General features: G+C 68.3%; 40 protein-coding genes and 1 pseudogene. 26 read left to right on the forward strand and 15 right to left on the reverse strand.

Going from position 1 to position 56,087, the window contains the following annotated elements:
- The coding region (locus VKA86_05260) for a glycoside hydrolase family 97 catalytic domain-containing protein (protein ID HKK70606.1) at positions 1-1,236 on the forward strand (1,236 nt) is incomplete at its 5' end.
- A gap of 3 nt (positions 1,237-1,239) precedes the next feature.
- Positions 1,240-2,841 (forward strand): sodium:solute symporter, encoded by a 1,602-nt coding sequence (locus tag VKA86_05265; protein HKK70607.1) that lies wholly within the window; start codon positions 1,240-1,242, stop codon positions 2,839-2,841.
- A gap of 3 nt (positions 2,842-2,844) precedes the next feature.
- On the opposite strand, the gene VKA86_05270 is transcribed toward VKA86_05265, so the two are convergent.
- Positions 2,845-3,207, reverse strand: a complete 363-nt coding sequence (locus tag VKA86_05270; protein ID HKK70608.1) for a P-II family nitrogen regulator — start codon at positions 3,205-3,207, stop codon at positions 2,845-2,847.
- A gap of 185 nt (positions 3,208-3,392) precedes the next feature.
- A pseudogene (locus VKA86_05275) lies at positions 3,393-3,548 on the reverse strand (ammonia channel protein).
- Positions 3,549-3,850: 302 nt separating this feature from the next.
- Between VKA86_05275 and VKA86_05280 the strand changes: the two are divergent.
- The 9 genes from VKA86_05280 (at position 3,851) to VKA86_05320 (ending at position 15,047) form a co-directional block, all read left to right on the forward strand.
- The gene (locus tag VKA86_05280; protein ID HKK70609.1) at positions 3,851-7,087 is read left to right on the forward strand and encodes an amidohydrolase family protein; all 3,237 of its coding nucleotides are present in this window, start codon (positions 3,851-3,853) and stop codon (positions 7,085-7,087) included.
- A 160-nt stretch (positions 7,088-7,247) separates the two neighbouring features.
- Positions 7,248-7,451: a hypothetical protein gene (locus VKA86_05285; protein HKK70610.1), complete on the forward strand. Its 204-nt coding sequence runs from the start codon at positions 7,248-7,250 to the stop codon at positions 7,449-7,451.
- A complete protein-coding gene (locus VKA86_05290; protein ID HKK70611.1) occupies positions 7,448-7,690 on the forward strand; it encodes a hypothetical protein in 243 nt (80 codons plus the stop codon). Before VKA86_05285 ends, VKA86_05290 begins: the two co-directional genes overlap by 4 nt.
- Positions 7,687-9,168, forward strand: coding sequence for an SDR family oxidoreductase (locus tag VKA86_05295; protein ID HKK70612.1), 1,482 nt, complete (start codon positions 7,687-7,689; stop codon positions 9,166-9,168). Before VKA86_05290 ends, VKA86_05295 begins: the two co-directional genes overlap by 4 nt.
- Before the next feature lie 338 nt (positions 9,169-9,506).
- Entirely contained in the window at positions 9,507-9,800 is a 294-nt protein-coding gene (locus tag VKA86_05300; GenBank protein HKK70613.1) for an RNA-binding protein, read from the forward strand.
- Positions 9,801-9,931: 131 nt separating this feature from the next.
- A complete protein-coding gene (locus VKA86_05305) occupies positions 9,932-11,014 on the forward strand; it encodes a fatty acid desaturase (GenBank protein ID HKK70614.1) in 1,083 nt (360 codons plus the stop codon).
- 85 nt (positions 11,015-11,099) lie between these two features.
- The gene (locus tag VKA86_05310) at positions 11,100-12,806 is read left to right on the forward strand and encodes a cation:proton antiporter (protein HKK70615.1); all 1,707 of its coding nucleotides are present in this window, start codon (positions 11,100-11,102) and stop codon (positions 12,804-12,806) included.
- 70 nt (positions 12,807-12,876) lie between these two features.
- The gene (locus VKA86_05315; protein HKK70616.1) at positions 12,877-14,226 is read left to right on the forward strand and encodes a S41 family peptidase; all 1,350 of its coding nucleotides are present in this window, start codon (positions 12,877-12,879) and stop codon (positions 14,224-14,226) included.
- A 53-nt stretch (positions 14,227-14,279) separates the two neighbouring features.
- The gene (locus tag VKA86_05320; protein HKK70617.1) at positions 14,280-15,047 is read left to right on the forward strand and encodes a hypothetical protein; all 768 of its coding nucleotides are present in this window, start codon (positions 14,280-14,282) and stop codon (positions 15,045-15,047) included.
- A gap of 66 nt (positions 15,048-15,113) precedes the next feature.
- On the opposite strand, the gene VKA86_05325 is transcribed toward VKA86_05320, so the two are convergent.
- Positions 15,114-19,763, reverse strand: coding sequence for an FG-GAP-like repeat-containing protein (locus VKA86_05325; GenBank protein HKK70618.1), 4,650 nt, complete (start codon positions 19,761-19,763; stop codon positions 15,114-15,116).
- 352 nt (positions 19,764-20,115) lie between these two features.
- On the opposite strand from VKA86_05325, the gene VKA86_05330 reads away from it, so the two are divergent.
- Both VKA86_05330 and VKA86_05335 read left to right on the forward strand, forming a co-directional pair.
- Entirely contained in the window at positions 20,116-21,618 is a 1,503-nt protein-coding gene (locus VKA86_05330; protein HKK70619.1) for an ATPase domain-containing protein, read from the forward strand.
- Positions 21,605-23,269, forward strand: coding sequence for a response regulator (locus VKA86_05335; GenBank protein ID HKK70620.1), 1,665 nt, complete (start codon positions 21,605-21,607; stop codon positions 23,267-23,269). The genes VKA86_05330 and VKA86_05335 overlap by 14 nt, the downstream gene beginning before the upstream one ends.
- Positions 23,270-23,340: 71 nt before the next feature.
- Here the strand turns inward: VKA86_05335 and VKA86_05340 are convergent, their stop codons facing one another.
- Positions 23,341-25,413: a S9 family peptidase gene (locus VKA86_05340; GenBank protein HKK70621.1), complete on the reverse strand. Its 2,073-nt coding sequence runs from the start codon at positions 25,411-25,413 to the stop codon at positions 23,341-23,343.
- Between the two features lie 276 nt (positions 25,414-25,689).
- Here VKA86_05340 and VKA86_05345 point away from each other — a divergent pair, with 276 nt between their 5' ends.
- A complete protein-coding gene (locus VKA86_05345; GenBank protein HKK70622.1) occupies positions 25,690-26,376 on the forward strand; it encodes an ECF-type sigma factor in 687 nt (228 codons plus the stop codon).
- Here the strand turns inward: VKA86_05345 and VKA86_05350 are convergent.
- Entirely contained in the window at positions 26,373-26,900 is a 528-nt protein-coding gene (locus tag VKA86_05350) for an ECF-type sigma factor (GenBank protein ID HKK70623.1), read from the reverse strand. The two genes, VKA86_05345 and VKA86_05350, sit on opposite strands and share 4 nt — an antisense overlap.
- 392 nt (positions 26,901-27,292) lie before the next feature.
- On the reverse strand, positions 27,293-28,081 hold the full coding sequence (locus tag VKA86_05355) for a TIGR01458 family HAD-type hydrolase (GenBank protein ID HKK70624.1): 789 nt from the start codon (positions 28,079-28,081) through the stop codon (positions 27,293-27,295).
- 105 nt (positions 28,082-28,186) lie between these two features.
- Between VKA86_05355 and VKA86_05360 the strand changes: the two genes are divergently transcribed.
- From VKA86_05360 to VKA86_05370, 3 genes are all read left to right on the forward strand, one after another.
- Complete coding sequence (locus tag VKA86_05360) at positions 28,187-29,269, forward strand: zinc-dependent alcohol dehydrogenase family protein (protein ID HKK70625.1); 1,083 nt, start codon at positions 28,187-28,189, stop codon at positions 29,267-29,269.
- A 26-nt stretch (positions 29,270-29,295) separates the two neighbouring features.
- Positions 29,296-30,225: a DUF3179 domain-containing (seleno)protein gene (locus tag VKA86_05365; protein ID HKK70626.1), complete on the forward strand. Its 930-nt coding sequence runs from the start codon at positions 29,296-29,298 to the stop codon at positions 30,223-30,225.
- Positions 30,226-30,375: 150 nt separating this feature from the next.
- The gene (locus VKA86_05370) at positions 30,376-33,495 is read left to right on the forward strand and encodes an FG-GAP-like repeat-containing protein (GenBank protein HKK70627.1); all 3,120 of its coding nucleotides are present in this window, start codon (positions 30,376-30,378) and stop codon (positions 33,493-33,495) included.
- A 58-nt stretch (positions 33,496-33,553) separates the two neighbouring features.
- Here the strand turns inward: VKA86_05370 and VKA86_05375 are convergent, their stop codons facing one another.
- Genes VKA86_05375 through VKA86_05385 form a run of 3 tightly spaced genes read right to left on the reverse strand, consistent with a single transcriptional unit; the run spans position 33,554 to position 36,841 of the window.
- Entirely contained in the window at positions 33,554-35,170 is a 1,617-nt protein-coding gene (locus VKA86_05375) for a thiol-activated cytolysin family protein (protein ID HKK70628.1), read from the reverse strand.
- Between the two features lie 44 nt (positions 35,171-35,214).
- On the reverse strand, positions 35,215-36,294 hold the full coding sequence (locus tag VKA86_05380) for a hypothetical protein (protein ID HKK70629.1): 1,080 nt from the start codon (positions 36,292-36,294) through the stop codon (positions 35,215-35,217).
- Between the two features lies 1 nt (position 36,295).
- Positions 36,296-36,841, reverse strand: a complete 546-nt coding sequence (locus VKA86_05385; GenBank protein ID HKK70630.1) for a DJ-1/PfpI family protein — start codon at positions 36,839-36,841, stop codon at positions 36,296-36,298.
- A 183-nt stretch (positions 36,842-37,024) separates the two neighbouring features.
- Here VKA86_05385 and VKA86_05390 point away from each other — a divergent pair, with 183 nt between their 5' ends.
- Entirely contained in the window at positions 37,025-38,158 is a 1,134-nt protein-coding gene (locus tag VKA86_05390) for a mechanosensitive ion channel family protein (GenBank protein ID HKK70631.1), read from the forward strand.
- Here VKA86_05390 and VKA86_05395 read toward each other — a convergent pair whose 3' ends face one another.
- Positions 38,159-39,748 carry a sodium:solute symporter gene (locus VKA86_05395; protein HKK70632.1) on the reverse strand — a complete coding sequence of 530 codons (1,590 nt, stop codon included), beginning with the start codon at positions 39,746-39,748 and terminating at the stop codon, positions 38,159-38,161.
- 61 nt (positions 39,749-39,809) lie between these two features.
- Positions 39,810-40,820: a D-alanine--D-alanine ligase gene (locus tag VKA86_05400; GenBank protein ID HKK70633.1), complete on the reverse strand. Its 1,011-nt coding sequence runs from the start codon at positions 40,818-40,820 to the stop codon at positions 39,810-39,812.
- A gap of 197 nt (positions 40,821-41,017) precedes the next feature.
- On the opposite strand from VKA86_05400, the gene VKA86_05405 reads away from it, so the two are divergent.
- From VKA86_05405 to VKA86_05425, 5 genes are all read left to right on the forward strand, one after another.
- Positions 41,018-41,947, forward strand: coding sequence for an aldo/keto reductase (locus VKA86_05405; protein HKK70634.1), 930 nt, complete (start codon positions 41,018-41,020; stop codon positions 41,945-41,947).
- A 117-nt stretch (positions 41,948-42,064) separates the two neighbouring features.
- Positions 42,065-42,712, forward strand: a complete 648-nt coding sequence (locus tag VKA86_05410; protein HKK70635.1) for an HAD-IB family phosphatase — start codon at positions 42,065-42,067, stop codon at positions 42,710-42,712.
- A complete protein-coding gene (locus tag VKA86_05415) occupies positions 42,709-43,755 on the forward strand; it encodes an iron-containing alcohol dehydrogenase family protein (protein ID HKK70636.1) in 1,047 nt (348 codons plus the stop codon). The genes VKA86_05410 and VKA86_05415 overlap by 4 nt, the downstream gene beginning before the upstream one ends.
- A gap of 141 nt (positions 43,756-43,896) precedes the next feature.
- Positions 43,897-44,592, forward strand: coding sequence for a spermidine synthase (locus tag VKA86_05420; protein HKK70637.1), 696 nt, complete (start codon positions 43,897-43,899; stop codon positions 44,590-44,592).
- Positions 44,593-44,658: 66 nt separating this feature from the next.
- Positions 44,659-45,228: a hypothetical protein gene (locus VKA86_05425; protein ID HKK70638.1), complete on the forward strand. Its 570-nt coding sequence runs from the start codon at positions 44,659-44,661 to the stop codon at positions 45,226-45,228.
- Between the two features lie 163 nt (positions 45,229-45,391).
- Here the strand turns inward: VKA86_05425 and VKA86_05430 are convergent, their stop codons facing one another.
- Positions 45,392-48,943 carry a proprotein convertase P-domain-containing protein gene (locus VKA86_05430; protein ID HKK70639.1) on the reverse strand — a complete coding sequence of 1,184 codons (3,552 nt, stop codon included), beginning with the start codon at positions 48,941-48,943 and terminating at the stop codon, positions 45,392-45,394.
- Positions 48,944-49,189: 246 nt separating this feature from the next.
- Between VKA86_05430 and VKA86_05435 the strand changes: the two genes are divergently transcribed.
- The gene (locus tag VKA86_05435; GenBank protein HKK70640.1) at positions 49,190-50,914 is read left to right on the forward strand and encodes a M14 family zinc carboxypeptidase; all 1,725 of its coding nucleotides are present in this window, start codon (positions 49,190-49,192) and stop codon (positions 50,912-50,914) included.
- Positions 50,915-51,011: 97 nt separating this feature from the next.
- Here VKA86_05435 and VKA86_05440 read toward each other — a convergent pair whose 3' ends face one another.
- Positions 51,012-52,001 carry a PPC domain-containing protein gene (locus VKA86_05440; protein HKK70641.1) on the reverse strand — a complete coding sequence of 330 codons (990 nt, stop codon included), beginning with the start codon at positions 51,999-52,001 and terminating at the stop codon, positions 51,012-51,014.
- 238 nt (positions 52,002-52,239) lie between these two features.
- Between VKA86_05440 and VKA86_05445 the strand changes: the two genes are divergently transcribed.
- Both VKA86_05445 and VKA86_05450 read left to right on the forward strand, forming a co-directional pair.
- Entirely contained in the window at positions 52,240-53,448 is a 1,209-nt protein-coding gene (locus tag VKA86_05445; protein ID HKK70642.1) for an O-antigen ligase family protein, read from the forward strand.
- Entirely contained in the window at positions 53,445-54,323 is an 879-nt protein-coding gene (locus VKA86_05450) for a 5'-3' exonuclease H3TH domain-containing protein (GenBank protein ID HKK70643.1), read from the forward strand. The genes VKA86_05445 and VKA86_05450 overlap by 4 nt, the downstream gene beginning before the upstream one ends.
- A 68-nt stretch (positions 54,324-54,391) precedes the next feature.
- Here VKA86_05450 and VKA86_05455 read toward each other — a convergent pair whose 3' ends face one another.
- Both VKA86_05455 and VKA86_05460 read right to left on the reverse strand, forming a co-directional pair.
- Positions 54,392-55,531, reverse strand: coding sequence for a VWA domain-containing protein (locus tag VKA86_05455; GenBank protein HKK70644.1), 1,140 nt, complete (start codon positions 55,529-55,531; stop codon positions 54,392-54,394).
- Between the two features lie 273 nt (positions 55,532-55,804).
- A partial coding sequence (locus tag VKA86_05460; protein HKK70645.1) for an HNH endonuclease signature motif containing protein occupies positions 55,805-56,087 on the reverse strand: 283 nt, incomplete at its 5' end.

Raw genomic sequence — 56,087 nt, forward strand, 5'->3', positions numbered from 1 at the left:
CTCAGCCTGAACGAGCCGTCGAAGATCGACGACACCTCGTGGATCACGCCGGGCAAGTACGCGGGCATCTGGTGGTCGCTGCACATCGGCAAGGAGACCTGGAAGACCGGCCCGACTCACGGCGCGACCACCGACAACGCCAAGCGCATGGTCGACTTCGCCGCCGAGAACGACTTCCTGGGCGTGCTGATCGAGGGCTGGAACACCGGCTGGGACGAAGGCTGGCTCGAGGAGGGGGTCTTCGACTTCACCACGCCCACGGCCGACTACGACCTGGAAGAGGTCGCACGTTACGCTCGTGAGAAGGGCGTGACGATCGTCGGCCATCTCGAGAACGGCGGCGACGTCACCGGCTTCGAGGAGCGCCGCGAGGTGGTCTTCGAACTCTTCCGCGACCTCGGTATCCGCGCGATCAAGACGGGCTACGTGAGCCACGGCCAGGGCATCAGCCGCTACGACACCGAGGGCAACGAAATCGCCAGGGAGTGGCAGCACGGTCAGTACATGGTCCGCCACTTCCGCGACACAGTGAAGGCCGCGGCACGGTACGGCATCATGGTCAACGTGCACGAGCCGATCAAGGGCACCGGAATCCGCCGCACCTGGCCGAACATGATGACGCGCGAGGGTGCACGCGGGCAGGAGTACAACGCCTGGAGCCAGGGCAATGGGCCGGATCACACGGTGATCCTTCCGTTCACGCGTATGCTCAGCGGCCCCATGGACTTCACGCCGGGCATCGTGAACGTCATGATCGAGCCCTACAAGCCGAACAACCGCGTTCCGACCACGGTGGCCAAGCAGCTCGCCCTGTACGTGGTGATCTACTCACCCCTGCAGATGGTCACCGACCTTCCCGAGCACTACGAGGGCGAGCCGGCCTTTGGCTTCATCCAGGACGTGGCCGTGGACTGGGATAAGTCGCTCGGGCTGAACGGCGCGATCGGCGACTACGTGACCGTGGCGCGCAAGGAACGCGACGGCGATCAGTGGTTCCTGGGCAGTATTACCGACGAGAACCCCCGGCGGTTCGACCTGGCCCTGGACTTCCTCGATCGGGGTGTCGACTACGTGGCCTACGTCTACGCCGACGCCGAGAGCGCGCACTGGGAGACCAGGCCCAGGCAGACGAGCATCACGCGGAAACATGTCGATTCCGAGACCGTTCTCACGATCGAACTGGCACCTGGCGGTGGGCAGGCCATCCGCTTCCAGCCGCTCACCGGTGAGGAGTAGCCCTTGCTGAGTACCTTCGACTGGGTCGTCATCGCCGCCTACTTCGTGGGCGTGTTCGCACTGGCTTTCGGCGTGGCCCGGGCGGAGAGAACACGTTCGACGGCACAGGAGTACTTCCTGGCCGGCCGCCACACGGGCTGGTTCGTGATCGGGGCGTCGCTGTTCGCGTCGAACATCGGTTCGGAGCACCTGGTCGGGCTCGCGGGCACCGGTGCGGCGACCGGGCTCGCCGTGGGGCAGTTCGAGATCCTGGCCTCGCTGATCCTGTTGCTGCTCGGCTGGGTGTTCGTGCCCTTCTACGTGCGCAGTGCCGTGGTGACCATGCCCGAGTTCCTGGAGCGGCGCTACTCGCCGGGGGCGCGGGCCTATCTCGCCGCGATCTCGATCCTGGGCTACGTGCTCACGAAGATCAGTGTGACGATCTACGCCGGGGGCATCGTCTTCGAAGCCCTCATGGGGATCGATTTCTGGACGGGCGCGCTGATCGTAGTCGCCGTGACCGGCGTATACACGATCTTCGGCGGACTGCGGGCGGTGCTGTACACCGACATGCTCCAGATGTTCGTGCTCATCGGGGGCGCGATCGGTGTCACGGTGGTCGGGTTGAACGCCGTCGGAGGATGGTCGGAGCTCCGCGCCTCGGTGCCCGACGAATTCTTCAGTGTGTGGCGTCCCGCCGACGATCCCGACTTCCCCTGGACGGGCATCGTGCTCGGCGCGCCGATCCTGGGTATCTGGTACTGGTGCACCGATCAGTTCATCGTCCAGCGCGTGCTCGCCGCGCGCGACGAGGACCAGGCGCGCAAGGGGACGGTGTTCGCGGGCTTCCTCAAGATCCTGCCGCTGTTCATCTTCGTGTTGCCCGGCGTGATCGCGACCGCGCTGGCCAACTCGGGTCAGCTCGAACTGAATAGGCCCGACGAGGCGCTGCCGGTGCTCGTGAGCACTCTGCTGCCGGTGGGACTGCGTGGTCTGGTCGTCGCTGGTCTGTTGGCCGCACTCATGAGTTCGCTGAGCAGCGTACTGAACTCGTGCTCGACCCTGGTCACGTGGGATATCTACGGTCGACTCCGGCCCGAAGCGTCGCAGCGGCAGCTCGTGGTGGTGGGGCAGGTCGTGACCGTCGTGCTCGTCGGCGTGTCGCTGCTGTGGATTCCACTCATGGAGAACATCTCGGGCAAACTCTACCAGTACATGCAGAGCGTGCAGGCCTACATCAGCCCGCCCATCGCCGCGGTGTTCCTCCTCGGGATCGCGTCGAAGCGGGTGAACGGAGCCGGCGCGCTGGCCAGTCTGCTGGCCGGATTCGTGCTGGGAATGGGACGCTTGGTGCTCGAGTTGAACAAGGACGCGCTGGGTGACGGCCTGCTCTACGCCTACGCCGACCTGAACTTCCTGCACTTCGCAGTGCTCTTGTTCGTGATCTGCACGCTGGTGCTGGTCGGGGTCTCACTGGCCACGACCGCCATGGGCGACATGCGCCTTCGGGGTCTCACCTTCCAGACGCTCGGAGACGAGGAGATGGAGCCGGCCCACACGACGACGAAGCTCTGGAGCGTGGTGCTGCTGCTCTGCGTCATCGCCGTGTGGATCGTGTTCCGCTGATCGCTACTCGACGACCGGTCCGGCCGGGGTGACCGCGTCGGCATCGTGTTCGCCGGTGCAGATCCGGATCGTCTGGTCGAGCGGCTGGACGATGATCTTGCCGTCGCCCACGTCTCCGGTCCGGGCGACGGTGGCGATCGTGTCGACGGTCACGTCGACGAAGGCCTGCGACACGGCGATCTCCAGACGGATCTTCTCCACGAGTTCCATCTTCACGCGGGTCCCACGATAGGTGGCCACCTCGCTCGTTTCGCCGCCGTGTCCCTGGCAGCGGGAGATCGTCAGCCCCCGTACCTCGCGGTGGTACAGCGCCTCGAGAACGTCGTGCAGCTTCTCGGGACGGGTGATCGCGATGATCAGCCTCATCGGGGACCTCCCGAGAACGACGGCACGGGCGCCGCGACCGGCTTCGGATCGCCACTGTTCCCGGGGGAGGCGAGAACGGCCCCTTCGCCCTGGGCGTAGGCCTCCTCGCCATGTGCGCTCAGGTCGAGCCCCACACCCTCGGCGCGATCGTCGACACGGAGCGGCAGGAACGAACTCATGATCTTCATCATGGCGTTCAGGGCATTCTTCCCGCGGACGAGGCCTCCGTAGAAGAAGGCCAGGGCGGGGGTCATGAGCAGGGCGAGAGCACGCGCGACGAGCACGAAGGCCTTGTCCCCGGAGGAGATGGCGGGATCGGGACTCAACGGGTTGTCCTGGATCCTGGGAGCCCGGTCGGCGCCGTACGGTCGGGGTTGGCGAATGCAAAGCGTGTCCCATTTGGTGCATGAAATGCACAGAAAGCAGAGCGCATGACGAAGGCAGGCACCACGACAGATCATATGGCCACATGAGAATGCTGATACTGCAATGGTCGAATGGCAGGCCTGTGTGCGAGAGTGCTCTTGCGAACCGGCGTCCGTGTCGCCGTCGGTGGAAGAGGGGTCGAAGCCGGGCGGATCGCCTGTATGCTGCCCGTTCGATTTCGCCCCCTCCGTTCCGTGCGTTTCCCGAGAGGTCTTCCATGCTGCGCCACTGCCCGGCGATGCCACGCGTCGTCGTCCCGATCGCCCTGTTCACAATCCTCGCCTTCTCGCCGCCGATCGTGTCGGTGGCGGCGGCCGACGAAGAGGAGTGGAACGTCGCCTCCGCCGACATCGGCCCCACCCGGTCCGCGACCTGGACCCTCGCCGAGGGCACCTGGATGTCGGTGGACGTTGCCCCCGACGGCGAAACGCTGATCTTCGACCTGCTCGGCGACGTCTACACGATGCCGATCGAGGGTGGGCGGGCCACGCCGCTGCGCACGGGTCGCGCGTGGGAGATCCAGCCGCGCTTCTCGCCCGACGGCGAATGGATCAGCTTCACCAGCGACGCGGGCGGCGGCGACAACATCTGGGTGATGCGCCCCGACGGGAGCGAGGCGCGGCAGGTGACCGACGAGTCCTTCCGCTTGTTGAACAACGCGGTGTGGACGCCCGACAGTCGCTCGATCGTCGCCCGCAAACACTTCACCAGCCGCCGCTCGCTCGGCGCGGGCGAGATGTGGTTGTACGACGTGCAGCACGGGGGTGTTGGCGTGCAGTTGACCGAGCGGCCCACAGACCAGAAGGACGTCGGAGAACCCGAGATCTCCCCCGACGGACGGTTCCTCTACTACAGCATCGACGCCACGCCGGGGCCGGTCTTCGATTACAACAAGGATCCGAACGGCACGATCTACGAGATCCGCCGTCTCGATCTCGAGTCCGGCGACACCGAGACCGTGGTCGATGTGCCCGGCGGTAGTGTGCGTCCGCAGATCTCTCCCGACGGGCGTCGCCTGGCCTACGTTCGGCGTGTCCGGACGGACAGTTGGCTCGTGGTGAGGGACCTGGAGACCGGGATCGACCGCCCGATCACCGGCGACGTCTACCGGGACCAGCAGGAGACCTGGGCGATCTTCGGTGTGTACCCGGGCTTCGACTGGACTCCCGACGGTCGGTCGATCGTCATGTGGGGCAAGGGCCGTTTGCAGCGTGTGGACGTGGACACTGGTGAGGTCTCGCCCATCCCCTTCGAGGTCGAGGCCAGCCACACGGTCAACGTTGCCCAGAGGACCGAACCCCGGATCGGCGGTGAGACCTTCGGTGTCGAGGTGATCAAGTGGCCGCGGGTCTCGCCCGACGGCGCGCGGATCGTGTTCCAGGCGGTGGGCCGCTTGTGGATCCGCGACCTCGACGACGGTCGGCCCGAGCCGTTGACCGGCGACGACGACGTGTTCGAGTTCCATCCGCGCTGGTCGCCCGATGGCGATCGGATCGTGTTCACCACCTGGAGTGATGTCGAGGGCGGACGAGTGGTCACCGTGAACGCGCGGGGAGGCGATCGCCGCGTGGTGGTCGACGTTCCCGGTCACTACGCCGAGCCCGCCTTCTCGAACGACGGTGACTGGATCGTCTATCGTCGCGGCGGTGGCGACTCCTACCGCGGCCAGTTCTGGGCGACCGACCGGGGGATCCACGTCGTCGGGGCGAGCGGGGGCGAGCCCCGTCTCGTGACGGGGAATGGGATCATGCCGCGATTCGCCGCGGGCGACGACCGGCTGCTTCTCTTCCGCTCCGGAAGCCCGCGGCAGCTCGTGAGTATCGATCTCCTCGGCGGCGACGCACGCGTGCTCGCCACGAGTGAGCGCGCGGTGGAAATGGTGCCGTCCCCCGACGGCCGCTGGCTGGCCTTCCAGGAGTTGTGGGAGGTTTTTGTATGTCCGCTCCCACGTGCTGGTGGGCCGGTCGCCGTGGGACCCGAAATGGAGAATCTGCCCGTACGCCGCGTGAGCACGATCGCCGGCGAGTTCCTGGACTGGTCGGCGGACTCGCGTCGTCTGCGCTTCGGACTGGGGAGCGAGCTGTTCGAAGTCGAGGTCGCTCCGCGATTCGAGCCCGACGCCGATGCAGATGCCGAGCCGGCCGTCACCGAGCTCACGTGGGACCACCCGGCCGATGTGCCGTCGACGGACCTGGCCTTCACCAACGCCACGATCCTCACGATGGACGACGACGACACGGTCATCGAGAACGGCTCCGTTCGCGTGCAGGGCAATCGCATCGTCGCCGTGGGGACCGACGTCGACACCGGGGGTGCCGAGATCGTGGACCTGCAGGGCCGCGTACTGTTGCCGGGCTTCGTCGACACGCATGCCCACACCGGCTCGAGCAACATGGACACGCATGCGCAGCAAAGCTGGTCGTTCCTCGCCAACCTCGCCTTCGGCGTGACGACCACACACGATCCGAGCAACACGACGCGCATGATCTTCGGTAGCCGCGAGCTCATGGACGCAGGTCGTTGGCTCGCGCCGCGTATCTATTCGACCGGAACGATCCTCTACGGCGCCGAAGGAGACTTCAAGGCGGTGACCGAGAGCCTGGAGGACGCCGAGAAGCACCTGCTCCGGATCAAGGCCTACGGCGGGTTCAGCGTGAAGAGCTACAACCAGCCCCGGCGCGACCAGCGGCAGTGGATCATGAAGAAGGCCCGGGAGCACGACATGCAGGTCATGCCCGAGGGTGGTTCGACCTTCCACCACAACCTGACCTTCTTCGTCGACGGCCACACCACGATGGAGCATCCCATTCCCCTGGCACCGTTCTACGACGATGTGATGCAGCTCATGTTGCTGCCGGGTACGGCCTACACGCCGACACTGGTGGTCGGCTACGGCGGGCTGTGGGGCGAGAACTACTGGTACCAGAAGACCGAGGTGTGGAAGAACGAGCGTCTGCTCGAGTTCGTCCCGCGTGGTGTGGTCGATCCACGCTCACGGCGCCGCGTAATGGCGCCCGACGACGAGTTCTACCACGTGGATCTCGCGACCGGAGCGGCCGACTTCGTGAAGGAGGGAGGGATTGCGACCATCGGGGCGCACGGACAGATGCAGGGCCTGGGTGTGCACTGGGAGCTGTGGATGTACGAGCAGGGAGGCCTGGATCCCATGCAAGCCCTTCGCGTGGCCACACGCATGGGCGCACAGGCGATCGGCCTGGACCACGCGATCGGCAGTGTGGAGCGGGGCAAGCTCGCCGATCTGATCGTGCTGGCTCGCGATCCCCGCGAGGACCTGCGGCGCAGCGAAGAGGTCGACCACGTCATGATCAACGGCCGTCTGTACGAAGCGCGCAGCATGGATCAGATCGCTCCCGACGCAGAGCCCTTGCCACCGGGACCGCCGACCGAAACCGTCTTCGGCCTGGGCGTGCTCTGCGGTTGTGGGGCGCACTAGCGAGTCGCTCTGGGGGAATCCCCGATCCCGCGAACGCCGAGGTGTCGGGGATTCCTTCTGATCCGAGCTCATCCAAGCGCGCTCCCGACGCGAATCCCGTGGTGTCACGCCAACGCGTCGTCGACGGCGACGCGCTCCTCACGAACGGGAATGCTCGATCATGAACGCAGAGAACAGCGGAACCACGACCTGGCCCGACCTCGCGATCGGTCTCTACGACCGCCTCACCGGGCGCAATGCCGAGATCACCTACGAAGCCGACAACCTCGAGATCTCCGTGCCGAGTGCGGCCCACGACGAGGCGCGGCACGCGACCTGGCGCGTGAGCGGCACGCTGCGCGTGCGCACGCGCGAGAACGCGTGAGGCGGCTTCTCGTCGACGCCGATCTCAGGTTGAACGTCGGCGCTGCGGAGATCATCATCCGTAGCGTCGATTCCGACGCCCGGGTGGAACTCGGCAGGTGGCGCGACCTGGTCGCACTCTGGCCCCATCGCCGTCACCTGGGTGCCGCACTCGCACTGGCGCGGCGTCAGGGGATCGCGGGCGGCGTGCGCGTCCGCGGGATTCCCGTCTACGCCTGGTCGGCGCCCACCGGGAGTTGAGGCCCATCGAGACTTCCCGCATTCTCGTCACGGGAGCGACCGGCTACATCGGCGGGCGGCTCGTCCCTCTGTTGCTCGAACGAGGCTCCGCGGTGCGCTGCATGGCACGCGACGCCGACCGTCTCACGGGGCGAACGTGGAGTGACGACGTCGAGAAGGTCGGTGCCGATGCTCTCGACGCCGATTCGCTCGCCCCCGCCCTCGAAGGCGTGGACACCGCGTACTATCTGATCCACAGCATGAAGGGCGGCGAGGACTTCGCCGCGCGCGACCGCGAGGCGGCGCGCAATTTCGGCCGGGCCTGTCGTGCCGCGGGTGTGCGACACATCGTGTACCTGGGCGGTCTCGGCAGTGATCATCCCGATGCGTCCTTGCACCTGCGGTCCCGTCACGAGACGGGCGAAGTGTTGCGCGAGAGCGGGGTGACGACGACCGAACTCCGGGCCGGGGTGGTGGTGGGTTCGGGGAGCCTGGGCTTCGAACTCATCCGATACCTCACCGAGCGCCTGCCCGTGTTGATCTGCCCGCGCTGGGTGTTCACGGAGACCCAGCCGATCGCCGTGCGCGACCTGCTCCGCTACCTGGTCGCGGTCGCCGAGCGCGAGAGCGTGCAGGGGCGCATCCTGCCGGTCGGCGGGGCGGAGACACTCAGCTACGGCGACATGATGCTCGGGTACGCGAAGGTGCGCGATCTGCCGCGCCGTCTGTTGCCGGTTCCGGTCCTCAGTCCGCGACTGAGTTCGTACTGGGTGCACTTCGTCACGCCGGTGCCCGCCGACATCGCGCGGCCGCTGATCCTGGGGCTGCGGAACGAGTCGGTCGTGGAGGACGACGTCGCCCGCCGGCTGATGCCCGACATCGAGCCCGTCGACTACGAGACGGCGGTGCGTCGCGCCCTCGACAAGCTCCGCGCCGAGACGGTCGAGACCACCTGGGCCGGAGCGCTGTCCTCGAGTCAGGAAGGCCTTCCGCCGGCCCGGCTGACCACCCGCGAGGGGATGATCGTCGAACAGCGTGAGGTCGAGGTCGAGGCCACACCGCACGACGCCTTCGGTGCGTTCACACGGTTGGGGGGCGAGTTCGGCTGGCCGGCGCTGGAATGGGCCTGGCACGTGCGCGGGGTGCTCGATCGCATCGTGGGTGGGGTGGGCATGCGCCGTGGGCGGCGCCATCCGACCGAGCTGCGACCGGGCGATCCCCTGGACTTCTGGAGGGTGGAGGAAGTCGTTCCCGACGAACTCCTGCGTCTGCGGGCCGAGATGAAGGTACCCGGTGGGGCCTGGTTGGAGTTCCAGGCCCACCGTGACGCCGAGGGCCGTACCCACATGCGGCAGACCGCCTACTTCGCCCCGCACGGTCTGTTCGGGCTGCTCTACTGGTACGCTCTCTACCCGGTGCACGGGCTGGTCTTCGGCCGCATGATCGCCCGGTTGGCCCGTGTCGCCGAGGACGATTCGGGGCGAACCGCCCCGGCGTGACGCCGGGATCACGGGAGAATTTTCGCATTCCGCAATGGCGGTCGAGGTCGGGGGCTGCTACCGTGCCATGGTACGAGAGGTGAGAACCACCTCCGCCCACCTCCGCGGTCGGTCGCAAGCAGGGCCGATCCACGCTTCGCGCAAGGCCCCGCCTTCGTCCGAATGCGGGGCTTTCGCGTACGCAGTGGTGGGGACTGGCGAGTCATCGCCGGTCGGGCCCGGAGCGATCCGGATCCAACGATGACGTCACGGTACTCCGGAATGGTCCGGAGATCGGGGAACGTCGGGAGAGGGGGCGGCGAGATCCGATCCCCATTGGACAAGCGAGAAAGCAAGTCGTGAAGAAGCTGTATGTAGGAAACCTGCCGTTCAGTGCCACCGAGTCCGAGGTCCAGGCGCTCTTCGCCGAGCACGGGACCGTCAACTCGGTCGCTCTCATCAACGATCGGGAGACCGGTCGTCCGCGTGGCTTCGGATTCGTCGAGATGGAAGACGACGGCGCCGACAAGGCCATGAACAGTCTGAACGGTTACGAGATGGGCGGTCGTGCCCTTCGTGTGAACGAGGCCCAGGAGCGCCGCGGTGGCGGCGGCGGCGGTGGAAACCGCGGTCCTCGTCGCGAACGCTGGTAGGTCTCCCGCCTGCGTTTCCGGCCCTCCCACGGTTCCTTGCCGTGGGAGGGCGTTTCGTACCGGCCTTCCTGGCCGGTCATGCCCCCGAGATCACTCGTCCCACCCAGTGACCTCGAGCCCAGGATCGTAGTTTGAACGATATCAAGACGCTGGGGAGAACCCCGGCTCCGATCGCCGGCGATGTTCCGTCGTCGGCCCCCGAACCCACCAGTCCCCGCGAAGAACTCGTCGCGTCCGCTCTGCGGCCGTTCCAGCGATCGAGTATCCGCGGCAGTCTGTGGCAGCTCGCCAACAGCCTGATCCCCTACGCCGGCCTGTGGGTCCTGATGGCCCACACCGTCGAGGTCTCCTATCCGCTCACGCTGGGGCTCGCGGTGCTGGCCGCCGGCTTCCTGGTCCGGATCTTCATCATCTTCCACGACTGTGGTCACGGGTCGTTCTTCCGCTCGCGACGCGCGAACGAGTGGGTCGGCTTCCTGACCGGGGTGCTCACCCTGACGCCCCATCACAAGTGGTGGCACGACCACGCGCTGCATCACGCCCACGCGGGAAACCTCGATCGCCGGGGCGACGGCGACGTCTGGACGATGACCGTGCAGGAGTTCCGCGAGGCCTCCCGCTGGAAGAAGCTCGGCTACGTGCTCGTGCGGCAGCCGCTGTTCATGCTCACGGTGGGCCCGTTGCTGGTCTTCGTGGTCCAGCACCGCTTCCCGAGCCGGTCGAGCCGGGCGAAGGAGCGGCGGAGCGTGCTGCTCACGAACCTCGCATTGGCCGTCGGCGTCGTTACGCTGGGTCTGACGATCGGTTGGCTCGACTACCTGGCCATTCACCTGCCGATCCTGATGATCTCCGGGGCCGCCGGCATCTGGTTGTTCTACGTGCAGCATCAGTACGAAGAGACCTACTGGCGCCGTGAGGAAGAGTGCGACTTCTTCGACGCCGCGCTGCAGGGCAGTTCCTGGTACGACCTGCCGCGCGTGTTGCAGTGGTTCTCGGGGAACATCGGGTTCCACCACGTGCACCACCTGAGTCCGCGGATCCCGAATTACCGGTTGGAGGCCTGTCACCGCGCCTTCGAGGTCCTGCGGTCGGTGCGTCCCCTGGGTCTGCGACGGAGTCTGCGCTCGGCGCAGCTACGGTTGTGGGACGAGGAGCAGCAGCGTCTGGTCGGATGGCACGCCGCCTGGCGGGGTGGAGCCCGCGATTCCGTCTGACGCGGAGACGACCGCCATTGGCCGTCGGCGATCCTGCCACTAGACTGCCCTGCGTCGTCTATCCAGCCGTCCGGAGTCCGCTCCCTTGGGAATCGCCGCCGACATCTCGCTCATCGTCGTCTTCGGGCTGATCCTCGGCGCGATCGCGCACCGGCTGGGGCAGCCGCTGTTGCTGGGTTCGATCGCGGCGGGCGTGCTCCTCGGGCCGCACACCGGACTTTTCACGATCAGCGATCCCCATGAGATCGAACTGCTCGCCGAGATCGGCATCGCCCTGCTGCTGTTCTCGATCGGCATCGAGTTCTCCTTCGACTCGCTGAAATCGGTGCGGAAGGTCGCGCTGCTCGGCACGGCGATCCAGATGTCGCTGACCGGTGTGCTGGGCTTCGGCCTGGGACGCTTCCTCGGCTTCGCTCATGTCGAGTCGCTGTGGCTGGGTGCGCTGGTGTCGGTGTCGAGCACCATGGTGGTCCTGAAGACACTGGCCGGCAGCGGGGTGCTCGGCACGCTGTCCAGCCGCGTGATGCTGGGCATGCTGATCGCGCAGGATCTGGCCGTGATCCCGCTGATGATCGTGATGCCGCAGTTGAGCGGGCCGGAGTTCGACGCCACGGCTCTCGCGTGGGCGATCGGCCGTGCGGCGGTGGTGCTCACGATCCTGGTCTACGGCGGGCGCCGGGCGGTGCCCTGGCTCATGCATCGCGTCGTCGGGTGGGGTTCGCGCGAGTTGTTCCTTCTGACGGTGATCACCCTGGGACTCGGTGTCGGCTATCTCAGTCACCTGCTGGGGCTGTCGTACGCGCTGGGCGCCTTCGTGGCCGGTCTGGTGTTGAGCGAGAGCGAGTACGGGCACCAGGCGCTGAGCGACGTCATTCCGCTGCGAGATCTCTTCGGTCTTCTGTTCTTCGCCTCGGTGGGCATGCTCTTCGACCCCGTGTTCCTGGTCGAGAACCTCATGGCCGTGAGCCTGTTGGTCGTCACGGTGTTCGCAGGCAAGGCGGTGTTGTTCGGCGGGATCACGCGGTTGTTCGGATACCGGTACATCGTGCCCATCGCCACGGCGCTCACCATGGGCCAGATCGGAGAGTTCTCGTTCCTCCTGGCCCAGATCGGGCGGAAGTCGGGCGGTGTGGGCGAGGAGCTGCACTCGCTGGTGATCTCGACGGCCGTGGTCACCATGATCATCACGCCGTACATGGCGCGGCTGGCCGCACCGATCTACCGGGCCCGGCAGCGGCGACGGCCCCGGGGACCGGCTCCGATGGATGCCGGCGACCACGCGCCGCCGCGTCGGCCGGTGGTGATCGCGGGTGCCGGACGGGTCGGGCGGCGGCTCGCGCGGATCCTGCGGGAACGGGACGTCGAGGTCGTCCTGATCGACTTCGACCAGCACCGGGTGCAGATGGCGCGAGCCGACGGCTGCCCGGTGATCTTCGGGGACGCGGCGCAGGATCCGGTGCTGCACGCGGCGGGGATCGAGCGGGCGCGCATGGTCCTGGTGACGGTGCCCGCGGCCGTCGACTCGCTGGCCGTGGCCTCGCGCATCCGGGCGCTGGCGCCGAACGTGCCGCTGGTGGTGCGGACCGACACGCTGGAGGAGGTCGGGCCACTGCTCGCCCTCGGCGCGTTGAACGTGGTCCAGCCCGAGTTCGAGGCGGCGCTCGAGATGGCCCGGGAGGCCCTGGCCGAGCTCGACGTGGACGAGGCCGAGGTCCACGAGCGTCTGCTCGCCGAGCGGGCCTCCGAGTTCGGCCCCGAGACCGGCGCGCGGCGGGAGCCGAGCGCCCGATGAAACCTCGCCGACGTGGCGTCGTAGGAACGACTCCGCGCCCCGACTCCCCTGGTCCCCGGAACGAGACTCCATGAAGCCGATGCGTGACCTCCTGCTGGGTCTGGCCGCGGTGGCCGGACTGTCCGCCTGTGGCTCGGCGCCGCCGGGCCCGCCCGCGACCCCGATCGAGCCCGATCTGGCCGTGGCCACCTTCGACTCGGCGTGGGCGATCATCGAGCGCAACCATTTCGACCCCGAATTCGAGGGCGTCGACTGGCAGGCCGTCCGCGAGGAGCTGCGCCCGGAGGCGGCCGCCGCCGAGACCAACGAGGAACTACGGCACGTCCTCCACGAGATGATCGGCCGCATGCCGCTGTCGCACTTCGCGATCTATCCGGCCGATGCGGTCGATGCGCTGAGCGAAGAGGACGACGGCGCCGACGACGGGCACACGCACGGCCACGCCGACGTCGGGATCGAGATCCGCCTCGTCGACCGGGACGTAGTGGTCTGGAAGGTGCGGCCCGATTCCCCCGCCGACAGTGTGGGCATCGGCACCGGCTGGGTGCTCGAGGCGATCGACGGTCATCGCCTCGACGATCGACTCGAACGAGCGGGCGAGGACATCGAGGCCTCGGATCTGGAGATCCTGGCCATGCGCTACTCGACCGCTCTGCTCACCGGGGCCGAGGGTTCGACCGTCGAACTCGTCCTGCGCGACGGGGCGGACACCGAACACACCTTCGAGCTCGAGCGCGAGACCGCCCCCGGCCGCATCACGCGCTTCGGCAACCTTCCGCCCATGCGCGTGTCGCTGCGCGACCAGGAACGCACGCTCGACGGAACTCGCGTCGGGGTGATCGACTTCAACATCTGGCTGGTGCCGATCGCCGCCGACTTCGATCGGGCCATCGATCGCCATCGCGGTGCCGACGGGCTGGTCCTGGATCTCCGCGGCAATCCCGGCGGCGTGGCCGGCATGGCCATGGGCTTCGCCGGCCACGTGCTCGACGAGCGCGCGTCGCTGGGCGTGATGAGCACGCGGACCACGCGGCTGGAGATCCGCGCGAATCCGCGGCGGGTGAACCCGGACGGCGAGCGGGTCGAGCCCTTCGACGGGCCGCTGGCGATCCTGGTCGACGGCCTGAGCATGAGCACGTCGGAGATCTTCGCGCAGGGCCTGCAGACCATCGGCCGGGCCCGTGTGTTCGGGCAGCGTACGCCGGGCGCGGCACTGCCGTCGCAGATCGTTCGACTCCCGAACGACGACGCGCTGCAGTTCGCCTTCGCCGACTTCGTCGATCCCGAGGGCGTGCGGCTCGAGGGCCGCGGCGTGATTCCCGACGAGGTCGTCCCGCTCGATCGCGACGACCTGCTGGCCGGTCGCGATGCCCCGATGCAGGCGGCCCTGGAGTGGATCGCGGCCGAGGCACGTCCCTGAGTCACCGAGAACGTTTCCACGAAGCCCCCGTTTCCCCAGGAGCGAGTCCCGCCATGAAGAATCCCGTCGCCCTGCGTGTGCTGACCGTCGTCGGCGCGCTGACCCTGTTCGCCGCCGCGACGCCGGCCGCCGCCGACGATCACCTGCCCACCGCGCGCGAGGTCGTCGACCGCTACGTCGAGGCGATCAACGCCCGCGAAGCCCTCGAGGACGTCGAGTCGATCAAGAGCACCGGAACCTTCTCGATCCCGGCCCAGGGCATGTCCGGCGAGCTGACCATGTGGCAGAAGGCCCCCGACAAGATGCTCACGCGGATCACGCTGTCGGGCATCGGCGAGATCGAGCAGGGCTACGACGGCGAGGTCGGCTGGTCGATCGACCCCATGCAGGGCGCCATGCTGCTCACCGGCGCCATGCTCGACCAGATCCGCGACCAGGCGAACTTCCGCGGCATGCTCTACGAGGACGACGACATCGACACGCTCGAGATGATCGGCGAGGCCGAGTTCCAGGGCGAGCCGGCCTACGAGATCCGCGTGGTGTCGGCCGCGGGTCTGGAGACCACGCAGTTCTTCTCGGTCGAGTCCGGCCTGCTGCTCGGGCAGAAGATGGAACAGCAGTCGCCCATGGGCGCGGTGCCGGTCACCCAGGTCATCGGAGACTACCAGGAGTTCGGCGGCCTGCTGCTGCCCACCACGAGCACCGACCGCATGATGGGAATGGAACAGAAGATGGAGATCACCTCGATCAGCGTCGAGGCGATCGACGACTCGGTGTTCGCGGTGCCCGCCGAGATCGAGGCGCTGGCCGAGCCGGAGTGATCGCGACCAGGACCTGCTTCTCGGAACGGCCGCTCCGTGCTCGGAGCGGCCGTTCCTCGTTCGGGGTCACTTGGCCAGGGTGATCTTGCGTGTCTCGTCCTTCCGCGGCGTCGTGGCGCGGAGCAGGTACACGCCGGAGGCGAGCACCTCTCCGCCGTCGTCGGCGCCGTCCCACTCCACGCCGTGGGTTCCACGCGGCAGCTCGGCCTCGTCGAGCAGGGTACGCACGAGGCGTCCGCGCAGGTCGTAGACGACCAACGTGACGGTGGTCGCCCGCGACAGGCCCAGTTCGACGTCGAGGTGGGCGTTGAAGGGATTCGGAGTCACCGACGCGAGCAGGCGTCGGGGGGTCGGGGTGTCGACGGCCGTCACGCCGCTCGAGGCGTCGGCCCCGGCCTCGAAGTTCGTGGTGATCTCGGTGCCGGTCAGGGCCCGGTCGTGGATCGCGGCCAGGTGGATGGTGCCGGTCCATGCGACCTCGGTTCCGAAGGCGTATTCGCCGGCGATGGCCACGCCGTGCGACGGATCCCAGTCGTCGAAGGTGCCGGAGCGGGTGGTTTCGACGGCCAACTCCCCGTCCACCCAGATCCGCGCGGTTCCCGCCGCGTCGCGCGTGAGCACCACGTGCTGCATCGTGGTCTGCACCGTACCGCCGTCGGTGGCGAAGGTCGGCAGGCCGTTGTCCTTCGTGCCCGTGCGGATGCGGGCCGAGTAGTGATCGGAGTCCACGTCGACCTTCCCCTGCGACAGCGTGACGTTGCGGAGGTAGCGATCCTGCGAAACCGTCACGATCCGCGCGGGTCCGGTCTGCGTGGCGTCGGAGGGACGGACCCAGGCCTCGACGGTCACCGCGTCGGAGGCACGGCAGGCCTCCACGATCTTCACGGCCGGATCGGGCGAGCGCACCGACACGGCACTCGTCAGGTCGAGGCCGCCGTCGGTGCGCGACGTCCGGGTGGTGTCGGCGATCACGAGGTCGAGAGGCGTGCCATCGGGGTCCACGTCGAGCACGAAGCCGGGCCGGCCTCGTTCGAAGTCCCAGAGCGCGACCTGGGCGTCGTCGACGCGATTCCACGGACGGTGGACGAAGGCCGAGCGGTCGGTGCCGTCGGTCGCGTTCGGCGTCGAGGCCAGGTCGCGCACGCCGTCGGTGCTCAACTCGTAGGTCGTGCCCACGGTCATCGGCGCGGTGTCGATCCACACGGTGCGTCCGTCGGACTGCAGGGTCACGTCGAGCACGTCGACACTGGGCTGCACGAGGTAGTGCGCGGGGTCGACGGCCGACACCGGATCCACGGCCTCGGAGAAACGGGCCAGGATCCGGTCGAGGTCCGGCTCGGTGGATCGGGTGAAGACCAGCGAGGGCGGGGTGACGTCGTCGGGCGGTGAGACCGTCTCGTCCACGGCGAGGTTCTCGTACAACGTCACCGTGTCGCGGAACCAGCTCACCGACAGCACGTCGAGATCGCCGTCGCCGTCGATGTCGACGAGGTTCGCGCCGTCGTGGTGCTCGTCGCCCTGGTACACCAGGTGCTCGGTCCACGTGCCGTCGCCGCCGTTCTCCAGGACGAGTAGGCGGGAGTCCTCGGGCGTGGCGTCGTCGTGCTCGCCGACCACGACGTCGAGGTCACCGTCGAGATCGAGGTCGGCGGTGTCGAGGCTCATGGGACCGATGACCGTGGCGATCTCGGTCCCCGGCCACGAGGCGGTCGGATCGGACGGTTGCCGGTACCAGGTCACCGGACCGGTCTCGCCGATCGCTTCCACGCCCATGACGATGTCGAGTCGACCGTCGTGGTCGAGGTCGATCAGGCGGTGACGGTCGGGGGGCTGCGCCGAGCTGGCGATCTGCACGCTGCTCCACGCTCCGCCTCCGTCGTTGCGCATCCAGGCGGTGCCGGTCGACAGGTCGAGATCGCCGTCGCGGTCGATGTCGCCGGCCTGCAGCTGTTCGTTCTGGGTGAAGGTCGACAGGTCGGTGAGCGACCAGGCCCCCGTGGAGGGGTCGGCGGGAACGGTCAGCAGTTCGATGCCGTTGCCCCGGGCGTGCCAGCTGAGGGCCACGGCCTCGGGGACGACGCCGTTCTGCAACGAAGTGGTGAAGCGACCGTGGGCGACGCCCTGCAGGAAGTCGCCCTCGCCGGTGGCGATGTCGCCGGTCACCGTGAAGTTCCCGGCGCCGTCGTTGCGGGCCCAGGCGAAGATCGGCAGGTCGTCGCTCCCCTTGCCCTCGGTGCCGAGCACGTCGAGGTCGCCGTCGTGGTCGAGGTCGGCGACGACGGCGGCCGTGTTCAGGGGCGCGCCGATCGTGCGACGCGTCCAGTCGCCGTCGGGCGTGCCGGGGTTCTCGTACCACCAACCGCCGCCGATGGCGTCGACGTCGCCGTCGCGGTCGATGTCGCCGTGCAGGACGAACACCGCGCGCCAGGGGCGGTCGGCGTCGAGCACGTGGCGCTGCCAGTTGCCGAGGGACGATCCACTCGGGTCGACGTTGCGGGCCTCGGCCAGCCGGCAGGTCCCGCTCTCCGAGCCCAGGAACAGATCGACGTCGCCGTCGCGGTCGAGGTCGCTGGCGGCGAGGGCGTTCGACGACGCGATGGTCTCGATCGTCCAGCCGGACAGGGGGCCACCGTCGCTGCGCAGCAGGACGGAGCGCGCGGCGTCGTTGCAGTCGCGACCGGCGAGGACCACGTCGAGGTCACCGTCGCGGTCGACGTCGAGCGTGCGCAGGTCTTCGACGCGGCCTAGGGCCAGTCCGCCGAGACGCGCGATCTCGCGCGGACCGGTGCGGGCGTCGTTGTCGATCCAGCGGATCTCACCACACACGTCGGGGTCGACGGTCAGCAGATCGGTCTTGCCGTCGCGGTCGGGGTCGGCGGTCCAGGCGCGCGTTCGCGGACCGAGGTCGCCGGGAAGGGCGAAGGCTGCCCAGCTACTGCCGTCGTTGCGCCACCACGATCCGCCGCGCCCCATGTCGAGGTCGCCGTCGGCGTCGAGGTCCGCGATCCAGCCGCGTGGATCGGAGGTGGTGGTCGAACCGAAGCTCGACGAGGTCCAGTCCTGGCCGTCGAAGGTCGACGCGCGCACGGCCGACGAACGCGCGAGGGCGACGACGTCGAGGGCGCCCGTGGCGTCGAGATCACCGATCTTGAGATCGCCCACGCTGTCGCCCACGGCCGCGATCGTCGTCTGCGCCCAGTCACCGCTGCGGTCGCCGGGGTTGGCGAACCACACGAGGTCGGAGGCACCGCCGGTGGTCGCGCCGATCAGGTCGAGGTCGCCGTCGGACTCGACGTCGGCCCAGGCGGTCGCCGACAGGGAGACACCGGTCGGGATCGTGCTCGTGGTGTGGTCCGGGCCGTAGAGTGCGCGCACGCCACCGTCGACGGTTCGGACGACGGCGTCGATGTTCCCGTCGTGGTCGAGATCGAGGGCGTCGACGCCGCGGACGGACAGGCCGTCGCCGTCGTCGACGAGACAGGCCGCATCGGTGTCGAAGGCTCCACCGACGTTGCTGGTGGTCTGCAACCACACGTTCAGCCCGGGCGCGCCGTTCGTGTACGGTTTGCCCACCAGATCGGGTCGCCCGTCGGCGTTCACGTCGGCGAACTTCGACTCGTGGTTGCCGGTGCCGACGCTGATCGTCTCGGCGACGAGGTTGCCTCCGCCCTGGCTCAGGAAGACCCGCGACTCGGCATCGCTGCCGGCGCCGGGTGTGTGCATCTCGGCCACGAAGAGATCGAGCCGACCGTCGCGGTCCACGTCGACGATCTCGAGGGAGTGGCCGTTCTCGACGTCGGGATCGAGCTCGTTGGCTTGCCATGTCGCTCCGTCCCACTGGTACCACACGAGCGGGCCATCGGCGTCGCCGGGGACGATCACGATCTCGGGGCGGCCGCCCTCGACGAGCTGGCCCACGGCCGAACGCGTGAAGGCGCGCCCGTCGGCCACGAGGTGGGCGGTGAAGCTGGTGCCGCCGGTGAATTCGAACCAGTGGCCGGCACCGATCAGATCGATCGTCCCGTTGCCGTCGACGTCTCCGGTGGCCAGCCCCTCGGAGTCGTCCGGACCGTCGAAGATCGCGGTGCGCGACCAGGTACCGGCCGTGGTCGGGTCGGCCGGGATCTCGGCCAGGTACAGAACTCCACCCGCGCCCTGGTTCCAGAACGCCAGCTCCAGGTCGCCGTCGGCGTCGAAGTCACCGAAGGCCTGGTCGTGGTGCTTGTCGGCGCCGCCGTCCTTGATCAGTCGCCGTGCCCAGCCTTCCGTGGGGTAGGGGGGCGGCCCGGGATTCTCCCACCACCACACCCGGTTGCTCCGGTAGTCGCCGCCGAACGAGACGTCGAGATCGCCGTCGCCGTCGACGTCGCCGAGCGCGCCGCCGGCCTCGATCGGCAGGGTGGAGGTGTCGATCACCGCGCGCTCCCATCCGGTGTCGCGACGGAAGAACACGGTCACGGCGGGTGATTCCGTGCGTTCGGCGACGACCACGTCGTCGCGGCCGTCGCCGTCGAGGTCGCCCACCAGGCAGGCGGTCTGTTCGTCCCCGGGGTTGGGAGCGGGGATGTTCCCGGATTCCGTGGATTCCACGGCCCACTCGAGTGCACTCGCGGTCGGGGCGATGGCGATGACGAGCCACGCCACCAGTGCCGGAACGAGGAGGCGTGGGGGAGGACGGTACGTTCGGTCGGAGGTCTTTTGCAGGGTCTTGGCCATGGCCTGGGCACTCCTCTCGTGGCACGCCGGCGTCGTCGGGCCACGCGGATCGGGGGTGGTCGGTCGAGGCCGTGTGCGGATCGATGGAGTCGGGTCGGCTCGATGTCTGGAGACCGTAGGACGAATCCCGGAGTCCGCAGGCCGGTCGGGCTGCGGATTGCGGAAACCGGGGCGAGAGGCCAGCGACTTCGGCCGACCTCCCGGGCATGGGGGAAATCCCGTCTCCCGCATGGGGGAAACGCTCTCCGGTCGACTGCGCGTCGGTTGAGGCTGCGTACCGGGGTGTCGAAGTGCTAACCTCTTCCCGGCTCCCCCCGTGTCAGGCAGAACCACCTCGAGCGAACGCAGAACCATGTCGACCTCCACGACCGACGACCCACGCGTGCCCTCCGGCCTTCACGGCCTCGACGATATCCTGCACGGCGGCCTCCCGCCGGGGCACTCCTATCTGGTGCACGGGCAGCCCGGTTCGGGAAAGACCACGCTGGGCATGCAGTTCGCCATGGAAGGCGCGCGGCGGGGCGAGAAGGCTCTGTACGTCACGAACTGCGAGACGGTGGGACAGATCGAATTCATGGCGCGCGGCCATGGTTGGTCGCTCGACGGTGTCGACGTCCACTATCTCGACACCGGCGAGATCCTCGGCGAGGAGGGCGAGCAGTCGCTCTTCCACGTGAACGAGGTCGCGTTCCCGCGCACGCTCGACACCCTGGCGAAGGCAGTCGACGAGGCCCGGCCCGATCGGCTGGTCCTGGACTCGCTCACCGAACTGCGCCTGTTGGCCGCCGAACCGCGCGCGTTCCGTCGCGAGCTGCTGTCGCTGACCCGCTTTCTCACCGAGATGGGGTGCACGAGCCTGCTGTTCGACGATGCGAGTGCCGACGTCTCCACGCTGGCGAGCGTCGTGAACGGGCTCGTCGATCTCGAGCAGGTCCCACGCAACTACGGTCCCGATCGTCGGCGCGTTCGCGTGCGCAAGCTCCGGGGCACGGACTTCCGGTCGGGCTACCACGACTTCCGGATCCAGCGGGGCGGGATCCGTGTCTTCCCGCGTATCGAGCAGAACGGCCAGCGCGACGAGGTGGCCGACGACCGTCTGTGCAGTGGGGTGGCAGGGCTGGACGAACTCATCGGCGACGGGATCGTGCGCGGCTCGAGCGTGTTGTTCCAGGGGTCCACCGGTGGTGGCAAGTCCACGCTGGCGGCGCAGTTCGCAGTGGCGGCCGCCGAGCGTGGGGAGTCGTCGACCATCTGCGTCTTCGACGAGTCGCGTGGCATGCTGTTGAAGAGGACCGAGAGCCTGGGGATCGACGTGCGGAGGCACGCCGAAGAGGGTCGGATCGATGTTATCGAGATCGACCCGGCCGAACTCACGCCCGGCGAGTTCAGCCATCGGATCCGGCGGGACGTCGAAGAGCGCGGCATCCGGTTGCTGGTGATCGACAGCCTCAACGGGTACGTCCACGCCATGGCCGACGAGCGGATGCTGCTGGTCCACCTGCACGAGTTGTCGAGCTACCTGGGATCGCACGGGGTGACGGTCCTGTCGATCCTCGCCGAGCATGGCGCGCTCGGCGCGGTCGCCTCCACAGTGGAGGATCTCAGCTACATCTCCGACGCGGTCCTCTACTTCCGGCACTTCGAGTACGCCGGCGAGGTCCGCCGTTGTATCTCCGTGTACAAGAACCGCGGAGGCGGGCACGAGCACACCATCCGCGAAATGAAGCTCGGGCCGCGAGGTATCCACGTGGGAGAGCCCCTGAGGAACTTCCGGGGCGTTCTGAGTGGGTCCCCGGAGTACGTCTCCGATGACATCCCCGAGCGCGGGGAGGGCCGCGACGATGATCGGATCTGACACGTCGAACAGTCCGGTGCTGATCGTGTCGTCGGCGGCTTCCGACGCCACCATGGCGGCCCGGGTCCTGGCCGAGAGCGGTCTGACGACCGCCGTCTGCCGTGACGTGCACGATCTGTGTGCGCGGATCGACGAGAGCACCGGCGCCGCCCTCGTGACCGAGGAGGCCCTCACGCCCGTTGCCCAGCGAGCCCTCAGTGCCCGGCTCGCGGTCCAGCCGGCGTGGTCGGACGTCCCGCTGATCCTGATCATGTCGCGGGATCGGGGGGCGATCGAGGGATACGAAGTCTTCGAAGAGGTCGAGGGCTCGACGCACGTCACGATGCTCCGGCGCCCCCTGCACCGAGCGACACTGGTTTCGGCGGTCCGTTCGGCGCTCGAGGCCCGTCGGCGGCAGATGGCGATCGGCGAGGAACTCCGCGCCCGGCGCCGCCGTGAGGTCGAACTCGAGGAGAGCCGCGCGGCGTTGGCCAAGTTGACCGAGACGCTCGAACAGCGTGTCCGCAAGCGCACGGCGCTGGCCGAGAAGCGGGCCGACGGCATGCGACGCCTGGCGGTACAACTGGGCGATGCCGAGCGCCGGGAGCGTCAACGGCTCGCCGAGGTCCTGCACGACGGCCTGCAGCAACTCCTGCTGGCCGCGCACATGCAGATCGGTCAGTTGCGCTCGAAGGCCCCGGAAGAACTGCTCGAGCGGATCGAGAAGATCGATTCGATCCTGCGCGAGAGCATGGTCGGCGCCCGCACGCTGTCGCACGAGCTGAGCCCACCGGTCCTGTCGAACGCCGATCTGGGTCGGAACATGGAGTGGCTACGCGGTTGGTTCCAGGAGCACCACGGTCTGCGGGTGACGTTGGGCCTCGGCCAGGAACTGCCGACGGTGTCCGAGACCACGCGCTCCTTCCTCCTCAATTCCGCGCGTGAACTGCTGATGAACGCGATCAAGCACTCGGGCTCGATGGAGGCGGGGATCTCGGTCGACAGCCGGCGCGACACGCTGATCGTCGAGATCAGCGACGGGGGATCGGAATTCGATCTCCAGACGGTCGAACGAGCTCTCGAGGAACGGCACGGATTCGGCCTGGCCCACATCCGGGATCGGATCGAGGCCCTGGGCGGGCGCATGGACGTCGACACCACGTCGACCGGGGGAGGGCGGTTCCGGTTCTCGATTCCGATCGAGAGTCGTGAACCCACGGAAGCCGATGCGCCGACCGCGAGCCGGCAGCCGGGCGACACACCGGTCGTGCGTGTCCAGATCGCCGACGACCACGACGTGATCCGCGAAGGCATCGCCGTCGCCCTCGACGAACAGCCTGGCATCGAGGTGGTGGGAGAGGCCGCCAACGGTCGCGACGCCGTGGCCATGGTCGAGCGCGGCCGTCCCGACGTGATCGTCATGGACTTCCAGATGCCGTTGGTCGACGGCGTCGAGGCCACGCGTGAGATCCTCGACCGCTGGCCCGACGTGCGGGTGATCGGACTGTCCGTGCAGGACGACCCGAAGGTCGTCGAGGCCATGAAGAAGGCCGGTGCACGTCGCTTCGTGTCGAAGCACGCCCCGATGTCCGATTTGATCCGCGTGATCCGCGAGGTCGCGGGCGAGGGCGTTCCGGCGAGCCCTTCGGCCTCGGCGGCCGAGTCGTCCTGAGCGGGCGATGGTGAACGCGAAGGGGGCGAGCCGTCCGGGCCCGCCCCCTTTCGTGGTAGCTCCTCGGCGGCTCAGCGCTCGCCCTGCGTCTCCGGCAGGTCCACGGTCACCGTGCTCACATCCACGGTGATCTCGTCCAGACGGCCCTGGGTCGACGGACGCACCTCGTCCTGCACGCGGCCGCCCAGGTGCTTGGCCAGGAATTTCTCCATGGCCACGGCCAGGGCCTTGCGGTTGTTCGGAGCCCGGAAGCCGTGGCCCTCGTCGGGTGCCACGACGTACTCCACCGGCTTGCCCTTCTTGCGCAGCGCCGTGACGATCTGATCGCTCTCGTGCTGCTTCACGCGAGGGTCGTTGGCGCCGTGCACCACGAGGAGCGGAGCTTCGATCCGGTCGACGTGGAACAGCGGCGAACGCGCGATCAGGTCCAGACGGTCGCTCTCGACCGCGGGATTGCCCACGCGCTTGTACCAGCTGCCCTCGAGGAAGGGCTTCCAGTACTCGGGGAAGCTCTCGATCAGCGTGATCAGGTTCGACGGGCCCACGTAGGGGATCCCGCAGGCGTAGAGGTCGGGGGTGAAGGTCACGCCGGCCAGCGTGGCGTAGCCGCCGTAGCTGCCGCCGTAGATCCCCACGCGCTCGGGGTCGGCCACGCCGCGGTCGACCAGGTACCGCACGGCGTCGGTGATGTCGTGCTGCATGGCGCCGATGCCCCACTCGCGGTTGCCGGCGTTCAGGTACTGCTTCCCGTAGCCGGTGCTCGAGCGGTAGTTCACCTGCATGACGGCGTAGCCGCGGTTGGCCAGGAACTGCGCGTAGGGGTCGTAGCCCCAGGTGTCGCGCGCCCACGGACCGCCGTGGATGTACATCACGGTCGGCAGCTTCTCCGGCTCGACGCCCTGCGGCACGGTGAGGTAGCCGTGGATCTCCATGCCGTCGCGGGCGGTGAAGGTCACCGGCTCCATGGGTGCGAGGTGTTCGCTCGGCAGGTCGGGACGCGAACGGTACTGCAGCGTGGCGTCGCCGCTCTTGGTGTCGAAGAGGTACACCGAACCCGGATCGACGTCGCTGTAGACGGCCACGAGCATCCTGCTCATGTCGCGCGTCATGCTCGTGGGCGAGATCTCTCCGTCGGGAAGGGCGGCCTCCATGCGCTTCCAGAGCCGCTCGGCCTCGTCGGTCTGCGGGTACACGCGCTGGCGGTCGCCGACGTAGGTCGTGGCCATCAGCTCGTCGGTCTCGGGGTGGAAGAAGGCGCCGCCGAAGTCGACCTCGTTCTCGGGGTCGCTCTCGACCAGCTCCATGTCGCCGGTCTCGATGTCCATCAGCATGAGGCGGCTCAGATCCACGTCGTCGCCCATGTTGCTGACCATGTAGACGTGCTGGCCGTCGGGGCGGAAGCTCGAGGGGTACAGGGTCTCCTGGTAGGTCGACTCGTGGAGCTTGGTGTAGCCCTGCAGGTCGACGCGCAGCAGCTCGGTGCCTCCGCTCGGAGTCTGCCGGGTGGCCAGGCGCAGGCGGCCGTCGAGGTCGAAGACCCAGCTGCCGATGGCGTCCTCGTTCTTGCGCACCAGCTTGCGTTCACCGGTGGCGATCTCGACGGCGTAGACGTCGCTGAAGCGCGGATCGCGATCGTTCAGGCCCACGATGATGATGTCGGGCGTGTTCTTCGGCACCGAGTAGATCGACGCACGGGCACCCTCGACCGGGGTCAGGTTGCGCGCCGGCGGCACGCCGGTGTCGGGATCGCGGTCATCGCCCGGATCCACCGCCCACACGTGGAAATTCTCGTCGCCGTCCTTGTCCTGCACGTAGAGGACGTGCTCGCTGTCGCGGCTCCAGAAGTAGCCGGGCACGGGACGGTCGTCGGCCGTCAACGGCCGGGCGGTGTCGAAGGGTTCCTCGGCGCGCTTGATCCAGATGTTGCGCGCGCCCTCGTAGGGCTTGAGGAAGGTCATCCACGCGCCGTCGGGCGAGAGTTGCGAGCCGGAGATCTCGGGATCTCCGAAGAAGAGTTCGCGATCGAGCAAGGGTGGCAAACCGTCGTCTCCGTGGTCGTCGGCGAGGGCGAATGATCCGGGCGCGAGCAGGATCGAGGCCGCCAGCGGCAGGATCCAGAGCCCGGGTGCGGGGATTCGTCGCATGGAGTGTTCTCCTCGAGGGGCGCGGGTGGATGCAGGACAGAACCCGATTCCTACGCGCGCGTCATGGAAAAAGATTCCATGGTGCCTCGGAGATTGTGCACGACGAGCTCAGCCCCTCCAGTGTTCGACACCCGGGACAGGAAGTGTCACGGACGGATGACGAATCGAGCGAATGACGGGGTCACGACACCCGGGCGGAGGCCTCGCTCGCGCAATGCACAATCTTGGAGGCACAACCATCGGTCAACCTCGGGACGTTGTGGGCCGGTGGGGTCCATGCTCCACTCCGTCCCCTACGGCGCGCCCCCCACGAGTCGTGGGCGGAGCGGCTTCGGAGGCGCCGATTCGGGGAGGATCTGCTACGATTTCACCATGGAAGATGCCGCCCGCGCCCGTGTGACCCAGCTCCTGCGCCGTCTCGAGGACGAGACCGAGGCCCGTACCCGGTTGAGCGAAGAGATCTTCGCACTCGTCTACGACGAGCTGCACCGGACCGCGCGCAGCCTCATGGCGCGGGAGCGCGTCGACCACACCCTCCAACCGACGGCTCTCGTGCACGAGGCGTACATCCGCCTGGTCGACACGGGGGGATCGGGCGCGGCCGACCGGGCGCACTTCCTGGGAATCGCGGCGCGCTGCATGCGTCAGATCCTCGTCGACCATGCCCGCTCGCACCGTGCCGAGAAGCGGGGCGGCGATCAGCAGCGGGTGACCCTGGTCGAGGAGCTGATCACCGACGAGGGCCGCGAGTTGGAGTTGCTGCTGCTCGACGATGCTCTCCGTCGCCTCACGGAACTCGATGAGCGCGGCGCGAAGGTGGCCGAGATGCGCCTGTTCGGAGGAATGACCATCGACGAGATCGCCGAGGCACTGGGAGTCTCGAAGCGCACCGTCGACGGCGACTGGGCGGCTGCACGGCGCTGGCTCGCCCGTGAACTCGGCGACGACGAGAAGGGGAGCTAGTCCTCGGCCAGGATCCGATACAACCAGGCGCGCGCGAAGGCCCAGCGTCGCTCGACCGAGCGCCGCGAGATCTCGAGGATCGACGCCGCTTCCTCGCTGGTCAGTCCGGCGAAGAACTTGAGCCGGACCACCTCGGCGGCTTCCGGCGACTCCTCATCCAACCGTTCCATTGCCTCGTCGAGCATGATCAGTTCGTCGGGGTGATCGACCGCGACCCGTGCGGCCGACTCCCAGTCGACCCGCTCCCAATCCCCGCCGCGCTTCAGGCTCGCCTTGCGCCGGGCGCGCTCGACCAACACGTCGCGCATGGTGCGAGCCGCGATCCGCAGCAGGTGACTGCGGTTGCTCCAGCGATGCCCCTTCTTCCCGAAGCGGGTGTAGGCCTCGTTGGCGAGTTCGGTCGGCTGCAGGGAGTCGGCCCCGTACTGCCGCACGCGACGGCGTGCGATCACGCGCATCTCGTCGTAGACGGCGAGAAGGGTCTCGTCGTCGTCGAAGTTGGGCGGGCGTGGATCTTGGGACACGGGAGCCGATGGGATGAAGGGCGTGGATACGCCCTTCCAGCCTAGCCCGGATTCCTGCCGAGGACCACCGCGTGGAGCGGGGATGTGGTCGGGCGGGGTCGGGCCGGCCGGCATGGCTCCCATGAATGCCAGCCGGCCCGTGAAGACGGTGGCCTCTGCCGCCGTCCAAGAACCCTCGATCGTACCCAACGGAGGCGGTGTCCCATGGGATCTCCGGTTCTGCCACGGCATGCTCGACCGGAGACGAGCGCCGATCCGCAGCGGGGCACTCCTCTATGGAGTCTTCCGCAGACGGGCACCGGAATGTGCCACCCGAAATCCAGGAAACCGTGGATTTCGGCGCATTTGCCTGTTCGTTCGTAACAGCGTGAAGTGATCACACTGTTGTTCGTTCACAGCCCTTGGTTCTCGGCGAGGAAGGTGGGAAGGTCCGCGATCGAATCGAGCACCGTGGTCGGGTCGATGGGCTCGTCGAGGTCCGCTGCCCGGAACTTGCCGGTCCGGACCTGGATCGCCCGGAGCCCGGCCTCGAGTGCACCCCCGACATCGGAACGGATGTCGTCGCCCACCATGACCACGTTCGGCGGCGCGCGATCGACCGCGCTGCACCCCAGGTGGAAGAAGTCGGCGGCGGGCTTGCCGAGGATCTTCGCCGGTCGGCTGGTGGCCATTTCGAAGGCAGCGGCGAAGGGTCCGACATCGAGGCGCCATCCGTCGCGGGCACGCCAGTAGCGGGTGCCCCCGAGCGCGACCAGCGTGCGATCGGGAGCCTCGAGGAGCAGTCGGAGGATCCGGTTCATGGTGTCGTAGGTCCAGGCCTCGCGGAGGTCGCCGATCACCACCGCGCGCACGTCCTCTTCGCTCTGCTCGACGCCCCGGAAGTCCTCGCGCGCGGTCTCCGGAACGAACAGGGCCGCCGGTTCGCGTTCCTGTTCGCGGAGCCACCGCGAGGCGGCGACCATGGGGTTCAGGATCTCGTCGTCGTCGATGTCGAAACCACCATCGCGGAGCTGACGCGCGAGCACCGCGCGCGAGCGCGACGTGGTGTTCGTGACCAGCCGGAGGGGGTGACCGGCTGCCCGCAGCGCGCGGAGAGCCGCCGGTGCGCCGTCGACGGGCTCGGATCCGGAGGTGAGCACACCGTCGATGTCGAGCAGCAGACCGGGCAGGGGGTGAGGCATGCGGACCTCCGGGGGGCGGTGTGGGCGGATCATGGCTCGGACGGGCCACAGGCGCTAGGGTCGTCGGACGCAGGCTCGCGATCAACCCTTCGGAGGTGTGCTGCGATGAAGGCCATGCTCCTCGAGCGGATCGTTTCGATCGCCGACGACCCCCGGCCGCTGACCGCGGCCGAAGTGGCCGATCCCGTCCCCGGTCCGGGCGACGTTCTCGTGGCGGTGTCGACCTGCGGGGTCTGTCACACCGAGCTCGACGAGATCGAGGGACGGACACCGCCCCTCCGGCTGCCGGTCGTTCCCGGTCATCAGGTCGTGGGCCGGGTCGTGTCGGTCGGCGACGACGTTCGGGGTGTGGCGGTGGGCGAACGCGTCGGCGTGGCCTGGATCTTCTCGGCGTGTGGCACCTGTGCCCGGTGTCGTGCCGGCCTCGAGAACCTGTGCGTCGCCTTCCGTGCGACCGGACGTGACGCCCACGGTGGGTACGCCGAGCTCATGACCGCGCCCGCTGCTTTCGTCCACTCGATTCCCGCCGCGTTCGACGATGTGCACGCGGCCCCATTGCTGTGCGCCGGCGCGATCGGACACCGAGCCCTCGCGCTGACCGGCTTGCACGACGGCCAGCGGCTGGGCTTGACCGGCTTCGGTGCGTCGGGGCACCTGGTGCTGGAGCTGGCGCGCGCCTGCTTTCCCGGCAGCGAGATCTTCGTCTTCGCCCGCGGCCGGGCGAGCCGCGCCTTCGCTCGCGAGCTCGGCGCCGACTGGGTCGGTGGGACCGAGGACGCGCCGCCGCTGCCCCTGCACGCGATCATCGACACGACTCCGGCGTGGACCCCCGTCGTCGCGGCCCTGGCGGCGCTCGAGCCGGGCGGCCGGCTGGTGATCAACGCCATCCGCAAGGAGTCGACCGACGCCGCGCGGCTGGCCGGCCTGGACTACGCCGAACACCTGTGGATGGAGAAAGAGATCAAGAGCGTGGCAAACGTCACGCGCGACGACGTACGCTCTTTCCTCGAGGTGGCCGCACGGTCGGGGATCCGCTCCGAGGTCCGCACCTATCCTCTCGACCAGGCCAACCGCGCGTTGGTGGAGCTGCGCCGAGGTGGAGGTCGCGGCGCGAAGGTGCTCCGAATCGGCTCGTCACACGTCACCCCTGGTGGGGGTAGTCCGAGTACAGGCCTCTCCCGGAGGTGAGGCGTTCCCCTTTTTCCGGAGGCACCATGCGCTCCCTGTTGCTCGTAGTCCTGATCCTGTCCGCCGAGATCGCGGTGGCCGTCCCCCCCGACGGGGTCCAGCAGATCCTGCCCCGCGGTCGCATCGCCGCCGTGTTCGAGCCGTCGTTCGTGCCCGCGGACGAGGCCGAGATTCCCGACGACGCCTGGGTCCTCGGGGTCGTCGTCGACGGCGAGGCCCGCGCCTACAGCCTGAACCTGTTGAATCGCCACGAAGTGGTGAACGACCGCGTCGGCGATCGCCCGATCGCCGCGGTGTGGTGACCGCTGGCCAATACGGCCGTCGTGTACGACCGCAGATTCGAAGATCGTGAACTGGATTTCGAGGCCTCCGGCGCACTCGAGGGAGCGTCGCTCGTGATGCGCGACGTCCAGACGGACAGCTGGTGGTCGCTGATGAGCTCGAGCGCCATCGGTGGTGAGATGGAAGGGGCCGAGGTCACGGAACTGCCGGTGAGCGAAAAGATGCGATGGGACGCATGGCGTGCTGAGCATCCCGACACGCAGGTATTGAGCGTGCAGGGTCAGGAGCACGTCTCGAACAATCCCTACGGCAACTACATCGAGGGCGACGGAACCTTCCGCGACCTCGAGGTGTCCGACACCCGCCTGCCGGCGAAGGAGCCGGTGTACGCGTTCTGGTGGGAGGGACAGCCGATCGTGGTCACCCATTCGTCGGTGGAGGGTGGGCGGATCGTGGAGCGCGGCGACGTGGCTCTCGTGTTCCACCGTCCACCAGGCGCATCGGTGTTCGCGTCGACACGTGTGGCGGCAGTTCCCGTGGACGCCGCCGAGGACGCGGCGACGGCCCTGGACGCGGTCGACGACGGTTCGGTCGAAACCGTTCGTCCGATCGAGGGCTTCGACACGTACTGGTACACCTGGGTCCATGTGAACGAGGACAGCGAGGTGTGGTGAGGCTTCGTCCGAGGGCCCGCTCGCGCCGTGCCCTCGGCGTCGTCCGATATGATGCAACTGCAACGCAGATGCCCTGAATCGCGGCTGCTAGCCTGAAGCAAAGATCCCGCGGTGAGCGCGGGACCGGGTCTCAGCGCTGGGAGGCGATCCATGCGTCGGGCGAATGTCGGCCGCGCCGGATTCTCGTGCGCGGCCGTCGTCCTGTTCCTCTTCTGTCTCGCGACCCTTCCTGCCCACGCCCAGTACCCTCCTCCCGACAGCTATCCCGCCGAACTCGACCACGTGGAGATCCTGTTCGCGGACGATACGCACATCCGGCTGCGTGATGGCGTGGTGACCGATCTGGATGCTCCGCCGGGCGATCCGGGCCTCGTGCAGCTGATCGACGACGCGCTCATGATGCTCGAGCTGGACTTCCGGGAGTGGAGCCGGCTGGAAACCTCGGTGCCCGAGGCGACGCTCGACATCTGGGAACTGGAAGGCGAACTCGCCAGCGGCGAGGACGTGTACAACCTGAACAACGTGTTCCGGCTGCGTTTCGGCAGTCCGCTCAGCACCGCATGGGACGTCGGCCTCGTGCTCGAGGAGCTCCCCTTCGTGATCGCTGCGCGTCCCGTTCCCCTGCCGCCGGAACTTCCGGCGCCGGATCTGCAGTCGAGCCAGGGCTATCTGCAGCCGTCGACGTCGACACCCGCCGGCATCGATGCTCTGCACGCCTGGAGCCGAGCCGGTGGCGACGGCACGGGCATCACGATCTGCGATCTCGAGTACAGCTGGAACACCGCGCACGTCGACCTGTCGCAGCTCGCGAGCGCGCAGATCAACTCGAACGTGGTCGATCCCTTCAACGACACGCGGCACGGGACGGCCGTGGCCGGCGTTCTGGCGGCCGACGCGAACGGAAGCGGCGTCACGGGGATCGCGTTCGGCGCACAGTTGCTCACCTGCGGGACCAACTATGGTCTCCCGGCCTCGTGGAATCCCGGTGGCGCCATGATCGTCGCGCTGAACAGTCTCTCCGCCGACGACATCATCCTGATCGAACAACAGTGGTCCTACACGGGAAACACGCTCAACTACGTCCCGGTGGAGTGGTACACCAGTACGCAACCGTACGCCCAGACCTTCAACAGTGTGTACGCAGCGATCCAGAACGCGGTCACGAACGGTGTCCACGTGGTCGAGGCCGGTGGCAACGGTGGCGTGGACACCGGAACCCTGGCCTGGCTCGGCGACAGCGGCGCGATCGTCGTCGGTGCCGGCGGTGCTTACACCGGGGGCACGCATCCGAACGGCGACCGGCAACGCCTGGGGTTCTCGAGCTACGGCCCACGCTTCGACCTGCAGGGCTGGGGCGAGGACGTCGCGACCTGTGCCTACGGCGATCTCCACAACGGCGGCACGAACGACGACTATACCGCCGTCTTCGACGGAACGAGCGCGGCGTCGCCGGTCGTGGCCGGAGCGATGGCCTGCGTTCTCGGGTGGTACCGGTCGAACGTGGGAGGCACGTTGTCGCCGGCGCTGCTGCGGCAGACCTTGATCAACACGGGCACGCCGCAGGTGATTCCTCCCGCTGGCCACATCGGCCCGCGGCCCGACGTGAAGGCCGCGATCTCGTCGCTGCAGGTCCAACCCTGGGTCGATGCCACGAGCGGACCACTCGCCCAGGCCGGGAACAGCATGGCCGTGGCCTGGGCCGACTTCGACGGTGACGGGGACGACGATCTCTACCTGACCCAGGACGGTGCGCCGAACGTGTTGTTCGCGAACCAGTCGGGAACGTGGACGGTGGTCGCTGCGCCGGCCACGCAGGACACGGGACCGAACCACGGAGCCGTGTGGGGTGACTACGACGCCGATGGCGATCCCGACCTGTACCTGGTCGATCACGGCGTTCCGAATCGACTGGTCCGTAACGACCATCCGCTGGGCTTCGCCGACGTGTCGCTGCCCCCGATCGACGACCCCGGTACGGGCAGTTCGGCCTCGTGGGTCGACGCCGACGGAGACGGCTACCTCGAACTAGCGCTGGCGCAGGCCGTCGGGATGCCGAACGCGCTGTACGACTGGAGCGCGCCGTTGAACTTCGTCGACGTCAGCCCTCCAGCGGTGTTCGACCCGGGCGACCAGGTCGCCGTGATCTGGTGCGATGTCGACCTCGACGGGGACCAGGACGCGTACCTGACCTCGGCGAGTGGTCAGCCGAACCGCTTGTGCCGCAACGACGGCGGTCTGTTCTTCGCGAACGTCGCCCAGCCTCCGATCGACACCATCGGCAACAGTTTCGGTGCCGCCTTCGGTGACTACGACAACGACGGCGACTTCGACCTCTTCGTGGTCAACTACGGACAGAGCAACCAGCTCTTCCGCAACGACGGGCCGGGAGTGTGGATCGACGTGTCGTCGGGGCCGATCCCGGCCGGTGGCCTGAGCTGGAACGTGGCGTGGGCCGACTACGACAACGACGCCGACCTCGACTGCTACGTCACCCAGCAAGGCCCGAATCAGTTGCTGCGCAACGACGGAGGCGGCGTGTTCACCGACGTCGCCACCGGCCCCCTCGCCGACACGAACGACACGCGGGGTGCGGCATGGGCCGACTATGACAACGATGGCGAGCTCGATCTGTACCTGGCCAATCACGGCACGGGCAACGTCCTCGTGCGCAACGACCTGAACACCGGCAACCACTGGATCCAGCTCGAGGTCCGGAGTCCGCAGTACGGACTCGCGGTCGGGAGCACGCGGGTGGAGTGCCACGCCGCCGGCCTGGTGCAGGTCCGGGAGGTCGGTGCGGGTTCCGGCTATCTCGGTCAGAACTCGCACGTCGTGCACTTCGGGTTGGGTCCGGTGGCCTCGGTCGACAGCCTGGTCGTGCACGCGGCGACGGGAGCGCATGCGCGGCTGGTCGCGCCTGCGATCGATACCCGTCACACGCTCGGCCTCCCCGTGGTCACGGCCGTGGGCGACGGTCCTCCGCGGCCCGAGCGTCTCGCGCTGCGTGCACCGTCTCCGAATCCCTTCAACCCCCGGACGACGATCCGCTTCGAACTCCCCGCGCCGGCCTCGGTCGACCTGTGGATCGTCGACCTCCGGGGCCGCACGGTGCGGTCGTTGATCCGCGGACAGGGCTTCGAGGCCGGCGTCGTCGAGCGTGTCTGGGACGGTCGTGACGAAGCCGGCCGTCCGGTCGCCTCGGGGAACTACGTGATCGTGCTCGAGGTGGGCATCGAGCGCCTCACCCGCCGCGCGACGCTGGTGCGCTGAACGAACGAGGCCTCCGACCGACGTCGGAGGCCTCGTCGCAATCCGCCCACGGGCACCATCACGGCAGATTGATCAACTGCCGCTCCACGGTGAAGTACACTTCGATCGACGTGTTCCTGAACTGGTCGTCGGTGGTCGTGTAGAACATGGTGAACGTGTGCGGGTTGTTCTCGAAGGCAAAGGGGAAGTCGAAGGTCTTCTCTCCCGACCAACTGCCGCGGCCCGTCTCGGGGTTGCCGAAGTCGGCCAGGTAGAATTCGAGTTGGCTCTCGGGGGTGGCGTTGAACTCGAAGATCGCCGTTTCGCCGATGTCCTCGAGCTCGTTCCGTTCGAACCGCCGGCCGGAGACGTGGAGCAACCAGAAGTTGTCGTCGTCGGCGCTGACCTGCGACTCGATGTCGAAGGTCTGCTCGTCCTCACCGCCGTTGATGATCTCGATCCGATCGAGGCTCACGGTGAACCGCAGATCGTTGAAGCGCTCACAGGTCTCGATCGAGTACTTGGTCGCGTCCCCGATCACGGCGGGCCGACGGTTCTTCAGGTCGTTGATGCGGTAGCTCAACGGTACCGCGGTGGTGGAGGGCACCGGTCGCAGGAAGCCCGAATAGTCTCCGCTCTTGACGATGTCGCGTAGGGTGCTGGTGGCGTCCTCCTGGGTGCCGCCGAAGACCTGGACCTCGATCGTGGAGTTCGACACGAGCTGGCGCTGACGTTGGGTCAGGTCCGCACTGCCCGAGTAGGCACCGTAGGAGGCCTCGAGGGAGGCGCGCAGCTCGGTGGCGGTCTCCGCCTCGGTGCTGGTCGCCGTGTAGATCAACATGCGGCCGTAGGTGACCGACTGCACGTAGCAGGGCTGGTTCGACGGCCCCATGGTGCCCAGTCGTACCTGAACGTCGAAGTCGGCCTGCGTGACGCTTTCGTGGAAGAAGTCGGCGGGTTCGGCCAGGGCGTCGTCGGCGAACGAGATCGTGTACATGGGCTGGAAGAGCTTCACCACGACCGTCTTCGACTGGCTCTGGCTGCTCTGGCGGATCGAGGATCCGACCGATCCGCTGGCCAGCACACCGCTGTACTTCAAGCTGATCCCGGCATCGAGCATCGCCTGCTCGAAGGACCAGGCTTCGGTCGCCCGGAAGCTGATGTCGGCGGGGACCACGTCGAGCGCACCCAACCGTGTGTCGGCCTCGCGTTGGAGCGACGCGATCGCATCCTGGAGAGTGGAGCTGTTGGGAGCAGCAACGTCGCGTGAGGGGTCTTCGAGCGCCAGGTTGACCGAGATCGACACCGGCGAGCGTTGCAACCCGATCACCGACAGCGATCCGTCGCGCACACCCCGGCCCTGCACCAGCATGCCGGGTTTGAGGGCCGTGGCATTGGCGCCCACCGCGACCAGGTTGTCGAAGTTCTTCTTCCGGTCGTACTCGACCGTTTCGCAGCGGACGTAGGACTGACCGTCGAAGTCCTCTTCGGCGTCGAGGACCTGGGGTTCCCCTTCGACGGCGGGCGGTGCCTCCCAGTCGGGCAGCTCGTCGACGAAGCGGTTCACGGTTTCCGGCGCGACGGGCTGGTCCGAACCATCGGGGCCGGTCGGATTGCCGTCGTCGCCTCCGCAGGCGGTCAACAGCAGCGCGAGACCGGCCCAGAGGCCGAGCGCGCCGGGGAATCGGCGTTCCATGGTGATCCTCGTATGTGGGGGAGTTCGGGCCCTCGGGGACGGGCTCACCCATCGATGCGGAATTCGGGCGAGGGGTGCGCAATGTCGACTGCGGCCAGGTCTTGCTCGTGGTCGATCGCGTACCGGAGGCCGCTGAACACCACCAGGTGGAAGGCCAGGCCCGTCAGTGCGGACCACTGCTCGAGATGGAACTGGAAGACCTGGCCGATCAGGAGGCTCACCAGCACCGAGGCCTGGAATCGGCGGAGCGCATCGAGGCGGCGGCCCCGGACGAGTGCATGGACTCCGGCCGCCACCAGCACCCCCGAGAGCGCCGAACTGGTGGCCAGTCCCCAGCCGCTGACCGTCCCCGGCAGGTCGTCGCCCAACGAGCCCGCCCCGTGCCACGCGTCGGCGAGCAGCGCTGCGACGTAGCCCAGCTTCACGACGAGCTGTCCGAGGAAGAACACGATCAATCCGCGCCCGAACCAGTGCGACCGCACGGTCCGGCGGTACAGGTCGAGAGCCCACAGCCGCACGCGACGGGTCCATCGCGGCCGATCGCTCGGGACGAGATCGATGCGCTCGAGGTGTTCGCGTAGCACGCGCGCCAGCGGATGTCCGCCGGAATGGTCCAGATTCTCGACGATCCGCGCCCGCTCGTGGGCATCCATGTCGTCGGCGAGCGCTTCGTCCAGGTCGCGCAGCGCCGTGGCCATGTGTTCCTCGGCCGTGGACGGCCGACGGACCTGCAGCGCGCGGGCGCCCAGGTACAGCAGCACCAACACCACGTAGATGATCGCCACCGCCGGCTGGAAGAAGTAGTCGTTGTCGTGCGTGAGGAATTTGCCGACCTCGTCGATGAAGGTGCCGAAGCCCAGCCCGCCGACGACGGCGGCGATCGGGCGCACCCGCCGGCCGACGAAGGTCAACAGCAGCACGAGGGCCACCAGCATCAACAGACCACCCCACAGGACGTGGGCGACGTGCAACGCGTCGCCGCCCACGGTGGGATAGCCGGTCAGCTCCAGGTAGCCACGGATTCCGAGCACCGCCGTGATCGCCGACACCAGAGAGAGATCGGTCCAGGCACCGGCGTCGAGATCGCGCAACCAGCGCGCGCGGCGGCGTCGGGATCGGGTCACGTCAGCTCAGCAGTTCGTGGAACTGCTTCAACCAGGCGGGGTGCGCGGGCCACGCCGGGGCGGTCACCAGGTTGCCGTCGGTCACCGCCTCGGTCACCTCGATGTCGGCGTACTCGCCCCCGGCCAGCTTCACCTCGGGTGCGCAGGCCGGATAGGCCGAGCAGGTGCGACCGTCGAGCACGCCGGCCGCGGCCAGGATCTGTGCCGCGTGGCAGATCGCGGCCACGGGTTCGTTCTTCTCGAAGAAGTGCTGCACGGATGCGATCACCTGCTCGTCCAGACGCAGGTACTCCGGTGCCCGGCCGCCCGGTAGCACCAGTGCGTCGTAGTCGTCGAGGTCGATGTCGTCGAAGGTGGCGCTGAGCGCGAAGTCGTGGCCGCGCTTCTCGGAATAGGTCTGATCGCCTTCGAAGTCGTGGATGGCGGTCGGCACGGTGTCGCCGGCCTTCTTGCCAGGACACACGGCGTGGACGGTGTGTCCCATGGCCTGCAGGGCCTGGAAGGGGACCATGGTCTCGTAATCCTCGGTGAAGTCCCCGGTGATCATCAGGATGGTCCTGGACACGGTCGCTCCTCCTGGGTCGGCGGTTCGAGGGACTGGACGGATGTGCTTCCCATCTTCAGGATATCACGGACGGGTGGGAGGTCCCGGCAATCGGGAGATTCCCCAGGCCCGCGTCACGAACATCCCCGCCCCGATTCCCGGATCGATCGATTAGGGTGATCAAGTATGAACACGGTATTCGAAGGCTGGATCCAGGAACTGGCATGGCTCGAGGGCGAGGTTCTGGGCAACGTCGCCTGGGCCTGGTGTGGCGCGATCCTCAGCGTGCTGTTGGTGTGGGTCCTCGGACGTCTCGTTCGCTGGAGTCTGCGACGAGCCGTCGGTTCGGAGCGCGAGTCACGGCTCTCGTCCGTGTTCCTCCTGGGCCGCGCGTTCCTCGATTCCACACGTAACTGGTTCCTGATCCTGATCGGGCTGGTCGTGGCGCGCCCCTGGCTCCAGCTCTCCGGCGGCGTCGATCGCGTCTGGACGATCGTCGTCACGGTCGGAATCGCCGTACAGGTCGGACTGTGGGCCAGTGCCATGCTCCGCACCTGGCTCGACCGCGTGGTCTCGGCCCGTGCCGCTGAGGATCCGGCCCAGCGGACGTCGTTCTCCGTGCTCCAGTTCCTGGGGCTGCTGATCGTCTGGTCGGCGGTTCTGCTGCTCGCGCTCGACAACGTCGGCGTGAACGTCTCCGCCCTCGTGGCCGGGTTCGGCATCGGCGGCATTGCGGTGGCGCTGGCTGCGCAGAACGTCCTGGGTGATCTGTTCGCATCGTTGTCGATCATCCTCGACCGGCCCTTCGAGGTCGGCGACTTCGTGATCGTGGGCGACTTCCTGGGCGTGGTCGAGAAGATCGGATTGAAGACGACGCGGGTGAGCAGTCTGGGCGGCGAGCAGATCATCTTCGGGAACACCGATCTGCTCGCGAGTCGGATCCGCAACTACAAGCGCATGGAGCGCCGCCGCGTGGCCTTCTCGATCGACGTGGTGCACGGCACACCCACCGACCAGCTCCGCGAGATTCCGGAGATCGCCAGGCAGGGGGTCGACGCGCAGGAGAACACCACCTTCGACCGCGCGCATCTCAAGGACATACTGCCCACGGCGCTGCGCTACGAGTTCGTCTACTACATCGGAACGAACGACTACAACGTGTACATGGACATCCAGCAGGCGATCAATCTGCACATCCTCACCGAACTCGAGGATCGCGGAATCCACCTGGCGCATCCGACGTACACGGTGCATCTGGATGGACGATCGGAGGTCGGCGCCGAGACGGAGGCTGCCGGCGGACTCTCCGACGGATCCTGATCAGCGGAACCAGAACACCAGACCCGCCGTCACCACCAGCAACGCCGCTCCCTGCACGCGATAGTCCTCCCACCACGGCCGCGTGTGCGCGGTGGCGGCGTCCTGTTTCCAGGTCTCGCGCGTCCAGACGATACCGTCGACCGTCGCCGGGTCGGGCGAGGGCGTACGGAGGCTGACCACGACCAGCACGATCGACGACACCGCGAACAAGAGAGGCGCGGCGTAGAGGAAGTGCAGTCCCAGGCTCTGGTCGATCACGTTCCACCAGAACAGGATCCCGCCGGCCAGCAGACCGACCACCAGCGCCGCCACGCCCCCGGTGGCGTTCGCGCGCCGCCAGAACATGCCCACCAGGAAGAGCGCGACCACCGGTGGCACGGTGTAGGCCAGCGTGGCCTGCAGATAGCGGAACAACGACGGAAAGCGCTCGATCTGCGGCGCCCAGGCGACCGCGAGCAGCATGAACAGCAGGGTGACGCCCTGGCCCACGCGCTTGAGCTGGTGCGCGGTGAGGTCGGGTCGGCGACGCCGGACGAAGTCCATGGTCACCAGCGTCGACGCCGAGTTCAGCGTCGAGTCGATCTGCGACATCAGCGCGGCCGCGAAGCCCGCGAACACCAGACCGAGCAGTCCCGACGGCAGCAGTTCGAACATCAACGTGGGGTAGACGCGGTCGGGCGTGTCGCTCAGCTCCGGGAACAGCAGGATCGCCACCGTGCCCGGCAGGACCATCACGAAGAGCGTCGGCAGCTTGAGCAGTCCGGCGAACAGGCTTCCCCACCGCGCGTGGTCGGCGTCGCGCGCGGCCAGCACGCGCTGGGCCATGAACTGGTTCGTGCACCAGAAGTAGAAGCCCAGCAACGACACACCGAGCAGCAGCCCCGGCCAGGGCATGGCGGGGTCGTCGGCGGGCCGGATCAGGCTGAGCTTCTCGTCGGGCACCGCGGTCATCACGGCGTCCCAGCCCCCCGCACGATCGAGGGCGACGATCGAGATCACGATCGAGCCGACCATGAGCAGAACGCCCTGCAGGGCGTCGGTCCAGATCACCGCGGTCAGGCCGGCGGCCGCGGTGTACAGGCCGGCCAGCACGGCCAGGGCCGCCACGAACTGCCAGAGTTCGACTTCGGGGAAGACCATTCCGAGGACGACGGCACCAGCGTACAGGCTCCCCGCCGTGTCGACGACGATGTTCAGGAACAACGTGAGCACCGCGAAGATCGAGCGCACGCGGCCGTCGTAGCGGCGCTCGAGGAACTCGGGCATGGTGAACACCCGGGACCGAATGACCGTCGGCAGCATGAACACCGCGTAGAAGCCCAGGACCAGTGCGGCCATCCACTCGTAGTTGAAGACCGAGATCCCGGTCGCGTAGGCGTCGCCGGCCAGACCGACCAGGGTGGTCGACGAGATGTTCGAGGCGAACAGACTGATCCCGACCAACGGCCAGATCAGCGTGCGGCCGGCCAGGAAGTAGCCCTCGGCCGTGTCCTCGCGACGGCGCGCGAGGAGCAGACCCTTTCCGACCACGACCGCCACGTAGGCGGCCATGATCACCAGGTCGAGCGTGGAGAAGTGGGGAGCGACCATGGGGGCGTTCTAGCAGGAAGCCCCGGGATCGCCAAGGGGCCGGCGCGCGGCCCGGTCGACCTCAGCCCGTGGCCGACAGGGGAGCAATCCGGCGTGCCTCGCGGGCCAGTTCGTGCCGCCGGAAGGCCGCCTCGACGAGCTGCCGCGTGAATCCCGCGTGCCCCGCCGGATCGTGTGCGAGACAGATGTCCGCACTCCCCGGCTCGTCAGGAGGGTAGTACACACCGCAGTTCGGGTTGATCTCGAGCATGAAGGGTCGCCCGTCGCGGTCCACACGGATGTCGCAGCGCCCGAAGCTCGCGCCGTCGAGAGCGGCGAAGAAGCGAGCCGACATCTCGCGAAGCTCGTCGGCCAGGCGCCGATCCTCGACCGGGAAGGAGGACAGCCCGTCGAAGTCCACCCACTTCAGGTCGGCGTGCTTGAAGTGCTCGCCATCGGGGAAGCGGTACTGGATCGGCGTGTAGGTGATCGGATCGTCCGGGTCGAGGTGGTTCTCGGCCACGAGCACGGTGCACTCGGTCCCCTCGACGTACTCTTCGATCAGCGCCCGCCCGTGCCGCGACATGATCTTGCGCGCCTGTCGCCGGAGGCCGGCTGGCGTCACGCAGCGCGACACGCGGCTCAGGTCGATGCTCGCGTGGCTGCTGTAGTGCTTGACGAACAGCGGGAAGCGCAGCGTCTCGGCCGCCCGCTCGACGTCGGCCTCGGTCGCGGCGAAGACGTGACGCGGAGTCGCGATCCCTTCGCGCCGGCAGGCGTCCTTCATCTGTTCGCGGGTGGGTTCGTAGAACTCCGACGTTGCCCCGGTGAAGGGGACGCCGGCGTCCTCGAGCGTCTGCACGACCTCGATGCCCGGCACGTCGTCCTCGTCCTCGGCCCCGTCGCACAGGTTGAAGAAGAGGTCGAAGCCCTCTTCGATCCGACGCGTGACCTGCTCGACCGACGTCTCCCTCTCCAGCACCGTGAGCGTCCACTCGGCGTCGGGGAGGAAGGGCCGTGGATCGCAGGGCCAATCGTCCTCGGGGAAGGGATCGGCGTCGAGGTCCTGTGTCGTCAACAAGCAGACTCGCATGGGCCGCATACTTGGGGCATGTGTGTGGTGCGTCAATGATGGAATGAGCGCGGCTTCCAGGGAATGAGCGCGGTTTGCAGGGAATGAACGCGGTTTGCAGGGAATGAACGCGCGGTCGGAGTCGCGAAGCGGCTGCGATCGGGAACGAAGAGATGTACGATGGGACGACTCTCGTGAGTTCGTCCCCCGAGGTCGCCATGCTCCGCAGAGACTTCCTCCGCCTCACTGCTGGCGCTGCCCTGGGGGCGAGCCTGGTCCCGTTCCCGGCGTTCGCGTCCACGTCCATGCTCCGACGCCGCATTCCGTCGACGGGCGAAGAGCTGCCCGTGGTCGGCTTCGGCACGTGGCAGACCTTCGACGTGGATCCCGGCGACGACGGCGCGATGGATCGTCTCGCAGGGGTGTTGCGCCTGCTGTTCGAACACGGCGGCCGCGTGATCGATTCGTCGCCGATGTACGGCCGGGCCGAGCGCGTGGTGGGCGAGCTGCTCTCCCGCGATGCCCTCGCCCGCGACGACGCCTTCCTCGCGACCAAGGTCTGGACCCGAGGCCGCGACGAGGGCGAGCGGCAGATCCACGCCTCGGCCGAGAAGATGAACGCCGGTGGCGCGCTCGATCTGGTGCAGATCCACAACCTGGTCGACTGGGCCACGCACCTGCGTACGCTGCGCTCGATGAAGGACGACGGCAGCGTTCGCTACGTCGGGCTGACCCACTACACCGACCGCGGCGTCGACCAGCTCGCCGAGGTGATCGCCACCGAGGACGGCATCGACTTCGTGCAGTGCGCCTACTCGCTCGGGGTGCGCAAGGCCGCCCGTGATCTCTTCCCGCTGTGCGCCGACCGCGGCGTCGCCGTGATCGTGAATCGCCCCTTCGAGGGCGGCGCGGCCTTCCGTGACACGCGCGATCACGACGTCCCGGAGTGGGCGTGCGAGGAGCTCGACGTGCGGACGTGGGCGCAGTTCTTTTTGAAGTTCGTCCTGGGCGATCCGCGCGTGACCTGCGTGATCCCCGGCACCGGCAAGGTCGAGCACGCGCGCGACAACGTGCGGGCGGGCTTCGGGCCGCTGCCGGACGCGGCGCAGCAGGCGCGGATGGTGGACGTCTGGGAACGGATGCGGTAGTCGAAGTGTGCTTCCGCGGCGGCAGTCGAGATGCCGGAAGTCTTCGGCGGCGGCTTCCGCGGCGGAAGTGATCGGGCCGTAAAGGGCCGTTTCCCGAGCCGACGAGGAGATCCGATCGTGACCGCATCCCGCGCCGCGCTGGTGACCGACTTCGACGGCACGATGACGTCGCGCGACGTCTACGAACTCGTCCTGGAGCGCTTCGGGCCGCCTCCGGGTCCGGACCCGTTCGAAGCGTATCGCGCCGGCGAGATCACCCACCTCGAGGCCATGCAGCGGATCTTCGAGCGGGCCGACGACGAGCAGGCGCTGCTCGACCTCCTGCCACGGGTCGGGTTGCAGCCGCGTCTGCGTGGGTTGGTCGAACGACTCGACACCGCCGGTTGGGACGTCGTCGTGGTCTCGGCCGGGTGCCGCTGGTACATCGACCGACTGCTCGGCGCCGCTGGCGTGGAGGTCGAGGTCCACAGCAATCCGGGGCACTTCGAGCCGGGACGGGGCCTCGTGATCGAGCGCCCCGACGGTGCCTTCGTCTCGGAATCGGTGGGCATCGACAAGGCCGCGGTCGTGCGCCACGTGCAGGCCACGCGCGCTCCCGTCGCCTTCGCGGGGGACGGCCTGGCCGATCTTCCCGCGGCACGCCTGGTTCCGGCGGAGCTGCGCTTCGCGCGGGGTGATCTTGCCGTGGCCGCCGCGGAGGAGGGACTGGCCGTCCGTCCCTTCGAATCATGGGCCGAGGTGGTCGAGGAGGTCCTGTCCACATGATCACGAGTCGCATTTCGATCCCGACGCTGGTGCGCATCAAGCCGGGTGCGCTGGAGCGCCTCGGCGTCTACCTCGACCGGCCGGGCTGGCACGCACCAGCGGTGTTCACCAGCGCCGGGATGATTCCGGAGATCCTGACCACGGTGCGGGCCGCCTTGGACGGAGCGGGCGTGCACCCCGTGGTCGACGAGGAGGTCGACGCCGCCTCGATGGACGCGGCCATGGCGGCGTTCACGGCGCTGCCGGCCGCCTGCGACGCGGTCGTCGGCATCGGCGGCGGCCGCGCGCTCGACGTGGCGAAGTACGTGGCGTTCCTCGCGCGCAAAGCCTATGTGGCCGTGCCCACGTCGCTGTCGAACGACGGCTTCTCGAGCCCGGGCGCTAGCCTCACGGTGGAGGGCGCGCGGCGGTCGCTGCCCAGCGCGCTCCCCTACGGCGTGGTCGTCGACACCACCGTGTGCGGGCAGGCTCCGACGCCGCTGTGGCATTCCGGTGTGGGCGACCTGGTCTCGAAGATCACGGCGGTCCACGACTGGAAGCTGGCCTTCCACGCGGTCGGCACGCCCGTCAACGATCTCGCCGCGCTGCTCTCCGACGCCACCGTCCACCAGTTCACCGCGAGTCCGACCCGCGACGACGAAGGCATGCGACTGCTCGCGACCGCGCTCATGCTCAACGGCATCGCCATGGAGATCTGCGGGTCGTCGCGACCGGCCAGCGGGAGTGAACACCTGATCAGCCACGCGCTGGACGAGCTCACCCCGGGGCAGCACCTGCACGGCATCCAGGTGGGCGTGGCCACCTACATGGTCAGCCGTCTCCAGGGCCAGGGAACCGACCGGATCGCGACGGTCCTGGACCGCACCGGTTTCTGGGACACCGTGCGGTCCCGTCCCTTCGATCGTGAGACCTGGCTCGAAGCGGTGCGCCGGGCGCCCTCGATCAAGCCCGGCTATCACACGATCCTCGACCAGGTCGACGCACCGGCCGAGGTGGCGCGGATGCTCGATTCCGACGAGCGTCTGGAGGGGTGCGTGGTGTGATCCGGGGTCTCGCCGGGCGCCAGCATGGATCGACGCGCTTGCTCGGCCCCTGCCCGCCGTGGTACCGACTCGGGGGCGGTCTGCGTCATCCTCCGGAGCTTCCGGACCGTCGACCTCCCCCTCGCACCGCTGGAACCACCGATGTCCGCCCGTTTCGAGGAACTCGACTTCCGGTCCACGGTCCTCGGCGATCTGGTCCTGATCCGCAGACGATCTCCGTCGCTGAACGGGCAGACCGTCTACGAGGTGAAGCTGGACGACGCCTTCTTGATGTCCAGCGTGGTCACCCACAGCGAGCGGGCGCTGGCCGACCTGCCCCTGGGCGTGTGGGGTGACGGTTCCTGTGAGGTCCTGATCGGGGGGCTGGGACTGGGGTGCACCGCCGCCGCCGTCCTGCGGCACGAGCGCGTTCGGCGCGTGGACGTCGTGGAGTACCTGGAGCCGGTGATCGACTGGCACCGTCGGCGTCTCGTGCCCGACGCCGAGACCCTGATGACCGACCCTCGTTGCCACCTGATCCACGACGATTTCTTCCGGCGCATGGCCTCCGTCGAACCGGCGCGGCGCTACGACCTGATCCTTCTGGACATCGATCACTCGCCGGTGTCCTGGCTGCAGGAGTCGCACCAGTCCTTCTATTCCGCGGAAGGGTTGCAGGGTCTCGTTGCCCACCTGAACCCCGGCGGGGTCTTCGGGTTGTGGTCGGCGGAGTCGCCGCCCCGCGAGCTGCTGGAGCGGCTCGACGGCTGCTTCGAGGTGGTCGAGGAGCACGAGATCCGCTACCACCATCCGATGTTCCACGAGGATCAGAGCGATACGGTCGTCGTGGCCCACTGAAGTCCGCGGATCGGGTAGGGTCGGTGGAGCGCTGCCGCAGATCACTCCCCCTCCGGCGATCACGACATGGTCACACTCTGCTCGGGACTCGCGATTCTTCTGCTCACGGCGTCGACGCTGGCCGCCGACCCCGCGCACGCCGAGCCGTCGTCCCGCTCTGCTCGCGTCGGGCTGGAACTGCAGGCCTATCCGGCGGGTCTGGTCCCGGGAATCCGGTGGGAGCAGCCGGTGCGGGACGACTGGGCCCTCGCGCTGCGACTCGGCTGGAATCTGACCGATCGCCGGGATTGGGGTGAACACGACGACGAGTCGGGCGACGGACCCGGTGGAGGGGTGGCGGTGCTGCGTCGCTTCGAGGCTTGGGGCTGGTCCTGGCGAGCCGGAGCGCGGGTCGACACGTGGTGGTTGGAGATCGACTGGCGGGACGACGCGACGTCGACGCTCGATACCCGCGAGGGACGAACGGAGATCGTGGTGGTGCAGCCCACCGTGGTCCTGGGTCTGGAAGTGGGGTCGTCGAGCGCCTGGACGGCGGAGGTGACGGCGGCGCTCGGTCAGGAGATCAACGTCGACACCGCCGGTGAAGAGGTGGGCGAAGGGCCGATCGGGCTGCTCGGGATCACGATCATGCGGTGAACGGACACGGCCGGGAGTCGAGCGCTTCCGCCGCGGAAGCGGGCGGTACGACCGGACTCGCCCTTGCCTCGCCTCGTCCCCTCGATTCGCCGCCCCCTCGAAACGAAGAAGGCCCGGCCACCGAACGGCGACCGGGCCTCCACGAACGAACGACGCAGCGCCGCTACTTCAACAGACTCATCTTCAACGCCGGGCCGGCGGGCGCACCGTCGACGAGGGTCCGGGCGTAGTACACGCCGCTGACGACGGGGCGACCGTTCTGGTCGTCGCCGCGCCAGGTCAGGCTGTGCTCGCCGGCGGTCAGGGTGCCCAGCTCGAAGCTGCGCACGCGACGACCGCTCACGTCGAAGATCGCCAGCTCGACCTCGCCGCCCTCGGGCAGGCGCAGTGAGATCTCGGTGGCGGGGTTGAAGGGGTTCGGCGCGTTGGCGAGCGACAATGTGCGCACGACGCCCGGCGCGGCGTCGAGGTCGCCGTTGAGCATGGCCATGGTGGCCTGCCCGGCATCGACGGTCCGCAAGCCCTCGCCCTCGACCACGATCCCCGGTCCGGATTCACCGCGCGCGGCGATGGGTCCGGAGGCCAGTTCGATCGAGGCCGGCATGGCGTCGGTCACGGCCAGCCGCACGCGGGCCAGCACGACGGAGCCGTCGTCCGACTTCAGCTCGGCCGCACCGGCGCCGACGACCAGGCCAGAGCCCTCGCTCAGGTCCAGGCTGCCGTTGCTCGCCTCGACCGACACCACGCGGACGTTGTCCGAGGTTTCGAGCGTGGCCTCCCACGCCGTGATCCCGCGACGGACGTCCTGGCCCCGGAGCACGACGTAGGCGTCGATCTCCTGGCCCGGCTCGAGCGCGCGGGAGCGGGTGCCGTCGGCGAACTCCACGCTCATGCGGGCGTCGGCCGTGGCCACCTGCGCTTCGCGGGTCACGGCGATGCAGCCGGCTCCGAAGGTCTCGGCGAAGCGGCCGACATCGGCGATGTTGTTCTGACCGTCCCATACGTAGTCGACCGCGTAGCTGTAGCCGCCGCTCAGCAGAGCGGCGAAGTCGCCCACGTCGACCAGGTCGACCAGCCCGTCACCGGTGAGGTCGGGACTGTTGAACAGGATGTCCAGACCGGTGCCGCCGGCGGCGTACTGGGTCTGCAGATCGATGCCGTCCACCACGAGGCCCTCGCCACTGGCCGAGCCGCCCCCGGCGCGCAGAGCGCCGCCGAAGGTGCTGCGACCGTTGACGTCGGTGTCGGCGTCGGCAGTCTGCGGATCGCACGCGATCAGGCTGCCCGCGCTCGAACCCAGCGTGAGGTTCACGGCGGGGTAGCCCACGACCGGATCGCCCGCGGCGTCGGCGACGTCCACGGTGATGGTCGCGTCGACGGTGGTCGGGGACTCGCCCGTGACACCGCTCCACAGCTGCGCCGCGTCCAGGCGGTCACCGCTGCCGTCGGGCGCGACCATGATCGAAACCTGACCGGGAGCCTGCGTGCCCACGGTGGCGATCGACGGGCCGGCCGCGCACGGCTCGCACACACCCTGCGACAGCGCGGGTGTGGCGATCAGCTCCCAGCTCACGATCGAGCCGGTGTCCGCGCCGGCGTTGTCCGACACGAACAGCGACCACGTTCCCTGGCTCGACTCGCCATTGAAGGCCGAGAGTGGCGAGGCCGGAGCCGCCGTGCCGCTGAACCAGGGGGTCGAACCACTGCACAGGTTCTCGAGCTGCTGCAGCGAGCTGTCGTCGAAGGTCACGTTCATGTTGTTGTCGCTGCAGCCGAAGCCGCTGGCCGGCTCGCCCGGACGGTCGAGCAGCGTGACCGTGGTCCCGGACGGGCTCTGCAGCTGGATGATCAGGTCACCGACCCAGGTGTGCTCGATCTGCACGTTCACGTCGACGTCGGTCAGCGTGACGTCCTCACCCACGGTGAAGTCGCTGCTGATCCCCGCGGGCGATCCGTCGGGAATGGCCAGCGGCAGACCGGCCGGCTCCTGCAGGTTGCCCACCGGCAGGTTGATCGGGAAGTCGAAGACGTTGCCCTGGTCGTCACTGATCGTGGCCAGGAAGTCGACCTCGCTGAAGCACGCGACGCTCGGGTCGATGGTGGCGACGAAGGACTCGACGTTCGACGACAGCTGGTCCTTCAGCGCGTCGGGGAACGTGGAGGCGGCCTGGGTGATGGTCACGCCCGGCGTGCTCGAGGTGAGCTCGCCCGACATGCCGGTCACGTCGCCGAAGCGGGCGACCACGGTCAGGTCGATGGTCACGGTCTCGCCGGGGGCGACGATGCCGTCGCTGGTCCCGTTGCAGTCCTCGACCGCGGTGAAGTTGCTGAGCTGCAGGATCCCGTCGTTCGAGATGAACGATCCCTGGACCTGCTCACCGCCCACGCCGTTCGGGTCGAGCCAGTCGCGCAGGCGCTCCGAGGCCGAGGCCCCGTCCCACGCGACGTCGAAGCGACCGTAGCAGTCGTACTCCTGGTTGCCGCAGGCAGCCAGACCGCCCGACAGGAAGCCCACGAGCAGCTGGTTGGCGGGATCCCAGATCCCCGAACCCGACGAACCGGGCTCGGTGGTGCCGTCCTCCCAGTTGTCCACGCGCCAGTGCGTGTCGGGGGTGAAGCCACCGATGCAGCTGGTCTGGATGGTCAGAGGATCGTCGTTGAAGCTGATCGCCTTCTCGTCGGTGCCGGGGTGGTGGATGGCCACCGAGCCCTGCGCGGGAACGCCGGAGCGGTCCCAGCCCGAGTAGAAGACATTGAACTCGGGCTGCGGCAGTTCGTCGAGCTCGACGAGCGCCATGTCGACGTCCTGACGCCGCGCGCGGAAGACCGCGCCGGTCTGGTTCTGGTCGAGCGAGCCGCCGCTCAGCAGGCCGCAAGAGGGCGACTCGAAGTTCCAGTAGACGGTCATCGACGCGGCGTTCGACGAACTCACGCCGCAGTGGTAGGCGGTCAGGAAGAAGGGGCGGAACGTGCCCTCGGCGTCGGTGACCATCTGGCCGGTGCAGATCGTCGAACCACCGAGCGAGTAGGTGGCCACCGACTGGATCTGGTCGCGCCAGGGATCGCCCTCGGGGCAGATCACGTCGTTGTTGCACGCGCCCTGCTTGTCGGGGTACAGGCCGAACATGTCGGTGTAGCCGTAGCCGACGTGCGTCAGCTCGAGACGCGGCTCGAACTTGGTCTGCGCGGGGACCTGCAGCTCGACCACGACCGCGTCGCCCGGCACCACGGGGACCCACAGCTGACCGTGGTCGGAGTTGTCCTCGTGGGTGTAGGGGCCCTCGTAGTAGTCATGGTCGGCGCTGATCACCCACAGCTTGGCTCCGTAGGGCAGCTGGTACTTCTCGAAGCCCAGGTTGATGTCGGTGGCGTCCTTGCCGACCACGGACATCCGCCACATCCGCGTGCCGTCGGGAAGGGTCTCCCACATGCCGTCGCTGCCCGGGCTCGAGAACACCGGGATCGGCTCGGCGTAGCGGAAGGTCTTCTCGCCGGATTCGTAACGGGCCTGGTCCTCGGACTCGAGCAGGCCGACGTCGGGGGTGTCGACGCGCAGCGCCGGTGCCCCGGGCAGGCCCGAGCCGGGGGGCGTGAAGGGGGCTTCACCGCGCCGGGCGAGGGCGTCGGTGCTGAACAGGGTCAGGACGAGCAGGGGGAGCAGGGTCGATGCGTAGACCGTGGATCGCCACGGCCGCCGTCGTTGGCAATGATGCATGGAATCCGTACCTGGGGTTCGGGCGAGAGAAGGTCCGTATGCGTGGGAGGACCTGCGATGGGTGCGCCGTCGAGCCGGCGAGAGGGCCGGGTCACGACCGGCTGTGGGCGCGAGAATTACCCGTCAGCGTAGCGCGAACCGGGTCTTGTTGTGAAGACGTGAGTCCATCGGGGCTGGTCGGCCGGCGAGTCGCTCTGGTACGCTCCCGGAACCGGCCGCATCCTTCGCACGCACCGAGGAGAGCCCGTGTCCTTTGTTCGCGCCGCTGCTGTTCACCTGTTCTTCGTCGTCTTCCTCGTGCCACGGCCTGCCGTGGCCGCGACCGAGGCCGATCTGATCCCGCGCGTGTGGAACGATGCACCGGTCCGGATCGAGGTCGACGGCCAGGCCGATGTCGAGCGCATCGAAGCGCTCGTTCCCGGTCGTTCCCCACTCGCATTCGATCGACCCGTGGGCGACACCGTGCGTCTGCGCGTCACCGAGACCGAGTTCGAGCGGCTGCGCGAGGCCGGTTTCGAGCCCGTGCGCGTGGAGGACCGCGAACGCGCCGGGCGGACCGAGGCCGAGCGAGTCTGGGCGTCACGCGCGGGCGCCGCGAAGCGCGTGCTCTCGTTCCCGTTGCAGACCTATCCGACCCACAGCGAGATCGGGGACTTCTTCGCCGATCTCGAGGCACAGTACCCCGACCTCGTACGGGCCTACACGTGGGGTCGTTCTGTCGATGGCCGCGAGTTGTGGGGGCTGGTGATCAGCGACCACCCCGACTCGAACGAGGCGGAGCCGGAGGTCCGGCTGGCCTCGGGTATCCACGGTGACGAGACCGTACAGATGGTGAATCTGCTGAACCTCGCCCATGAGCTGGTGACCAGCTACGGGCAGCCCCGCTCGGCGCGGCTCGACGCCATCGTCGAGGGTACGGAACTGCACATCCAGCCGTTGTTCAACCCCGACGGCTACGTGCGTGGGATCCGGACCAACGCCAACTGGGTGGACCTGAACCGGAACTTCCCGGAGCCGGCGGGGACGCATTCCGGGCAGCAACCCGAGGTCGCCGACTTCATCCAATACGGCCTGTCGAAGCAGTTCGTGATCAGTCTGATGGGCCACGGCGGGGCGCTCGTGGTGAACTACCCGTGGGACTACACCTACACCCGGGCTCCCGACGACGCGGCCCTGATCGAGTTGAGTCTGGAGTACTCGACCCGCAATCTGCCCATGTACAACGGCGCCTTCTCCCAGGGGATCACCAACGGTGCCGACTGGTACGTGATCACCGGCTCGTTGCAGGACTGGAGCTACGACCAGACCGATTGCATCGACCTCACCCTCGAGGTCTCGAACACCAAGTGGCCGAGCAGCAGCACATTGCTCGACTACTGGGACGACAACCGCGAGAGCCTGCTGGCCTTCGTCGAGAGCGCCCGCGCGGGGATCCACGGCGAGGTGACGAACGCGATCACCGGAGAACCGGTCGACGCCGTGATCAGCGTCGACGGCATCGACAAGCCGGTTTCGACCGACCCGGAGCGGGGCGACTTCTACAAGTTGCTGGCCGACGGCACGTACACGGTGCGCGTCGACGCGGCCGGCTACGAGCCGCGGACCTTTTTCAGCGTGTTCAACAGCTGGGGCGCCGAGAATCGACTCGACGTGGCCCTGACACCGGTGTCGACGGCGGCCCCCTCGACGCGGGTGGCGGCCAGCATCGACCGTGTGGCGCCGAATCCCTTCAATCCGCGGACGCAGATCGAGTTCGGTCTGGCCGAGCCGGGACCGGCGTCGCTGGTGGTGCTGGACGCGCGCGGTCGCCGGGTGCGGACACTGGTCGACGCCTCGTTGCCGGCCGGGGAGCACGCGGCCGTCTGGAACGGCGACGACGACACCGGAGCCACGGTCGGTGCGGGGGTCTACTACCTGCGGCTGACCGCGGCGGGAACGACCCGTTCGGCGCGGGTCACGCTGGTGCCCTGACCCCCTCCGGGCAGTTCCTGCACCGAGCCCACGAAGAACGAGGCGGGCCCGTCCGGGTCCGCCTCGCTCCGTTCCACTCGGTTCGGCTACGTGGGAACTAGAACCGCGACTTCACCGAACCCCAGCTGGCAGGCTCGGCATCGACGGCCGCGTCACAGGTGATCATCAGTTCGAAGTCACCGAAGGCTCCGCTGTTGAAGCCGTCGGGCACGATGTAGATCGTCTGGTCGGCGCCGGTGTCGTTGACCCACGACACGGTCTCGGGATCGTTGAAGAAGCCCTCGTCCACGCCGGCCAGGCAGCTGTTCTCGTCGTTGCAATCGGCGACGAGCCACAGAGCCGGATCCCAGTCGGTGGGCGTGAGCATCACGTCGATGCGGTCGCCGTCGGCCACGGTGACCTCGTAGAACACGTCGGGACCGTTGCCGCCGAAGTCCAGGCAGCTCTCGTCGAGGTCCTCGATGTCGTTCGCGGCGAGCGTGGTGGTGCCGGTGACGGTCGAGTTGCAGGCGACCGGCTCGGCGCGATCACAGGTGTCGTTGGCCGGCGGCTCCGGGCAGACACTGGAGCTGGCGGACAGCGCGTAGTCGCCGGTGCCGCTCGAGCTGAAGTGCTTCACGCGGAGGTAGTAGGTGCCGTCGGCCGGGATCTCGAAGTCCGAGATCAGCGAGAACAGCCCGGGGCCGCCGTCGTCGTCGAACTCGAGGAAGGCCGTGGGATCGGTGCAACCGGCGGTGTCGTAGATGTAGAGCTGGGTGTCGGTCGTGCTGAGTTCGCGCGAGTCCGTGGCGAAGGTGACGCAGTCACCCGCCATGCCCTCGAAGACGAACCAGTCCTCGTCGCCCGCGACGTCGATGCTGGCCGCGACGTCGTCGACGAAGAGATCGGCCGGGTCCGGCTGGGAGCAGTCGTCGTTCGGCTCGGTCTCGAAGACCGTGGCCGCCGTGCCCGCGATCGGGCTGACGTCCAGCGACCGGATGGTCTTGTTGACGTCGATCTTGTCGTCCTCGCTCGAAACGGCCATTGCGGGCGCCGCAACGGCCAGGACGCACGTGCTGATCAGCAGTCGTCTCACAAATGGATTCATGTTGTCTCCGGAAGTGTTCGGACGTGAGGACTCCAGGGGCGAGACTCCGGATCGATCGAAGGGGGGCGAGAGCGGATCGATCCGGACACGGCGACTGGCCTGCTTCGGTGCGTGACGAAGGTGTCGTGCCATACAGTCGCTGGAGTCCTCGTTGGGCCCGATCGATCCTAACGATTTCGCGTGGCCATTCCAAGCGCGTTGCTTTACGAAGTTCTTTCACTTCTGCCGGGTGTGTCTCATGGTTCGTGTACAGGGCTCGGTGTCGGACACGATGGCGGAGCGGACACAGTTCGGGGTCGTCCTGATCCTGCTCGCCGCCGTGAACGCCTCGGTCGCGGTCGGGCAGTTCGCGCTCGGGGTGGCGCTCGCCGTGTTCCTCGGGCGGTGGTGGGTCGGTGGTGTACGGCCTCCGCGCCTGGGGGTGGAGTTCGCGTCCCTCGCTCTGGCCGTCTGGGCACTGACGATGATCCCGCTGTCCGAAGAGCCCGTCCGGTCGGTCGTCTCGTACCGGCGCTTCTACCTGTTCACCGCCATGTGGGTGGTGGCCCAGGTCGTGGTGGGCGAGCGTCGTCGGCAGTGGGCGGCGTGCGCGCTGCTCGGGGGAGCGGTCGCCGTGGCGGTCGCCGGCACCGGTTGGATGTGGACCGAGCACGGCACCCTGTTCGTCACCCGGGCCGTGTTCGTGTCGAACGCCATGACCAGCGCCGCGTTGTTGATGATCGCGGCGGTGGTGGGGGTGGCCTTCGTCGTCGTGTCGAGAGGCTGGAGGCAGTGGCTCGTCGGAGCGGCGGTGGTCGTCGTGATCCTGGGTCTGCTGCAGACCATGACCCGGAGCGCGCTCGCGGGACTCCTGGTCGGGAGCGCCGTCGTCGCGGTCGTGGCGTGTCCGCGTCGCGGTTGGTGGTGGGTCGTCGCGGGAGCGGCGGCCGTCGTGCTCGTGCTGACCACCGGTGAGCACTTCGTCCCCGAGCGTCTCTGGCAGCGGATCGCCCCGGAAACGCTGATCGAGGGTCGCAACGCCCAGGCGCGGTTCGACATGTGGCGGGCCGGCCTGCGGATGATCGCCGAGCACCCCTGGACAGGGGTCGGCGACGTCTCGCTGGGCGAACTCTCCGAACCCTACTACGATCCCGAACCCCAGAGGCTCCACGGGCACATGCACAACAACCTGGTGCAGGTCGCCGTGATCTGGGGCCTGCCCGGCCTGGCGTTCTTCCTGGCGTTGTTCGCGGCCCAGTTGTGGGCCCCGTGGTCGCGGTGGCGGTCGGCGCAGCGGGTCGGACTCGTGTGGGCCTCCGGCTGGAGTCTGGGTGCCCTCGGAGCCGTCGTGGCCTTCTTCGTGGCCGGGTTCACGGAGTGGTACTTCGGTGATGCCGAGCCCCTGCTGATGGTCATGGCGATCATCGGTCTGGGGGCCGCTCCTCTCGACGGAGACGAACGCACGTGAACGAGCACGCCTGCCTGATCGACGGGACGGCCTATTTGTTCCGTGGCTACTACTCGGTGCGGCCGGTGCACGCGGCCGATGGCACCCCGGTGAACGCGGTACTGGGTCTGGGCAACGCCCTGGCGCGTCTGCTGCGCGACCGGGATCCCTCGCACGTGGCGGTGGCCTTCGACGCCGGTCGTTACACCTTCCGGCACCGCATCGATCCCGCGTACAAGGCCAATCGTGGGGACCCGCCCGAGGATCTGGTTCCCCAGTTCGCCCTGGCCCAGCAGCTGACCGAAGCCATGGGGCTGGCCACGATCGGTGTTCCCGACTTCGAGGCCGACGACGTCCTGGCGACGCTCACGACCATCAGTCGCGAGTCGGCGCTCGACGTCGTCCTGGTCTCCGGCGACAAGGACCTGGGCCAGCTGCTCGAACCTGGCGTGCGGTTGTTCGACCTGGCCAGGGCCATCGAGTTCGGGGCCGAGGACCTTCCCGCTCGCATGGGTGTGCGTGCGGATCAATTGGTCGATCTGCTCGCCCTCATGGGCGACAGCAGTGACAACATCCCCGGCGTGCGCGGCGTGGGACCGAAGGCCGCGTCTGCGCTGCTCGGGCACTTCGACTCGCTCGAGGCGATCTACGCTTCGCTGGACGAGGTCGAGACCCTGCCCGTGCGCGGGGCGCGCAGTCTGCGGCGTAAGCTCGAGGACTTCCGCGCCGACGCCGAGCGGAGCCGCGAGCTGGCCACCGTGCGCCGCGACGTGCCGCTGGGGCTCGAGGTCGACGACCTCCGCTGGGAGGGCGCCGACCCCGATGCGCTGGTCGAGTTCACTGCACGGTGGAGCCTGGGTGGGCTCGCCGACCGGGTGCGGTGGCTCGAGGACTAGGGGCGGGCAACGGGCCGGCCGGGCGATGGTCCGGAAGGGCCCGGGCGGGCGCCTGCCTGTATCGTGCGTCAGTCCAGGACCCGCGCGTCGATCTGACCGCCGCGGAAGCGGAACTCGTGGACGCCTTCGGCGCCGGTATCGGTGCGGCGCGCCTCGACACGGAACACGTACTCACCCGGCGGCAGTGGGATCGTGGCCCCCCGCGTCTGGACCGACGTGAACTCCTGGGTGACCTGCTCGAACAGCACGTCGACGTTCGAGGCATCGACGTTCTTGAAATAGCGGCCGCGGCCCTGCCGCGCGAGGGCCGTGAGTTCGGAGTCGTTGACTTCCGAGCCCAGACCCATGACGTGCAACTGGATCTCGGAGTGTTGCTCGAGCAGTGCCTCGACGTCGGCCTTGCCCACGGGTGGCGCGCCCGCCCACTCGTAGGAGCGCTGCGTGCCGATCGATCCCGTTCCGCTCAGATCGGAGTTGTCGAACCAGCTGTAGTTGTCGGCACCGTCGGAGAACACCACGACCAGGTGCTGATCGCGCGACGAGGCACCCGCGGCGGCCGCGTGGGCCGCACTGCTCTCGACCGCCGACTCCACCGCGGCGTACAGCTTGGTGAAGCCACCGGGCTCGGGCGCGGGAATGCGTTCGATGTCCGTTTCCAGCCAGTCGGAGTCGGTGGCGGTCTCGAGCGGGCGGAAGATGCGGTCGTTGAACCACACCAGTTCCCAGTCGAAGGATCCCGGCCGTTCCACGTACAGCGACTTGCCCTCGGCCGTGGTCCGCCGCGCCGATCCGAGCATCGGAGAGAAGGCGGACGGGGAGTGCTGCAGCATCGAGTAGCTGGCATCGAGCACGAGGGTCAGGTGGAGGTTCGAGGCGAGCGCCTCGGAATCCTCGTCGAGCAGACCCTCGACGTCGATCGGCCGCCCGTCGATCTGCAACTCGATCTCGAGGTCGTCGTCGCGGAGCGGTTCACGGTTTCCGTCGCGCGCGACGAACTGCACGACCAGCGTGGTCGTTCCGACCGTCGGATCGAACTGGATCTGTGGATCGCCGAACTCCTCGATCACGACCTGAGCGGCAGGATCCACCGGGGCGGTCGGTGAGCCGTCTTCGTCCTTCCCGCAACCGGAGAGAACCAGAGCGGTGGCGACCAGCACCAGGCCGCCACCCACGCGCGCACGACGGCACGCGGACGCAAAGCACTGCATGATGCGCATCCTCACTGCGGGGTGGTCTGGCGGGTCGTCAGGGTTCGATACCACGGCAGTGCCGTTTCGCACGACGCACCGTGGTCTTGGGCGGGGCCCGGGGAACGGTCCCGCGCGCTTCGGTTCGAGGGCGGGATTACCACAGCGCGGCCAGCGTGGCAAGCGCCCGCACCGCCGCGTGAACGGACGCCAGCAGTGCGCGCCACCACGGCGGCGGTGGTTCTGCCGATTCCCGCCCGGCCTCGGCCGTGCCGACCCCCTTCGTTCGGTCGTTCAGGTCCGGCACGGTCGGTCCCGGGTGAACTGTGGCGTCCCCCGCGGACGCGTCCCGAAGATGAGCTCGCCCACCCGCCGGTTGTGCCGCGCACAGAGCACCCGGAGGTTCTTCGCCTTGTGCGACCCACCCAACGCGAAGGGCCGGACGTGGTCGATCTGCAGATCGCGCGTGGCCGCACACCGCGTGCCGTCGCCGGCGACGTAGCTGCAGCGATGCCCGTCGCGCTCGAAGACCGCGGCGCGCGTGGCGGCCGGCACGTGGCGCGAGCGAGGACGGGGT

The organism is Candidatus Krumholzibacteriia bacterium (assembly GCA_035268685.1).
Lineage (GTDB): Bacteria > Krumholzibacteriota > Krumholzibacteriia > JAJRXK01 > JAJRXK01 > JAJRXK01.

What these genes read in the sequence shown, in the direction of transcription:
- VKA86_05330 (HKK70619.1), top strand. Translation starts at nt 20,116, where the DNA reads ATGTCGACCTCCACGACCGACGACCCACGCGTGCCCTCCGGCCTTCAC.
- VKA86_05415 (HKK70636.1), top strand. Translation starts at nt 42,709, where the DNA reads ATGATCACGAGTCGCATTTCGATCCCGACGCTGGTGCGCATCAAGCCG.
- VKA86_05390 (HKK70631.1), top strand. Translation starts at nt 37,025, where the DNA reads ATGAACACGGTATTCGAAGGCTGGATCCAGGAACTGGCATGGCTCGAG.
- VKA86_05325 (HKK70618.1), bottom strand. Translation starts at nt 19,763, where the DNA reads ATGGCCAAGACCCTGCAAAAGACCTCCGACCGAACGTACCGTCCTCCC.
- VKA86_05285 (HKK70610.1), top strand. Translation starts at nt 7,248, where the DNA reads ATGAACGCAGAGAACAGCGGAACCACGACCTGGCCCGACCTCGCGATC.
- VKA86_05280 (HKK70609.1), top strand. Translation starts at nt 3,851, where the DNA reads ATGCTGCGCCACTGCCCGGCGATGCCACGCGTCGTCGTCCCGATCGCC.
- VKA86_05395 (HKK70632.1), bottom strand. Translation starts at nt 39,748, where the DNA reads ATGGTCGCTCCCCACTTCTCCACGCTCGACCTGGTGATCATGGCCGCC.
- VKA86_05335 (HKK70620.1), top strand. Translation starts at nt 21,605, where the DNA reads ATGATCGGATCTGACACGTCGAACAGTCCGGTGCTGATCGTGTCGTCG.
- VKA86_05455 (HKK70644.1), bottom strand. Translation starts at nt 55,531, where the DNA reads ATGCAGTGCTTTGCGTCCGCGTGCCGTCGTGCGCGCGTGGGTGGCGGC.
- VKA86_05360 (HKK70625.1), top strand. Translation starts at nt 28,187, where the DNA reads ATGAAGGCCATGCTCCTCGAGCGGATCGTTTCGATCGCCGACGACCCC.
- VKA86_05355 (HKK70624.1), bottom strand. Translation starts at nt 28,081, where the DNA reads ATGCCTCACCCCCTGCCCGGTCTGCTGCTCGACATCGACGGTGTGCTC.
- VKA86_05370 (HKK70627.1), top strand. Translation starts at nt 30,376, where the DNA reads ATGCGTCGGGCGAATGTCGGCCGCGCCGGATTCTCGTGCGCGGCCGTC.
- VKA86_05315 (HKK70616.1), top strand. Translation starts at nt 12,877, where the DNA reads ATGAAGCCGATGCGTGACCTCCTGCTGGGTCTGGCCGCGGTGGCCGGA.
- VKA86_05375 (HKK70628.1), bottom strand. Translation starts at nt 35,170, where the DNA reads ATGGAACGCCGATTCCCCGGCGCGCTCGGCCTCTGGGCCGGTCTCGCG.
- VKA86_05400 (HKK70633.1), bottom strand. Translation starts at nt 40,820, where the DNA reads ATGCGAGTCTGCTTGTTGACGACACAGGACCTCGACGCCGATCCCTTC.
- VKA86_05320 (HKK70617.1), top strand. Translation starts at nt 14,280, where the DNA reads ATGAAGAATCCCGTCGCCCTGCGTGTGCTGACCGTCGTCGGCGCGCTG.
- VKA86_05405 (HKK70634.1), top strand. Translation starts at nt 41,018, where the DNA reads ATGCTCCGCAGAGACTTCCTCCGCCTCACTGCTGGCGCTGCCCTGGGG.
- VKA86_05430 (HKK70639.1), bottom strand. Translation starts at nt 48,943, where the DNA reads ATGCATCATTGCCAACGACGGCGGCCGTGGCGATCCACGGTCTACGCA.
- VKA86_05340 (HKK70621.1), bottom strand. Translation starts at nt 25,413, where the DNA reads ATGCGACGAATCCCCGCACCCGGGCTCTGGATCCTGCCGCTGGCGGCC.
- VKA86_05420 (HKK70637.1), top strand. Translation starts at nt 43,897, where the DNA reads ATGTCCGCCCGTTTCGAGGAACTCGACTTCCGGTCCACGGTCCTCGGC.
- VKA86_05270 (HKK70608.1), bottom strand. Translation starts at nt 3,207, where the DNA reads ATGAGGCTGATCATCGCGATCACCCGTCCCGAGAAGCTGCACGACGTT.
- VKA86_05345 (HKK70622.1), top strand. Translation starts at nt 25,690, where the DNA reads ATGCTCCACTCCGTCCCCTACGGCGCGCCCCCCACGAGTCGTGGGCGG.
- VKA86_05445 (HKK70642.1), top strand. Translation starts at nt 52,240, where the DNA reads ATGGTTCGTGTACAGGGCTCGGTGTCGGACACGATGGCGGAGCGGACA.
- VKA86_05425 (HKK70638.1), top strand. Translation starts at nt 44,659, where the DNA reads ATGGTCACACTCTGCTCGGGACTCGCGATTCTTCTGCTCACGGCGTCG.
- VKA86_05385 (HKK70630.1), bottom strand. Translation starts at nt 36,841, where the DNA reads ATGATCACCGGGGACTTCACCGAGGATTACGAGACCATGGTCCCCTTC.
- VKA86_05440 (HKK70641.1), bottom strand. Translation starts at nt 52,001, where the DNA reads ATGAATCCATTTGTGAGACGACTGCTGATCAGCACGTGCGTCCTGGCC.